Here is a 56,828-nt window from a genome sequence, read left to right as displayed (position 1 = left end):
CGTGTGGTGGTGCCTGTTTGCCGGCCGGGTGATCGACTGGCCCTTCATAAGGAGAGGCCGAGCTGGGCAAAGCCAGGCTGCTCCTCCTCTCCCTCATCCTCGGCAAGGGCCGACAAAGTAAGTCCCAAGAGCCGCACGCCGAGCGGCACCGGGCACAAGGCCGCAAGCAGACCCTGGCCGGCTGCGCCGATCGTGGCACGGTCGCTGATCACATGGGTGAAACTGCGGGCACGCGTGATCTGGCGGAAGTCGGCATATTTGACCTTGAGCGTGACGGTGCGACCGGCCGACCCCGCGCGTTCGACCCGCTCCATCAAAGCCTCCAGCACCGTCTCAAGTGACGATGCCAATCCTTGGGGATCACTGATATCTTCGAAAAATGTCCGCTCTGCGCCGACCGACTTACGGATGCGGTTGGGGCGCACCGGGCGATGGTCGATGCCGCGCGACGCGCCGTGCAGATAGGACGCGAAGCTTCCGAAATGTGCTTCGAGGAACTGCAGCGTCTGCGCCTTGAGATCGGCCCCGGTTTCGATGCCGAGCCGCGCCATTTTCTCCGCCGTTTTGGGTCCCACGCCGTGGAAACGCTTGACCGGCAGGCTTTCGACAAAGCGTGGCCCCTTTTCGGGCGTGATCACGCAGCAACCGTCGGGCTTGTTCTGGTCCGATGCCAGCTTGGCGATGAATTTGTTGTAGGACACGCCGGCGGACGCGGTCAGTCCAATCTCGGCTTTGATGCGGGCGCGTATTTCCTCGGCAATCGCACGCGCAGATTCCGCCCCCGATACGTCGAGATAGGCTTCGTCGAGCGATAGCGGCTCGATCGCATCGGTATAATCCGCGAAGATCGCGCGGATTTCGCGGCTGATGGCGGAATAGACGTCGAAGCGCGGCTTCACGAAAATCAGGCTGGGACAGCGCCGTCGCGCGGTAACCGACGCCATGGCGGAACGCACGCCATAAACGCGCGCTTCGTAGCTTGCCGCAGCGACCACCCCGCGTTCGCGAGTGCCCCCGACCGCGACCGGCTGGCCACGCAGATCGGGGTTATCGCGCTGTTCCACCGAGGCGTAAAAGGCATCCATGTCGACATGGATGATCTTGCGCGGTGGCTGTTCGTCGCCCTCCATCGCACCCGTTTAGCGCGCTCGGAACAGGAAGGGAACGCCGCCCGACAAATGGCGGACGGCGAGATCGTCAGCGGGGGGTCGTGGTGTCGGTGGTGGTGGTCCCAGTGCTGCCGCTCGTTCCGGTGGTCGTTCCGCTACCCCGGCGCCCATGGCTCTTGCCGCGGGTCGAACTGGCCGTGCCCGTGGTCGGGCCCATGTCAGGCGCGTTGACGTTACTGCCCACGCTCGTGCCGGTCTGCGCGCCGATGCTGCCGGTCGTCGTGCTCGAACCATTGGCCCCAACCGTCGTGCTCGCGCCGCTCGGGCTGGTGCTGGTCGAGGTGCCAGTCCCCAGCGTAGTCGTGGTGCCAGGAATTCCGGGGCCACTCGCGCCCGGCGCGGCGCCGGTGATTGCCGGGCCTGCTCCGGGCACTCCGGCGGAGCTGCCGGCCGTGCCGGTGGTCTGTGCGATCGCGGGCATTGCCAGCGCGGCCGCGGCCAAGATCATGATGCGGCGCATAAAAAACTCTCCTATGTTAGTCCAAGTGACTGAACATAAAGGAGAACGCCGACGGCATGAGATTGGTCCGAAGTTTCAGGCGAGCCGTTCAGGAACCGCGTCGGCCTCCTCGATCAGCGTGCGCCGTTCGGCCATCGCCTCCCATGGGAAGACGAACCAGCGCTTGTCGCTCGATCGATCGATGGTGCGCGAACGGTAATTTACCCTGGCCGCCGAGCGGAGATTGTCGATCAGCACAGCTACCCGCACCCGCTCCGCAATCGCGCCATGATCGACCAGCGACTTGCGCAGCGCTTCGATGGTCCCGCCACTATCGTTGATGTCGTCGACCAGCAGGATCGTGCGCCCCTCCCCGGTCGCGGCCGCCAGCTTTGCCATCAGCTCCTCAGCGAAACTCGGCACGCCTGAACTGTAATCGACCGACAGCAGCGAGATGCCGGTGCGATGCGATAGATAGGCGGCCGGAACCAACCCGCCCCGGCCAATCCCGACGATGTGATCGGGCTTCCAACCATCCTCCTGCAGCGCAGCCGCGACCGCCTGCACGTCGTCGACGAAGTCGGCATAGGGTATGTAGCAGAGTTCAGGGGCGGTCATGATTGATCAGGCCGCGAAGGCATCGACCGCGGCAAGATGCCTGGTCACCGCGTCGTCGGGCAGGAACGAGCCCAAGAAGCTGTTACGCGCGAGGGTGACGAGATCCCTGCGGTCGAGATAGGGCGCCACCGCGCGATAATTGTCGGCGACATAGCCGCCGAAATAGGCGGGATCGTCGGAATTGATCGTCGCCCGCAGGCCGTGTTTCAGCATGGCCGGGATCGGGTGCTGCGCCACGTCGCCGACGACGCACAATTTGAGGTTGGAAAGCGGGCAGACGGTCAGCGCGATGCCGCTACGGGCCAGCCTGGTGACGAGTTCGGGCGACTCCAGCGCCCGGTTGCCGTGGTCCAGCCGGTCGATGTGGAGCAGGTCGAGTGCCTCCAGCACGTAGGCAGGCGGCCCCTCCTCGCCGGCATGGGCAACCCGTTTCAGCCCTGCGGCCCCGGCCGCGGCGAACACGCGCGCGAATTTCTCGGGAGGATGCCCCACCTCCGACGAATCGAGCCCGACCGCCGCGATCCGGTCGAGCCATGGCTCGGCTGCCTGCAGCGTTGCGAAGGCGGCTGCCTCGTCAAGATGACGCAGGAAGCATAGGATCAGCTTGGAGGTGATGCCGAACCTTTCCTCCGCCGTCTTCATCCCGGCAAGCAGGCCGTCCGCGGCAACCCCAAAGGGCAATCCGCGATCGGTGTGCGTTTGCGGATCGAAGAAGATTTCGGCGTGGACGACGCCGTCGGCGTGGGCGCGGGTGAAATAAGCCAGCGCCAGATCGTGGAAATCCTCCTCGGTGCGGAGCACGTCGGCACCCTGATAATAGATGTCGAGGAAGTCCTGGAGTTGCGTAAAGCTGTAGGCGGCGCGAAGCTGCTCAACCGAGGCAAAGGGAATCTGGATGCGATTGCGCCGCGCGAAGGCGAACATCTGCTCGGGCTCGAGGCTGCCCTCGATGTGGAGGTGGAGCTCGGCCTTCGGCAGGCCGGCGATAAAGGCATCGGAATCGGCGGTGTCGGGCATCGTTACGGCGCTCTCCGGCAGGCGTCCGCGCTTGCCTAGCGCAGGCAGGAGGTCCGCGTACAGCCCGGCAATACTGGTGCCGGCCGCCCTGCTCCTCACCGCCGCGCATAAGCCGCTTCCGCCAAGCGGTGAACTCGTACTGGATGCTGCCAATCCCGTCGTTGAGGTCCAGATTGCGGGCGTGCCGCTGCGGCTGCGGGTCGATCTCGATCAGCACGACAATATCGAACTCAACCCCGCCGCTGCTGCGGCCCTGTCTGCGCTAAAGTGGGAAGCCGGGCTCGACACGGATGTCGGACGCGTTCGGCTGCATAGCCGCATCGCCCCCGCGATCCTGCGCATCGATGGGCGCGAGCAGCCGAGCCAGGTCGCCGAACATGGCCGCAATTGTTGCGCGGGCAGCGATGGCGCGATCGGGCCGGATCTGCTGCCATTCGCCACCGTACGCTGGCGCCGCGATGCCGCTCCCTCACCCACCGCCACCCGTACGCTCTCGCTCGCCGACAGCCCCATGTTCGGCCTCTCCGCCGCCGGAGACATCGGCAAATTGCGGCTGCGCTTCGCCCTCACGCAGCCGGAAACTGTCGGCACCGCCGCGGCGGGCGCCTTACTAGCCCAGGAATATGGTGGTCATTGGAACGGCGCGCCGCGGCATGTGACGCTGGCATTCGGCGTGTCGCGTCCGGCGCGCATCATCGCCTTCGCGCGCAACGTCAATCTTGCCGGTTTTCCCTTCGATCAGCTCCTGTTGCGTATTTCGGATTTTGCGGGCGAAGCACGACTGCCAACCGACCCGGTCGATCCCGGCGACATCGTGGTAACCCGCCATCTCGACCGCCAGCGCGCCTGGCCTGCGATCACGCTCGGCGCAGACCGGCTCAGCCGCTGCGCCGAAATCGCGTATACCGCCGTCCCGCGCACCCTGACGCTGCGCTGCGCGTTCGATTGACCATGAAACGTCTCACAGCGCTGGCCGTCCTCTTGGCCCTTCCCCTCCAGGCGGCGGTGCCGACCTACACGCCGGAGCTGCAGGCGCGCGTTTTCGACCGCGCGTGGAGCCTGGTAGCCAAACATTATTGGGATCGCAGCCGCACCGGCGAAGCCTGGGCCGATGCGCGCGATCATTTCCGTCCGCTGGCGGTGGCCGCGTCCGATCGGCCGGCTTTCTACACATTGCTGGGCGAGATGCTGGCGTCGCTTGGCGACAGCCACGTCTATGCGATCGATCCCCTGCAAATCTCGATCGGCAGGGCGCGTGATGCGGGACGGGCGGAACAAGGCTTTGGCCTGGCGATGTCTCCCGATGACAACGGCCACTGGCTGGTAACGCGCGTAGCCGCCGGTTCGTCCGCAGCAAAGGCTGGGGTCGAGATCGGCTGGGAGGTGCGCGCGGTGAACGGCAAGCCGGTCGATATCGACTATCAGCCGACTGAAGGTGAGCAGGCGAGCTTCGACTTCGACGACGAACATGGCGCGCGCCACTCGCTCGACCTCATCGCCGCACCCGAACCTGCACAGCTCGTACGCCGTGCGACGCGCCTGCCGGACAACATCCTGCTGGTAGGTCTCGACGGCTTCGATTCCGGCGCGGACCGCTGGCTGGCGCGGACCATCGCGCAGGGACCCCCGCCCGCCGCCATCGTGCTGGATCTGCGCGGCAATGACGGCGGCGACGCGGATGTCATCGCGAAGGTCGCCGGCCTGTTTTTTGCCGAAGACCGTCCACTTGTGCGCCGCATCGAGCGCCGCGAGAATGTACAGAAGGTGCGTGGCACCGGCGAACGGGCCTATCGGGGGCCACTGGCCGTTCTGATCGGCCCGAACAGCGCCAGTGGGGCGGAGGCGCTGGCAGCCCTGGTCGACGAGAGCGGGCGTGGCACCACCGTCGGCGAGCGGACGGCGGGCGCGCTTACCGGCGCATCGGAATATAAACTGCCGGACGGAGGCGAGCTGTCGGTGGCGGAGTTTGATATCCGCACGCCCGATGGCCGCCGACTGGAAGGCGTCGGGCTCGAGCCGAAGATCGCCGTCAAGCCAAGCCTTGCCGACCTCCGAGCAGGACGCGATCCGGTCCTGGATCGCGCGTTAGAGGTCGTAAGGGGCGGCCAGCTAGCGGCTAGGCGGTAGTTGCGCCGCCGCGGGCGCACTCTGCCAGCTTCCCCCGATCGCCTGAATGAGGCTGACGGCGGCCGCCTGCCGATCGACCATCGCCGCCGCTTCGGTCTCGCGCGCCTGTAGCGCCGTCGCCTGCGCCACGATCACGTCGGAATATGCGATCTGCCCCGCCAGATATTGGTTCTGGGTCAGCGCTTCAACACGGTTGGCGGCCGTGGCCGCGCTTGCGCGCTGCTGCGAAACATAGGCCAGGATCCGCGCAGCGGCGAGCTCGTCTTCGACCTGCTGAAACGCGAGGAGCACGGTCTGCCGGTAATTGGCGACCGCCTGATCATAAGCGGCGCGTGCTTCCGCCACGCGGGCGGCACGGCCGCCGAAATCGAGCAGGGTCAGCGCCCCGGTCAGGCCGAGCGACCAGATGCTGCTCGCGGCGCTGAACAGCGATCCGAGCCGGCTCGACTGGGTGCCGATATCGCCGCTCAGGCCCAGCGTCGGGAAGAAAGCGGCACGCTCGATCCCGATCGCGGCATTGGCGGCGGCGACCCGGCGCTCGGCCGCGGCAATATCGGGGCGGCGTTCCAGCAGAGCGGATGGGATCGTCCCAGGCACATCGGGCACGGTTGGTCGCCATGGCGCCGCCGCCAATGTGAAGCTGGACGGATTTTCGCCGACAAGCACCGCGATCGCATGTTCGAACAGGGCGCGCTGCCGTTCGAGATCAGCCGCATTGGCGCGCGCGCTGTCGAGCTGGGTCTGCGCCTGCAGCACATCGACCCGCGCCACGACCCCCTGATTGTAGCGGTTGTTCGTGATCGTCAGCGCGCGCGCATAGGCCGCGACGGTAGCATCGAGGATGGCCTTCTGCTGCTCGATGCCGCGCAACTGGACGTAATCCAGCGCCAGCTCCCCCTGTGCGGACAAAGTCGCATTGGCGAGGTCCGCCTGGCTGGCCTGCGCCAGCGCTCTTTGTTGACTGACTGTGTTGCCGATCCGCCCCCACAGATCGGGCTCCCAGCTCGCGCCGATCGACACAGAATAGCGGCGGCTGCCATTGTTGCCGGAGTTGACTGTCGTGCCGCCGCCGATGATGGTCGTAGTGCCGCGGCCGAAGGAACCGGCGCGCGTCGCGCCCACCGACAGGTCCACCGTTGGGAAGAAGGCCGCGCGCGCCTCCCGCACAGTGGCCCGTGCCTGGGCATAAGCGGCGGCTGCCGCTGCGACATTCTGATTGTTGATCGCGACCCGGGCTTCCAGATCGTTCAACACCGCATCGTCGAACAGCAGCCACCATTGGCCTTTGGCGACCGCGTCCGCCGGCGCGGCCGCGCGCCAGCCCGGGGCCTCCTTGAAGCTCGACGGGATGCTCGCGGGCGGGCGATTATAAGCCGGCGCGAGATTGCAGCCCGCCAGCGCGAGCATGAGGGGTATTGTCGCGAGCGCGCGAGACTTGTTCATGCGGGTTGGATTCCTCGGGATTGGCTCTGGCGCGCCAGCATCCGCTCGCCCGGCGAGCGCCGGCGGAAGCGATCAAGCGCCAGATAAACGACCGGCGTGGTCAGCAATGTCAGAAACTGACTGGCGATCAGCCCGCCGATGATCGCGATGCCGAGCGGGCGGCGCAGCTCGGCGCCCTCTCCGAAGCCGATTGCGAGTGGCAGTGCGCCGAACGCGGCCGCCATCGTCGTCATCAGGATCGGGCGGAACCGCAGGAGGCTCGCCTCGCGGATTGCCGCCATCGGCGTCAGGCCGCGCGAGCGTTCGGCATCCAGCGCGAAGTCGATGATGAGGATAGCGTTCTTCTTGACGATGCCAATCAGCAAGATGAGCCCGATCAAGGCGATCAGGTCATATTGCGAACCCGTGACCATCAGCGCGATCGTGGCACCGACACCGGCTGAAGGCAAAGTCGAGAGCACGGTCAGCGGATGGACCGCGCTTTCGTAGAGAATGCCCAGCACGATGTAGATCACGACCAGCGCCGACAGAATCAGGATCGGATTGGATTGGGTCGACTGCTGGAAGACCTGCGCAGTTCCCGAAGCTTCGCCATGGACTTGCACGGGGAAGTTGAGACTTGCCTGGACCTGCTGGATGCGGGCGATTGCGTCACTGAGCGCAAAGCCGTTGCCCGTCGAGAAGCTGATTGTGGCGGCGGGCGCGGCATCCTGATGATTGACCTGCGCGGCGGTCGAACGCGTCGACCAACGCGCGATGGTGGAGAGAGGGGTCATGGATGAGGCAGTGGTGTTGACGGCTGCGCCGGCAGCGGCGTCGCGCCCGGAACCGGTGGTAGAGCCCGGTGTCGAGCCAGTCACTCCTGCGGTCGTCCCGATGGTGGTGGCCGCCATACTGGCTGCGGTCGTCGCGGCGGTAGCAGCAGCGGTCGATCGCGTCGGCACGTAAACGTTGCGAAGCGCTTCTGGAGAGCCGGTGAACTGGGACGCTACCCCCATCACCACATGATATTGATTGAGCCCGCTATAGATGGTGGCGACCTGCCGCTGGCCGAAAGCATCGTACAAGGCGTTATCGACGGCTTGAGGTGTGACGCCGAGCCGGGTCGCGGCATCATGATCGACATCGACATAGACTTCCGCCCCGCCCTCGGACTGATCGACATCGACGTCGGTGAGCTCGGGATATTTCTTGAGCGAAGCGGCAAGCGCCGGGCCGGCCTTGGCAAGCACCGCGGGATCGTCGGCCTTGAGCGTATATTGGTAGCTGCTGTTCCCGCCGCGGCCACCGACGCGCATGTCCTGAACCGGGCTCAGGAAGGCCGCCACACCGGTAACCCGCGACAGCTTCGGCCGCAGCCGCGTGATCACGTCGCGCGCGGAATCACGTTGGCTCTTTGGCTTCATCGTCGCGAACAGGAAGCCGCCGCCCGCGCGCGATCCGCCAGTGAAGGCAACGACATTCTCGATCGCGGGATCGCGTTTGATGATCTTTACGATCTGCGTGAGCTTGGTCTGCATATCCTGGAAGGAGATGCTCTGGTCGGCGCGTAGCCCGCCTTGGAGCGAGCCCGTATCCTGTTCGGGGAAAAAGCCCTTCTGGATCGTGACCAACAGGAAGATGTTGAGCGCGACCGTGCCCGCCAGCAGCAGCAAGGTGGCACCGCGATTGGCCAGCGCCCAATCGAGGCTTCGCGCATAGCGTGCCTGCAGCCGCTCGAACTGCCGCTCGGCAAAGCGCGAGAAACGATTCTCCTTCTGCGCTTCGCGTTCCTTGAGGATCAGCGCCCCGATCATCGGGGTCGCGGTCAGCGAGATCACCAGGCTGATCAGCACGGCGACTGTCATGGTGATGGCGAATTCCCGGAACAACCGTCCGACGATGCCTGCCATGAACAGGAGAGGAATGAACACCGCGACGAGGCTGATCGAGATGGACAGCACCGTGAAGCCGACTTCGCGTGCGCCCCGCAGCGCCGCCTGATGCGGTTTCATCCCCTCTTCGATATGGCGGCTGATATTCTCCAGCACGACGATCGCATCGTCGACGACGAAGCCGGTCGCGACGGTCAGCGCCATCAGCGACAGATTGTTGAGGCTGAAGCCGAGCAGATACATCACGCCGATCGTACCGAGCAGCGAGGCTACAACCGCCACGGCCGGAACGACCGTTGCTCGCAGCGAGCGCAGGAAGATCGAGACTACGATCACCACCAGCAGGGTCGCGATCACCAATGTGATCTCGACCTCGTGCAGCGAAGCGCGGATGGTGGTCGTGCGATCGGATGCGACGGCGAGCTTGATGTCGGAGGGGATTGCCGCCTGTAGCCCGGGCAACTGCGCCTTGACAGCATCGACGGTGGCGATGATGTTCGCGCCGGGCTGTCGGCTGAGAATTACGGTTACGGCGCGTCGGCCGTTAAACAGCCCCATTGTGCGCACGTCCTCGGGCCCGTCATACACGCTGGCCACATCCGAAAGGCGCACAGCAATGCCATTGCGCCAGGCGACGATCAGATTGCAGTAATCGGCAGCCTTGAGCCCAGGCACGTCGCCATAGATCTGCCAGGCGGTCGCCCCGTCCTCGATCACGCCGCGCGGACGGTTGGCGTTGGTGGAGGATAAAGCGGTGCGCACGTCCTCCAGCGGAATGCCGTAGCGTGACAAGGCCAGCGGATTGAGATCGATCCGCACGGCCGGCAACGCCGCGCCGCCAAGCTCGACATCGCCCACGCCCGGCACTTGCAGCAGCCTTTGCTGCACCACGTTGGACACCGAATTGTAGATGTCGGCGGAGCTGCGCGTATCGCTGGTGAGTGCGATGATCATGATCGGGGCGTCGGCCGGGTTGATCTTGCGGTAACTGGGATTGCTCTTGAGCGTGGACGGCAGATCCGCGCGCGCGGCATTGATCGCCGCCTGCACGTCACGCGCCGCGCCGTCGATGTTGCGCGACAAATCGAATTGCGCCGTGATGCGGGTCGAGCCGATGCCCGATTGGGAGGTCAGCTCGGTCACGCCCGCGATCGTCGCCATGCGCCGCTCGAGCGGCGAGGCGACGCTGGTCGCCATCGTCGTCGGGCTGGCGCCGGGCAGGCTGGCCGATACGCTGATCGTCGGAAAATCGACCTGCGGCAGCGGCGACACTGGCATGACGAAGAATGCCGCGATTCCCGCCAGCATCAGCCCGACCGTCAGCAACAACGTCCCGATCGGGCGCCGGATAAAGGGTCCGGAAAGGTTCATGCCCGCTGTTCGAGCGGCAGCATCGGCTCGGCCTCACGATTGCGGCGGATGCGGGCCCACATGCGTTCGAACGCGAGGAAGATAACCGGAGTCGTGAACAGGGTCAGCGCCTGGCTGACGATCAGGCCTCCGGCGATGGCGAGGCCGAGCGGACGGCGTAGCTCCGCGCCCATGCCGCTGCCGAGGATTAGCGGTAGGGCAGCGAACAAGGCTGCAAACGTGGTCATCATGATCGGACGGAAGCGCAGATGCGCCGCCTCGCGAATGGCGGTGTCGGCGTCCTTGCCGTCGCTACGTTGGGCATCGATCGCGAAGTCGATCATCATGATCGCGTTCTTCTTGACGATGCCGATCAACAGCACGATCCCGATGATGCCAATCACGCCGAGATCGTTGCCGCTCAGCATCAGTGCCAGCAAGGCACCGACGCCCGCCGACGGCAGCGTCGACAGGATCGTGATCGGGTGAATGAAGCTCTCATAGAGCACGCCCAGCACGATATAGACGACCACGATCGCCGCCAGGATCAGCCAGATTTCATTGGCGAGGCTTGCGCGGAAGGCGTTGGCCGCGCCGAGGAAGGTGGTGGTGATCCCGGACGGCATGCCGATACGCTGCTCGGCCGCCTGGATCGCGCTGACCGCGCCGCCGAGCGACTGGTTTTGCGCGAGATCGAAGCCGACCGTCGAGGCCGGGAATTGCGCGACGCGCGTCACCTGCAGCGGCGCCTCGCCTTCGACGAAGCTCGCCACCGTCGACAGCGGCACCGATGTGCCCGACGAGGTCTGGACGTAAAGCTGGTTGAGCGCCTGGGGGCTGGTGAGCATGCCCGGCGCGCTTTCCAGGATCACGCGATATTGCGTGGTCTGTGTGAAGATGGTCGAGACGATGCGTTGACCGAACGCATTATAGAGCGCGCTGTCGACCGCGGCAGTACTGATGCCGAGCCGCGCGGCCACGTCCCGGTTGATCTTGACCGTCACCGCGCGGCCCTGATTCTGCATGTCGGAGACGATGTTGCGAACCTGGCGAACGCCCTTCAATTCTTCCAGCAATTTGCCGGTCCACAGGTTGATCTCGTCCTGGTCGGCGCCCTGCAAGGCGAAGCGATATTGGGTCGGGCCGCCCTCGGCGTCGATCGTCAGATCCTGGACCGGGCGCACATAGAGCGTGACGCCAGCGATATCGCGCGCGCGGTTCTGCAGGCGGCGGATGAGCGCGGTCTGGCTGCCGCTGCGATCACCCTTGTCCCTGAGGTTGATCAGCATCCGGCCCTGGTTCAGCGCGGGGTTCTTGCCGTCGACCCCGACGTTAGAGCTCAGGCTGGCGACGTCCGGATCGTCGAGAATCGCATCGGCAAGCTTGGTCTGCAGGCCGGACATCCGCCCGAAGGACACACCCTGCCCCGTCACCACCACCGCCTGGAGCTGACCGGTATCCTGTTCCGGGAAGAGGCCTTTGGGAATGGCGACGAACAGCAAGGCGGTGAGCGCGAGCGAGCCAGCAAAGACCAACAGGGTAAAGCCCTGACGTAGCAGCACCCAGTCCAGCGCCCAGGTATAGCGGCGCGATAGCTGGTCGAACTTGCCCATCGTCCATTCGGACACGCGGAAAGACCGCGTCTCCGCCTCCGACCGCAGCCAGCGTGCGGACAACATTGGCACCAAAGTGAGCGCGACGATCGCCGAGATCAGGATAGTGACCGCCAGCGTGATCGCGAATTCGCGGAACAGCCGTCCGACGACATCGCCCATGAACAATAACGGAATCAGCACCGCGATCAGGCTGACGGTCAGCGAGATGATGGTGAAGCCGATTTCGCGGCTGCCCTGTAATGCGGCCGGGAGCGGCCTTTTGCCCTCCTCCAGGTGGCGTGCGATATTCTCGGTCACCACGATGGCGTCGTCGACGACGAAGCCCGCGGCGATCGTCAGTGCCATCAAGGTCAGGTTGTTGAGGCTGAAGCCGAGCAGATGCATGACCGCGAACGTACCGACGATCGACAGCGGCACCGCCAGGCTCGCAATCAATGTCGCCTGCCACGATCCCAGGAACAGGAAGATCGCGATCGTCACCAGGACGACCGCAAAGACCAGTTCGATCTGGACGTCATGAACTGAGGCCCGGATGCCGGTGGTGCGATCCGTCAGCAGCGTGACATGCACATCGGCAGGCATCGCGGCCTCGAGCTCGGGAAGCGCCGCCTTGATCGCATTGACCGTGCCGATCACATTGGCCCCCGGCTGGCGCTGGACATCGACGACGATCGCGGGCGTGCGGTTCATCCATGCACCCAGCCGGATATTCTCCGACGAATCGATCACGTTGGCGACGTCCGACAGCCGCACGGGGCTATTGTCGCGATAGGAGATGATCAGGTTCTTATACTCGTCGGCGGTAGCCAGCTGATCGTTGGCGTCGATCGACCAGCTCCGTGTCGGCCCATCGAAACTGCCCTTGGCGCCGTTGACGTTGGCGGCCGCGATCGCGCTGCGAAGCGCGTCGAGCGAAAGATTGTGGGCTGCCAGGGCCTGGACATTGGCCTGGATGCGTACCGCCGGCCGCTGGCCGCCCGAGAGCGACACCAGCCCTACACCTGATATCTGCGAGAGCTTGTTGGCGATCCGTTGATCGACGAGGTTCTGCACCTCGGCCAGCGGCCGCGTCTGCGAGGTGATGCCCAGGCTCAGCACCGGCGCGTCGGCGGGATTGACCTTGGCATAGATGGGGGGAGCCGGCAGGTCCGACGGCAGCAAGGTATTGGCGGCGTTGATCGCGGCCTGCACTTCCTGCTCGGCGACATCCAGCGTCAGGTTGAGGTTGAACTGGAGCGTCACCACCGATGCGCCGGCTGAAGAGACCGACGACATTCGCGAAAGGCCGGCCATCTGCCCGAACTGGCGCTCCAGCGGCGCGGTGACCGTCAGCCCCATTACGTCCGGGCTGGCGCCGGGATAGAGCGTGCTTACCTGGATCGTGGGGTAATCGACCTCCGGCAGCGCCGACAGCGGCAGGAAACGATAGCCGACAATACCTGCCAGCAGGATCGCCAGCATCAGCAACGTCGTCGCCACCGGACGCATGATGAACGGGCGCGAGGGGTTCACCCCTTCCGGCCCCAGCACCTCATCCTCGGCGCCGAGGCTGGTCCCGCTGGCGGAGACCTCGCTCACTGGCTTGCGCCGCCACCTTGCCGATGGCGACGCTGCCCGCCGCCTGCACTGTTGCCACCACCCGCCGCATTCCCAGCACCTGCGCCGTCACCGTCGGCGCTGCCGCCGCCAAACAGCCGCGCGAACATGCCGGCTTTTTTGCGCGGTTGACGTTGCGGCCGCTCACCGGGCAGCATCACCTTGGATCCATCCTCGAGATTGTCGGCGCCTTCGGTTATCACAGTCTGGCCGACCTTGACGCCCGACAGGATCGCGACGCGCGATCCGTTCGCCGGGCCCTGCTTCACGATCTGCATCTTCACCGTCTTGTCCGGCTGCAGCACGAATACGAAATCGCCCTGCGCGCCGTGACGTACCGCGGTGACCGGCAACGTGGCCGCGCCGCGCAACGTGTCGACAAGCAAGCTTATATTAACGAACTGATTGGGGAACAGCACGCCCTGCGGATTGGGGAAGCGCGCCTTGCCGGTCACCGTGCCGGTGGTCGCGTCGATCTGATTGTCGAACGCCAGGAATGTGCCGTGCGCGAGCGTAGTAGCGCCGCTCTGATCGGTCGCCGTCACTGGCAGCGCCGCCCCGGTGCCGCGACGGGCGAGGATGCCGGGCAAATTGCCCTGCGGCACCGCGAAGCTCACATCGATCGGGTTGGTCTGGGTAATGACCGCGATGCCGTTAGCGTCGCCCGGAGTAACATAGTTGCCGATGTCCGCCTGGCGCAGGCCGACGCGGCCTGAGACTGGCGCAGTGATCGAGGTATATTGAAGGTTCAGCCGTGCGGTGCCGACCGCAGCGCGATCTGCAGCGACGGTTCCCTCCTGCTGCCGGACGGTCGCCGCCTGCGTCTCGACCTGCTGGCGCGCGATCGAATCCTGCGCGAGCAAAGTCTGGTAGCGGCGCAGATCGACGCGCGCGAGATTGAGCTGCGATTCGTCGCGGGTCATATTGGCCTGCGCCTGGGCGAGCGCCAGCCGGTATGGCCGGGGATCGATCTGCGCGAGCAATTGCCCCTTCGCCACCACCTGCCCCTCGACGAAGTTGATCGTGAAAATATTGCCCGAAAGTTGCGGCCGCACCGTTGCCGCCACGATTGGAACCACCGTGCCTATCGCTGTCAGCGATTGCGGAACGTCGGCGGCGACCACCTTGGCAACTCCGACGGTGGCAGCAGTCCGGCCGCGCCCGCGTCCTCCGCCCCCCGGGCCGCCCTGTCCCTCTTCGGATCCACCCCGCGTCAGCGCCCAGGCAAGCGCGGCGATGACGACCAACGCCAGCACGACCAGCAGAGCGTTACGGCGCGAATTCGGCGAGCGCTCGACCGGATCGACCGGCGCGTCTGGGTTATCGTTCATTGCTTAGCCTTGAGCCTGGGGAGAGCGAAACGGGGGGATTAACGGACAATCGAATTGCGCCATGCGCAAGTCACTACCCACAGTGTTGCGAAGCGGGAAATCGATCAAGCCGCATCTGCCAGGTTGGTTCCGTCGGCGGAGAGGCGTAGCGGGTTCCTATTGCCACGGATGGTGGGACTTCCGATCTAAAGCCTGATCGTTGTTGACCAAAGCGCGACTGTGCTTCTGTCAATCGCGGGAATCTGGCGCCGATCATGGAGTTTCGGCCTGAACCGCGCGTGAAGCCATGGAGCATTTGTGATCGCACTCGACTGGGATCGTATCGACGACCTCAAATATCAGGATGAAGCGGAAGCTTGCCGTGCCCTGCTCGCCCGCGCGCCTTTGTCGGCCGACGAACGGCGCATTGTCGAGCGCGAAGCCGCTACCCTCGTTCGCGCCGCGCGCGCCTCCGCCGACAAACAGGGCGTCGTCGAAAGCTTCCTGCAGCAATTCTCGCTTGGAACGCGCGAGGGGCTGGCATTGATGTGTCTCGCCGAAGCTTTGTTGCGCACGCCCGATGCCGAGACGCGCGACCGGCTGATCGCCGAAAAGATCGGATCGGCCGATTGGGCGAGTCATCTCGGCCAGTCCGAAAGCCTGTTCGTCAACGCCTCGACCTGGGGCCTGATGCTCACCGGCAAGCTGGTGGATGTCGATGAGGAGGCCAAGACTGATCTCGGCGGCTGGCTCAAGCGGCTGACGGCGCGCGTCGGCGAGCCGGTCATCCGCCAGGCCGTGGGTGCCGCGGTGCGGATGATGGGCGAGCAATTCGTGCTCGGCCGCAATATCGAGGCGGCGTTGGCACGCGCGAAACGCGAGAATTACCTCTGTTCATTCGACATGCTCGGCGAAGGCGCACGCACTGCGGGCGATGCTGAGCGTTATGAGAAAATCTACGCGCAAGCCATTCGCGCGGTCGGCAAGGCCCGGACCCCCGGCACCGCGCCCGAAGACGGTCACGGCGTCTCCGTCAAGCTGTCGGCTTTGTCGCCGCGCTACGAGGCGGTGCAGGAAGCGCGCGTGTGGGAGGAGCTCTACCCGCGCATCAAGCGGCTGGCGCTGATCGCCGCGCACCACGACATGAATTTCGCGATCGATGCCGAGGAAGCCGACCGTCTGGTCCTGTCGCTCAAGCTGGTCGATCGACTGGCGCGCGAGCCGGAGCTTGGCGGCTGGACGGGCCTCGGCGTCGTCGTCCAGGCCTATCAGAAGCGCGGACTTGCCGTGATCGAGGCGCTCAAGCAGCTTGCCGATGCAAGCGGGCGGCGGATCATGGTGCGGCTCGTCAAGGGAGCCTATTGGGACAGCGAGATCAAGAAGGCGCAGGTTGCCGGCCGTCCGGGCTATCCGGTATTCACCACCAAGTCTGCGACCGATCTGTCCTATCTGGTCTGCGCGGAAGCGCTGATCGCCGCCTCCCCGGCCCTCTACCCGCAATTCGCGACCCACAACGCCCATACGCTGGCGGCAGTGCGGTTGATGGCGGGCCGTGCCGGCGTGCGCATCGAACATCAGCGGCTGCATGGCATGGGCGAAGCGCTGTACCAGGCGGCGGGACAAGGCAATGCGGTGCTGCGAGCTTATGCTCCGGTCGGCGGCCATGAGGAATTGCTTCCCTATCTCGTGCGGCGCCTGCTCGAAAACGGCGCGAACACCAGCTTCGTCCACGCCTTGCTCAACGAGCGCGTTCCCGCCGAGGACGTCGTCCGCGACCCGATCGCCGCGGTTGCGGCGCGGCCGTTCGCGCACCCGCGCATCCCGTTGCCGGCGGACATTTACGGGCCGTCACGCAAGAATCCGCTTGGCCGCGATTATGCGATCGCCGCCACCCGCGACCGGGCGGCGCGCGCTACCCGTGCGATCGCCGCCGAAACCCTGACCGCTGGACCGATCGTCGGCGGACGCCTCCTCAAGGGCGCAGGCGCGAAAGCCATGACCAGCCCCGTGGACCGCGAACTTCTGATCGGCGGCATATCCGAGGCGACGCCTGTCGAAATCGACACTGCCGCGGATCGCGCCGGCGAAGCGCAGCCCGCGTGGGACGCGCTTGGCGGTGCCGGCCGGGCGCGGGTGCTGCGCGCCATGGGCGACGCGCTGGAAGCCGATATGGACCGGTTGGTCACCCTGCTCGCGCGTGAGGGCGGCAAGACGCTCAACGACGGCGTTGCCGAAGTGCGCGAGGCGGTCGATTTCTGCCGTTATTATGCGAGCCTTGCCGAAAAGCAGTTCGTCGGCCTGGAGACGTTGCCGGGCCCCGTCGGCGAGACCAACCAACTCGAGCTGCGCGGGCGCGGCACTTTCGTCTGCATCTCGCCGTGGAATTTCCCGCTGGCGATCTTCACCGGCCAGATCGCGGCCGCGCTCGCTGCCGGCAATGCCGTGCTCGCCAAGCCGGCTGAGCAAACCCCGTTTGTCGCGGCCGAAGCGGTGCGGCTGTTCCACAAGGCCGGGCTCGACCCCGATCTGCTCGCCTTGCTGCCCGGCGACGGCGCCACGGTCGGCGCGGCGCTGGTGCGCCATCCGCGCATCGCCGGCGTCGCTTTCACCGGGGGCACCGATACCGCGCGTGCGATCAATCGTAGCCTGGCCGATCGCGACGGACCGATCCTGCCCTTCATCGCTGAGACCGGCGGCCTTAACGGTCTGTTCGTCGACACCACCGCCTTGCGCGAACAAGTGGTCGACGACGTCATCCAGTCGGCGATCGGATCCGCTGGCCAGCGCTGTTCCGCACTACGCGTGCTGTTCGTCCCCAAGGATTCCGCCGATGAATTAGTCGCGACGCTCGCCGGCGCGCTCGATGCATTGCAGATCGGCGACCCGGCCGATCCCGCAACCGACATCGGCCCGGTGATCGATCGCGAGGCGCTGGAAAACCTGGAGGCGCACGCTGCCCGGCTCGAACGCGAGGCCAAGATCGTCTGGCGGCTGGATCCGGGCGACACGCGCGGCTTCTATTTCGGCCCCGTGATTGCCGAAGTGCCGAGTCCGGACTTCCTCGAACGCGAAGTGTTCGGGCCGATCCTGCACATCTACCGCTACGATCCCGAGGATCTCGCTGAAGTGGCGGGCAAGCTCGCCGCGCGCGGCTATGGCCTGACGCTGGGAGTGCACAGCCGCATCGAGCGCTTCGCAGAGGAAGTGCGCGCGCTCGTCCCGGCCGGCAACGTCTACGTCAACCGTTCGATCATCGGTGCGGTCGTCGGCGTCCAGCCGTTCGGTGGAGAAGGCCTGTCCGGCACCGGCCCCAAGGCGGGCGGACCCCATTCGCTGCTGCGCTATGCCACCGAACGGGCCTTGTCGGTCAATATCACCGCCCAAGGCGGTGACCCTGCGTTGCTCAGCCTGTAGCCCTTGGCCCCTGCTAGAACGGTAGTGCCGCCAGGTCCGGCTCGACCCATTCGTGGCGTGCGGCCGGGCTGAACAGCGTGTCGCGCCGCCAGTAAGCGAGCGGCCAATCGCGGTTGCCGAGCGGCGACGCCATGAGCGACCGCAGCACCGCATGCAGCGGGGCATCGGCTGCATGACCGCGTGCGTGGCTCCCCGCAGCACGAAGCGAAGCGAGCGTGATAGTATGGTGATAACCGCTTGTGTCCGTATTCGCGGTCTCGGTAGCCTCGTTATAAGCCATGATCAGCTTCCGGATTTCACCGGGGGCCGTCAATTCTGGCCGCTTGCGCAACAGCCATAAAGCCGCCGCGAAATGCCCCGCGTGGGTCCATTCCGTTTTGGGAAGGGTTCGATCGATCATCGCCAAGGCGAGCCCTTCGATCGTATCATCTCTGCATGGGAGCATATTCGGGTCCTTCTGGATCAGGCCCGACCGACACGAACCCGCCGATCGGGCGGGTGCGTGCGCTAACGGAAATGGGAGCCGCTTATTGGCTCCGTGTACCGCACGCGCATATCGACGCCGCCGAATGAGCGCGTGCTTGTTGCCGATGCGTGCCACGGAGAAATGTCATCGGGATTGCCTATCATCCCGATGGTTTGCCCTCAAGCGGAGACGGAGGTTTCCGAAGCGCTCGATCATCGACATCGATGGCATTGGAGCGTAGAAGTACCTGGTCATTTCCGATGAGGACGGACATGGTGTTTCTGGCTCTCGCGCTGGCCGCAATGCCCGTTCCCAGCCAGGTTTTGGACGGCGCTTCCTTCGATCGTTTTGCAAGGCAGGCCGATCGCGCTTGTCCAGCGCGTCAGCTTCGGCTGATCACCCCCGCTTCGCTCGATTGGGAGGAGGAAGGGTTTGAGGAGCAGCTTTCGCCTCAGCATATCAGGAGCCTTTCAGCGGCAAACCAGCAAGAGGCGCATTGCGCCGGGCGCGATGGCCTGGCCTGCCCTACGGTCGAGACGCTTAAGGCGATGATCCACACTCGGCTGCTGCGGCCCTTCGTTGTCTTCGCCTGCTCCCACCGGCAACCATGAGATCACCAATGAAGCGATCGATCCCGTTACGCGCGGCGCTCCTCGCATGCTTCGCCGCTATGCCGGCGTCAGGCCGGCAGCTGACGCCGACCACCCTCCAGCAGATGATTGGGCATGACGGAGCTGCATTCGTCGACCACCGCCTGTCCGAGCCGCAATTCGATCATATCCTGGATGAAGCGGCCAAAGGGGATGTGCGATGGCTGAATGTGGTCGCGGCCCTGTATCATGGTACCGATGGCGCCAGGGCGGAAGGGATCAGCAAGGCGCTGAGCGACGCTCTCCAGATCAATCCGCATGCGGTTTTTTCCCTCGAAAGGGCCGACTCCCGCCTGCCGCGCCCTGCGTGGCTGTGCCAGGATCGCGCGATCGAACCTAGGACTGCCGACCTTACCCGCTTTCGCGAACGCGCCTCCCGCGCGGTTCACGCCGTCAATGACCCCGCGCTGCGCCAGTATAAGCAGCGATGCCTCGCCGTCCTGGCCAGGAGTTGATCGACGCATCGGCGGCGCGGGATCGGATCTTCCGGATCAACAGATGTCGCGCAGATAGGCGCAGAACATGTCGGCCATGGCATCGCCATAGCGCGCAATTTCGGCCTCGGTGCGCGGTGAGGCCGAGAAATTTGCGCCGACATTGCTCAGCGTCGCCTTGATCATGTCGGCGGCTAACTCCTGCTCCGCGTCGACCGCGTGCGGCAGCGCTTCGCGCATGAAGTGCAGGAAGATGCGGTCGCTCCCGGCCTTGGCGGCCTGCGCCTCGGGCGCATTGCGGTAAAGCGGCGCGGCGTCGTCGAGCGCCGTGCGCATTCCCGCTTCCGCGCATTCGGAACGAATGAAGGCGTGGACCAGCGCCCGCAGCCGATCGAGCGGCGGGCGGCCTGTATCGTCGAGAATCGCGCGGAGCATGTCCATCGTCTCGCGCCATTCGTCGCTCTGCAGCCGGAACAGGATCGCGGCCTTGTTCGGGAAATATTGATAGAGTGAGCCGACGCTGACCCCCGCTTTCTCAGCGACTCGCGCGGTTGTGAAACGCTGTGCACCTTCGCGCTCTAAAACATGAACAGCCGCTTCCAAGATGGCCGCGACAAGCTCGATCGAACGGGCCTGCTTCGGCTCTTTAAGCGCAGAAATCCGCGACTTTCTCGGCTCGTTCACGGCCGCCTCCCGGAATGCGAATAGCGAAACTGACGGATTAGTCGCATTCTATGCGGGTCGCAAGAACGCCCCGAATTTCGGAGAAATCGAATGACCACGCTCACTACCGCGTCGCTCACCACCGTGCTGGACGGCCTGATCGACGCCGATCGCTCCTGGCGGCTCGACATCCCTGCCGTCGACAGCATGTCCCCCGAGGAGCGGCAGCGGCTGATGCAGAGCAAGACCGAATATCGTGAGCTTTACAGCTTGCTTAAGGACGCGCCGCTCGCCGTATCGCGCGAGACCGCCATCCTGCTTTACATGCTGGCACGCAGCATGCGGGCTCGCAACGTCGTCGAGTTCGGGACGTCGTTCGGCGTATCGACGCTCCATCTCGCCGCCGCGCTACGCGACAATGGGGGCGGACGGCTCATCACCAGCGAATTCGAACCGTCCAAGATCGCCAGCGCGCGGGCGAACCTCACCGCCGCTGGCCTCGTCGATCTGGTGGAATTTCGCGAGGGCGACGCGCTGGAAACCCTCGCTGTCGACCTGCCCGATACGGTTGATCTCCTGCTGCTCGACGGCGCCAAGGGCCTCTATCCTGATATCCTCGAGCTCGTCGAAAGGCGGCTGCGCCCCGGGGCACTGATCGTGGCCGACAATGCCGATTATAGCCCCGACTATCTGGCGCAGGTTCGCGCGCCGGAGCGCGGCTATCTCTCGGTGCCGTTCGCGGCCGATGTCGAGCTGTCGATCCGGCTCGGTTGAGATTGGCTATGCGAGAGCCTTCAGGACCGCCAGTCCGCAGGCTCCCGCACGGTCCAGTTGCCCCGCCGCTTCAGCACCAGCCAGTAATAGGCCGCCGCGCCGACTATCTGCGCGGCGGTCGCGATCATGCCCGGGCGCCCCTCCTCCACATCCTGCCAGGTCGCGACGATTATGTAGCTCAGCGCCAGCAGGGTGAAGAGCGGCGCCAGCGGGAAGAGCGGCATGCGATAGGCGCCACCGGCGGTCGTGCCGCGGCGGCGCCCGACGATGGCGGCGAGGCTGATCGCGCCATAGGTCACGATCAGTCCCCCGCCATTGAGGATCAACAGGAATTTAAGGCTGATGAAGCAGCAGGCAACGCCTACCGCCCCGACGATGAGGGTCGCAATCCACGGGCTGCCCCAACGCGGATGGACCGCGCCGATATATTCGTCGAAGCGATAGCCCCACACGAGGTCCCTCCCGGTGCTCCAGAAGAAGCGCGCAGAGGCGAGCAGAGTCACGATTACCGCATTGACGATCGCGATCACCACCCCGATCGCTACCATCTGCGAAAGCCATGTGCCGCCGCGCACCGCAACGAACTGGCCGAACGGATCGTCGGCCGCGAAGGTCGCGCGCAGATCGGACGCGCCCACCAACAGGGCGATCACCGGCGCCAGCTCCAACAGCAACGACAGGCCGAACGAGATCAGGATCACGCGGGCGATCTTGCGGCGGGCGTCGTGCATCTCCTCGCCGAAATAGACCGCCATACCGTAACCGTTGAGCGCGAAGATCGCGATCGTGGTCGCCAATCCGATCGAAGAGAGCGACGTCGACACCATCGCGCCTTCCGCGAGCATCGTTGGATGCGCCAGCATCGTCGCGATGCCGCGCGCCGGCGCGATCAGCCCGAGCGCGACCAAAACTGCCAGGGCCACCATTTCGACCGCGAGGAAGATACCGGTGACGATCGCATTCACGCGGATGTTGAGCATTCCGCACAGCGTCGAGCCCGCCACCACCGCGATCGCGGTTGGAATCTGCGGCAGCCCCGGAATGACCAGGCCCAGCACCGCGCTTACCCCCAGCCCCACTACTGGCGGGAAAAGTATGTTGTTGAATACGTTGATGCCGAGGATGACGAAGCCCGGCAGCGGCCCGAGCGTGCGCGCCACCATCACATATTCGCCACCCGCGACCGGGAAAGCCGAGGACAGTTCGGCATAGACGTAAGCGGTGGCGATGCAGACCAGCGCCGCCAGCAGGAATGCCCACAACGTCCCCGTTCCCGCCGTCTGCAGCATACCCGGCACGATTATGAACACCGATGAGGCTGGTGTCGTTGCGGACAAGGTCAGGAACAGGATGCCGAGCACGCCTAGGCAGCGTGTCAGCGGATGCGGCGCCGGCGGCGCTGTACCGGCCGTTTGCACCAGCCCTTACTCTGCCGCCTCCGCCGGGTAATCGGGAAGTGCGCCGGTCGAAAGCTTGGCGAGCGGGCGTACCGCGGTGTCGATCATAGTCAGCGGCTCGATCGGCTTGCCGCCAGTCTCCACGCTCAGCGCCTCGAACCGTTTGGCCTGCGTCATCACCTGGCTCTCAAGGCTGCCGACGAAATCATTGTAGGCACCCGTCGCCTGGTTGAGATTGCGGCCCAGCCGATCGACATGCCGGCCCATAGTCTGCAACCGGGCATAGAGCTCCTTGCCGAGCCGCCCGACTTCTTCGGCCTGCTTGGCCAGCCCCTCTTGCCGCCACATTCCCGCCATCACCTTGGCGAGCGCGAGCATGTTAATGGTGGAGGCGATGATCACGCCGCCGCGAAAGGCCTGCTCGATCAGTTCCGGGGCGCGCTCTGCGGCTGCCGACAGGAAATGCTCGCCGGGGATGAACATGATGACAAAATCAGGCGAAAGATCAAACTGCTTCCAGTAAGATTTGCGACCAAGGTCAGTGGCATAGGAGCGCATCGCGGTTGCATGTGCGAGCAGCAGCTCCCCGCGCCGTGCCTCATCTTCCTCGTCGAAGGCCTGCTCGAAAGCGGTCAGCGGGCATTTGACGTCGATGACGATGCAGCGTCCGCCTGGCAGCTTGATCACGCAATCGGGCCGTAGTTGGCGCTCGCCGTCGGAAACCGTGGCCTCCAGCTCAAAATCGACATTCTCCGCCAACCCCGCGGATTCAAGGATGGTGCGCAATTGCTGCTCGCCCCAACGACCGCGATGCTTTGGGCTGGAGCGCAGCACATTGGTAAGCCGCGCCGTCTCTTTACGAACGATATCGTTGCCTTGGGCGAGACCTATCGCAGCTTCTTTGAGCGCTTCGTAACTGCCGACGCGTTCCTTCTCGACCTTGGCCAGCCCTTCCTCATAGCGTTTAAGCGTTGTCTCGACCGGTGTCAGCAATGCCTTCAGCTGTGCGTCGGTCTTCTCACCGGCCTGCGCAAACCGCTGGTCGGCGCGCTCGAGGAACTGGCGCTGCGCATCGCCGAGCAATTTGGCGCCGACTTCGCTGAACTGCGCCGACAGCGCCTCTTTGGCTTCGCGCAACTCGGTCAGTCGTGCCTCGAACGCCTGCGCGCGCTCGCCCATGGCGGCGCGTTCGACCGCCAGATCGCGCAAAGCCGCGTCGCGGGTTGCAGTGACTTCGCCGAGCTGAATGCGCAGCTGCGGCACTTCGGCCGCCTGCGCTTCGGTCTTGGCGGCGGCGCTCGCACGCGCGAACCAGCCGACCGCCAAGCCGGCGAGCAATGCCAATAGTCCGATTGCCAGCGCCAAGCCCATTTCATCTCACCCCGGAACGAAATGCGAACCTAGCGCCCCCCGTCGCTGTGCTCAAGTCGCTTGAGATGATCCTTATGCAGCGTCTGGACGGAACGCATCGGCGGGCGCAGTGTATAGGAATAAGAAGCCCGTAGAGGAGAGCCCATGTCCATCCGCAAGATGATCGCGTCGCACCCGTCGGCGGGCGGCCATATCAACGAGCCCCTCGCTGAAGCCGCCAAACACGCCATGTATTGCGCCGTGATCGCCACCGCCTGCGCCGACGCCTGCTCGGCGGAAGAGATGGACATGCGCCAGTGCATTCGGGTGTGCATGGATACGGCCGACGCCTGTACGGCGACATCGCGCATGGCAGTGCGGCGGACTGGAAATAATGATGCCGGGCTGGGGGCGATGCTGCGCACCTGTATCGACATCTGCACCTGGTGCGCGGAGGAGTGCGACAAGCACGACCACGACCATTGCAAGCGCTGCGCGCAAATGTGCCGCGAATGCGTCGAAGATTGCCGCCGCGCGCTCGCGACACTAGGAAATTAACCAGCGTCGGCGATGCGATAGTCCATGCGCTCGAGGTCAGCGATGAGCCCCGGGCCCGTCGGTTGCCATCCCAGCCGCTCGCGCGTCCAGCTACTCGACGCGGCAAGATCGAGACCGGCGAACATTGCGAGCCAGCCGAAATGATCGGCGGCCTGCTCGGACGACAAGGACACCACCGGCACTTCGAGCCCGGCGCCCACCGCCTCCGCGATTTGCCGTAGCGGCACGCCTTCTTCCGCGACCGCATGATAACGGGCACCGGGCTCGTGATGCTCTAACGCCAGCCGATAGAGCCGGGCTACGTCCGTAACGTGTGCTGCCGCAAAGCGGTTGGCACCCTCGCCGATATAAGCCGACATACGCTTAGCCCGGCTCAGCTCGATAAATGGCGTGATGAGGCCCTGCTTCTTCGTATCATGCACCTGCGGGAGGCGCACGACGGCTACCGAAGCACCTTTTTCCAGCGCAGCCGCGCCCGCCTGCTCTGATGCGACGCGCGGATTGGGATGATGCCAGTCGACCGCCTGCTCGATCGCCAATTGCCCGGCGCCAACGCTGCCCAGCCCCACGCCGGACGTGATGATGAACGGGCGCGCCGAGCCCGCAAGCACCGCGCCGATGGCTTCGATCACGCGGCGATCCTTCTCGCAATTCTCGGCGAAACGCGAAAAATCGTGATCAAAAGCGGTATGCATCACGGCGTCCGCTTGTGCCGCCCCGCGCCTTAGGCTGTCGAGATCTTCGAGAGTACCGAGATGCGTTTGAGCTCCGGCCTCCTCCAGTGCGCGGGCGCCCTCATCGGAGCGCGTCAATCCAAGCACCTTGTGGCCGGCATCGAGCAGTTGCGGCAGAATATGAGAGCCGATGAAGCCGGTTGCTCCGGTAAGAAAGACGCGCATGCTATACCTCCGATTGTGCGTGAGGCGCTCTTGCGCTACGCATGATCCTGTTAAAGTAGTGATCTTATCGTGGTATAACGATCAACAGGTTTCCCGTGAGCGCACCAACCAACTCTTTAGGGTCGTACCTCCGCGATCGTCGCACACGGCTCGACCCTGCCGCCTTTGGGCTGGCGAGCGGACGCCGTCGAACCCCTGGTCTGCGCCGCGAAGAGGTAGCCCAGCGATCGAACATCAGCGCGGCCTGGTATACCTGGCTCGAACAAGGCCGCGGCGGCGCGCCGTCGGCCGCAGTACTCGATCGCATCGCCAAGGGCATGATGCTGACCGAGCCGGAGCGTGAGCACCTTTACATGCTCGGTCTTGGGCGGCCTCCGGAGGTGCGATATCGACCGGTCGACGGCGTGTCGCCGCGCTTGCAGCGCGTGCTGGATGCGATGGAATTCAGCCCCGCGATCGTCAAAAGCGCGACCTGGGACGTGCTCGCCTGGAACAAGGCTGCGTCCGCGCTGCTGACAGATTATTCGAAACTGCCCCGCGAGCAGCGCAACATCCTGCGCCTGATGTTCGGCACGTCGCGCGTGCGCGCCAAACAGGAAGATTGGCAGAGCGTCGCGCGGTTCGTGGTCGGCGCCTTTCGTACGGACGTATCGCGCGCCGGGGCGAGCGGCAGCGAGGAAGTCTCCCGCTTGGTCGAGGAGCTATGCCGCCTCAGCCCTGAATTTGCGATGCTGTGGCAGGACAATGAAGTGGTGGCGCACAGCGAAGGGTCGAAGCGGATCCGCCACCCGCAGGCCGGTCCGCTCGAGCTCGAATTTTCGTCGTTCGCGGTGGAGGGGCGACCCGAATTGGGGATGATTGTCTACAATCCCGTATCAGAGGCCGACGCGGACCGTATCCGCGAACTCATTCGAGCCGCTTAGCTTGGTCGCCGCCATATTCCATTCGGACCCCCCGAGCCCGGCTAGGCTACAGAGACCACCCCACTCGCTTGGCCAGGTCCTCAAGGAATCAGGCGGTCATTGCGTAGCTGGGCGAACAGATCGAAGAATGCATCGTCCGTCGGCTGATATTCGGTGAATCCCAGCCGGCGGCTCTTCGACATGTCGGTCACGACCTCGATCGGCCGGCCAAGATCTGCGTCGGTATGCCATGGCGATGCCAGGCGGCTGAGATCCAGTTCGACCAGCCCCTCGCGTTCGGCGATGGTGCGCCATAAGCCGGCGTCGCCGTCCATCTGCTGCTCAAGGGGCCGTACGATGCCATCGAAAGGCGTGGCGGCGATCCCGAACCAATTGGCGATACGGCCCCACATCCAGCTCCAGCGGAAGACATCGCCATTGACGACGTTGAACGCCTCATTCGCGGCCTCCGGCGTGGTCGCTGCCCACAGCATGTGGCGCGCAAGCTGGCGCGCATCGGTCATGTCCGTAAGACCGTTCCACTGCGCGGCGGATCCGGGGAAGGCAAAGGGACGGCCTGTCTCGCGGCAGAGTGTGGCGTAGACCGCGAGCGTGGTGCCCATGTTCATCGCGTTGCCGACCGCCTTGCCAATGACCGTGTGCGGCCGGTGGACGCTCCAAGTGAAGCCGTCGCGCGCCGCGGCCGCAAAGACCTCGTCCTCCTGAGCATAGTAGAAATTTTCGACGTCCAGCCTGCCCTGTTCCTCGCGAAACGGGGTCTGCGGGAGAGCGCCTTTGCCATAAGCCTCGAACGGGCCGAGATAATGTTTGAGGCCGGTCACCAGCGCGACGTGGCGCGGTGCCGTAGGCTTCGGCAGGCCGTCGAGGAGATTGCGCACCATCGCGGAATTGACGCGGATATTCTCCGCCTCGCTGTCCTGCCGCAGCCAGGTGGTGATGAACACCGCATCCGGCCGCAGGTCGGTCAGCGCGCGCGCGGTGGCATCCACGTCTTGAAGATCGGCGCAGATCGGCTGCACCCCGGCCTGGCCCGTGGGGCGACGCGCCAGGCCGGACACCTGCCAGCCTCGGTCCACAAGCAAGGTTGCCGTCGCGCTGCCGACGATACCGCTCACGCCCACTACCAAAGCCGTCTTTGTCATGCTCGCTTCCTATACGTGGGGTCACGGCGCGGGCACGCCGCTCAACGAAGCTCGTAGAGGGCTACGGGCCGCGACGCTGCCGCAGTCGTTCGATCGGAAACCTAACGCGCTGGAAATGAAATCGGCTAGCCAACGCCGCTTTTAATATATGCGGCGGGATCGAAGCGGCCGCGGGGCCGGCCTACGCCGCCTTGCTCTGGCGCCGTGACTTTTCGAGCTTCTTGAGGACCATCTCGCGCTTCAGGCGCGAGAGATAATCGATGAATAGAATGCCCTCGAGATGATCCATCTCATGCTGGAGGCAGGTCGCCAGCATGCCATCGATCAACTCGTCATGCTGGACGCCATTCGCATCGAGCCAGCGCGCCCGGATTGTGGCGGGACGCTCGACCTCGGCATATTGATCGGGCACCGACAGGCAGCCCTCATTATAGATATTGCGGTCGGTCGAAGGATCCGTCAGCTCGGGATTGATGAAGACCAAAGGCTTGCGTATCGGCTGGCCTTCGGCATCCTCCGCTTCCTGCAGGTCGATCACCAGCACGCGCTTGGGCACGCCGACCTGGATCGCAGCCAGGCCGATACCGGGTGCCGCGTACATCGTCTCGAACATGTCGGCGATCAGAGCGCGCAGATCATCGTCAACCGTCTCCACAGGAGTGGATTTCACGCGCAGCCGGGGATCGGGTGCCTCGATGATCGGACGAATAGCCATGGCGCCAATCTAAGCTGCGGACGGGCCGCCTTCAAGGTCGGGTTGCCACAGCTCGATCGGATTGCCTTCGGGATCGTGAATGCGGGCGAATCGGCCAAGACCCGGCACGTCCCATTCGGGCTTGGTGATGATCTCGATGTCTGCGGCGCGTAGCCTGGCAAGCAGATCGTCAAGCCCATCCACACGCAAGTTCAGCATCCATTGCTTGTCCGCGCCGAAATAGTCCGTGTCCGCTTTAAATGGGGAGAAGACCGACGTGCCCGCCTGCGTCTGCCACACGCCATAGTCGCCGGTGCCGACGCCGAGATGCGTCGCGTACCATTCGCCGAGCGCCTTCGGGTCCTGCGCCCGGAAGAAGAAACCGCCAATCCCCGTGACGCCCATCTGCCCTGCCCCCGTCCTCCCGGCGGAAGCCAGGATCCTTACACACCATAGCGCAAATCGACGGAGGGATTAAGCCACCGGCCGGCGTGCGCGCAGCGCTTGAGCAAGCGTGCCTTCGTCCAGATAATCGAGCTCGCCGCCGACCGGCAGCCCATGGGCCAGCTGCGTCACGCGCACCGGGAAGCGGTCGATCCGCTCGGCGATATAATGGGCGGTAGTCTGACCCTCGAGCGTGGCATTCATCGCCAGCACGACTTCGTCGATGCCGCCGCGCTCGATCCGGCCGACGAGGCTGTCGATGGTGAGATCCTCCGGCCGTACGCCCTCCAGCGCCGCCAGCCGGCCGCCGAGCACGTGAAACCGACCAGGAAACAGCCGCGTGCGATCAAGTGCCCACAGATCGGCGACCTCTTCGACCACGCACAACATGCGCGCGTCGCGGCGCGGATCGGCACAGATCGCGCACGGATCCGACGTGTCGACATTGCCGCAGGTCGAGCAGCTCGCCAATTTTTCGCTTACCGCTGCCAGCGCGCGCTGCAGCGGCGCCAGCGCCGCCTCCCGTTTCTTCAGCAGATGCAGCACCGCCCGCCGCGCCGAGCGCGGCCCAAGCCCTGGCAGTCGGGCAAGCGCCTGCGTCAGCGCATCGATTTCTGGAGAAGCCATTGTCGGAACAAATAGGGGCTCCCCCGCCCTTCGTCACCCTTAACTTGCTGAGCGCCCAGCCCCCTCACCCGTCCTTTCCTTGGAGGCCGGCATCCATTCCGCGGCGTGGCGCGATCTGGTGATTCCGCCTTCGCGGGATCGAACGTCGTTGCAACAGCGCGAAGCGCCGTTGACGGAGGTGGAAAGTGAGGCGGCTTTGTGGTGAAGGCGACGCCATGCGGATCATATTCATGGGAACGCCCGAGTTCGCGGTGCCGACGCTCGACGCGCTCCAGGGCGCCGGCCACGATATCGTCGCCGTTTACACGCAACCCCCACGGCCGGCCGGACGTGGCAAGGCGGACCGCCCCTCCCCCGTCCAGCTGCGAGCGGAGGCGCTGGGGATCCCCCTATATTCGCCGAAGTCGCTGCGCGATGCGGAAGCACAGGCCGCCTTTACCGCGCTCGAGCCCGACGCGGCCATCGTTGCCGCCTACGGCCTGATCCTTCCGCAAGAGATATTGGACGCACCCGTGTGGGACTGCCTTAACGTTCACGCCTCCCTGCTCCCGCGTTGGCGCGGTGCCGCGCCGGTCCAGCGCGCGATCCTGGCCGGCGACGAAGAAACCGGCGTCACCATCATGGCGATGGAAGCCGGACTCGATACGGGCGACATGCTGGCGGTCGAGCGCACGCCGATCGGTAACAAGGATGCCGGCACGCTGACCGCTGAACTCGCCAAGATCGGCGCGGCGATGATGGTGGAGGTGCTGGCCGATCCCGGCGCCTTCCCTGCCCAGCCTCAGCCGGACGAGGGCGTTACTTACGCCCCCAAGATCGACAAGGCCGAGGCGCGGCTGGATTTCACCGTCGGTGCCGTCCAGGTCGAGCGCCAGATCCGCGCCTTCGCCCCCACGCCGGGCGCCTGGTTCGAGCATGACGGCGAGCGCATCCGCATCCTGGCCGCCGCGCTTGTCGAGGGCGAGGGCGTGGCGGGAGCGGTGTCCGACAATCTGATAATTAGCTGCGGGAAGGGAGCGATCCGCCCCACCAAGGTTCAGCGCGCCGGCCGCGGCGTGATGTCGGCCGACGAACTACTGCGCGGCTTTGCCATTCCGGCCGGCACGCGGCTGGCATGACGCGCTTCCGCCTGACGGTGGAATATGACGGCCGCCCCTTCATGGGCTGGCAGCGGCAGGCGCACGGACCTTCGGTTCAGCAGGCGATCGAGGAAGCCGCCGACACGGCTACGGGGGAAGCGCCGACCTTGTTCGCCGCCGGCCGCACCGATGCGGGCGTGCACGCACTGGCGATGACCGCACACCTCGACATCGCCAAGCCAATTACTCCCTTTAGATTAATGGAAGCACTCAACGGCCTGCTCAAGCCGCAGCCGGTCGCGATCCTCGCTTGCGAAATCGTGGCCGACGATTGGCACGCGCGCTTCTCGTGCGTGGGGCGGGATTATCTCTACCGTATCGTCAATCGCCGCGCCCCGCTCGCGCTGGAAGCCGGCCGCGCCTGGCGCATCGCCCGGCCGCTGGATGTCGATGCAATGCATCAGGCAGCCCAAGCATTGGTCGGGCGCCACGACTTCACCACCTTCCGCTCCGCCCATTGCCAAGCGGAAAGCCCGATTAAGTCGCTCGACCGGCTCGACGTACGCCGCGACGGAGATGCGGTGTTGATCGAAGCGGCGGCGCGCTCATTCCTCCACCATCAGGTGCGCTCCATGGTGGGATGTCTCGGGCTTGTCGGTCAGGGACATTGGGCAGTCGACGACATGCGCAGTGCACTGGAAGCTAGGGACCGCACCAAGTTGGGCCTCAATGCGCCTGCCGATGGCCTCTACTTCACGTCCGCGCGCTACTAAACGCCACATCGGCCGCGTAAAGCAGGACAGGCGGCGCAGTCCGCGAAGGCGGGTCCTGCCAGCCACATTGGCGACGCTATGCTTCTTGTTCCTTATTTGTTCTTGACATTTTGGCGGATTTGTGAGAAGAAACCGACCGTCGCGCTTGCGCGGCTAGCAAGTATTTTTCCTACAAAACTCATTTCTGCGCTGCGTTCGTTTTTTCCATCAGGGAATAGCGCCGCATGCGCATGCCATCGATCGGAGCAACGATGCGGAAAAGCGGCGGTAACGACAATATCTGGTCAAAGGCTTCGGGAGACCGAGGGCTGAAACAAGCGGGAAACCGGCTTGGCGCCTTGTTCGAGGGTTTTGACGAAACGAAGGAGCCGCCTTCATTGCCTCGGCCAGCCGATACGGGGGTCCAACTTGGCAGGGACATCATTCTTGCGGCACAACGTCCTGACCTTGGTGCGCTGCTGGCTCAGAACGCTTCACTCCGCACGCAGCAAGGACTTCTGGAGACGAAGACCTTCCAACGCGCTCCGGCGTTGCCACGATCGGTAAGCCACCAAAGTCCGAGTTTCGCCAATCGTGCAGTTTCCTCGAGCAATCGAGCAATGCCAAAGAGCGAGCGAGCGATCTTCGACCTTGCCGGCAGGTTTCACGATTTCCAGGCCGGGCCTAAAATTGCGCGGCCTAATCTAGCGGAGCAGTTCATCCCGATCGTCGGGCCGGCATGGGACGCGGTGGCGGACCTTCAGGAAGGACACTATGGATCGGCAGCATTCAACGCGGCGATGGCCGGGATGGATGCTGTTCCGATCGGATTCGGCGTTAAGGCTGTGCGGAAGGCCTCAAAAGTCACTCGGACATTAAGGACGCCTCTTCCAAAAGCATATGCCGTGCAACAAAAAATGCACACGTTGGGCTTGGCGTCAACGCTCGAGGACGTTCATCACATGTTCGAGTTGAACGGGATCGCCCGGAACGTGCAGCATTGGAAAAACAATCCGGTATTCTTGAAGGTTTTGCCGCGCGAAGTGCATCAAAGACTTCACCATAGGGCCGGCAACAAACCGCAGTTCGGCCCCGCCCTTCGTTTTTGGCATGGCACTACGGATTGGATGAAGGCCTGGGCCGCGGGGATCGCTGGCGATGTAACCGATGCCGCAGAGAACATTGAAGATTGGGTTTCGGCAACGAAAAAAAGGCCAACACCTCAGGTTCGCCGCTGAGATATTGAGTCGATACGCTCGCCGAAGAGACGTAGCTGTCAGTGCTTGAAGCCCTTAAAAAACATCGCACTTAGCGAAGCCAGGTGCGGCCGATGCGCTCAACGCGGTGAGTCCGGCTTCGACAGGCTCAGCCCAACCGAAATATTACTCGGCCGCCACCGCTTCCCTGGCGCCTTCCGCCACTGGGAAATCCTGCTCCTGCAGGAATTTCTCGGCGTCGAGCGCGGCCATGCAGCCGGTGCCGGCGGCGGTAATGGCCTGCCGGTAATGTTTGTCCATCACGTCGCCGCACGCGAACACGCCGGGGACGCTGGTGTTGGCGGTACCCGGCGTCACCCGGATATATCCTTCGTCCAGCTCAAGTTGGCCCGCGAACATCTCGGTCGCCGGATGGTGGCCGATCGCGACAAAGCCGCCATCGACCTCCAGCATCGACGTCTCACCGGTCTTGGTATCCTTGAGCTCGATCGCGACCAGTCCGCTGTCATGATCTCCGACGAAGCGCAGGACTTCCTTGTTCCACAGAGGATGGATGCCATGATGCGCGAACAGGCGATCCTGCAGGATCTTTTCGGCGCGCAGGCTGTCGCGGCGATGGATCAGCGTCACGTCATGGCTATGGTTGGTCATGTAGAGCGCTTCTTCGACCGCAGTGTTGCCGCCGCCGATCACCGCCACCTTCTTGCCGCGATAAAAGAAGCCATCGCAGGTCGCACAAGCCGACACGCCGCGACCGCCCAGCTCCTCCTCACCCGGCACGCCAAGCCATTTTGCCTGCGCGCCGGTGGCAATGACGAGCGTATCGCACACGTAGAGGGCCCCGCCGTCGCCCTTGAGACGAAAAGGCCGTTCGGAGAGGTCGACCTCGACGATCGTATCCCACATCATCTGGGTGCCGACATGCTCCGCCTGGGCCTGCATCTCCTCCATCAGCCAGGGACCCTGGATCACATCGCGAAAGCCGGGATAATTCTCGACGTCGGTGGTGATCGTGAGCTGACCGCCCGGCTGGATTCCCTGCACGACGATCGGCGCGAGCCCGGCGCGCGCGCCGTAAATGGCGGCGGAAAGCCCGGCGGGGCCCGAGCCCAGGATCAGCATACGGGTGGAATGAACGGCGGTCATCGAAAGCCTCAATAATGTCACGGATCAGATAGGGGCTGGATACGCCCTTTATCAACCCGGCAGCCCTCAGCGGCGGCGGATAAGGCGATCGACATATTGGTTGCTCGGCGGTTTGCCGGGACGTTCCGCCTGCTCCTCAGCACATTCGGCCTCGAGGTCGGCCCGGATCTGCTGAATTTCCTTATCCGTCTTATGCTCGATGCCGATGAACTGGCCGCGCGCCTGCTCCAGCGCGCGGATCAGCTCGTCGAGCTTGGCCTGCATCGCGGCAGCATCGCGATTCTGGGAATTCTGGATCAGGAACACCATCAGAAAGGTGACGATCGTCGTACCGGTGTTGATCACCAGCTGCCACGTGTCGGAATAGTGAAAAAGTGGCCCGGTAATTCCCCAAATACCTACCGTCAGGACGGCGAGGATGAACGCAAGCGGATCGCCTACAAAAACCGATATGCGGTTGGCGATGGCCGTAAAGAAGCGATCCACGCAATACTCCTGCTAACCCGAATTAGCGTGACAGCATCGGAGCAAGTGACGCCGGATGCAATCGCCAGCTAACCGTGCCGACGCAGGGGCGATGATCACACCATCATGCCCGGTCACCATCCTGGCGCGGCCGGAAATTCATCGGCCCCTCATGCAGGGTCACACTATGCGGAGCATTGCCGCCCAAGGCGGTGATCAGCTGAAGGACCAGTTGACGCCGCGCCGCATCGAGCGTGCGGAATTGGTCGAGAAGCTCCTGTTCGCCCGCTGTAATGACAGGTAGCGCGTCCGCATCGCCGGCAAGACCGGCAAGTTCCATGACGGCGGAAGGATCGACCGCGTGGTCGGCCAGAACGGCAGCTACTTTCCGCGCAAGATCAACCGGAAGATAGGGCCGCTTGAAATCATTGGCATCTTCGTATCGCGAATAGGACGAGGGCGGCATTCCCAGCTTCTCGGCCATGGCACGAAGCGTCAACGGTGGCCGCGCCCCTTGCCGCAATTGCTTCAATCCGAGTGCCGCAGATCGCATTGGCGGACCATGTGCGAAAAACCCGTACGGATATGCACGGAATTTCTGTTGACGCTTGCACGTCTTTCCGGGACAAGGCTGTCCATGGAATTCGGACTTTAGGTTGATAAGTGACCCGGCGATGCTGGCCCGCGGACGATCCTGCAGCGTCCCCCGCCGCTGGTGACTACCGCGCTAGATATGGCATGCGGTCAGCCGCTAGCTGCCGCGCAGTTCACGCTGGCACGCCGCTGTGAGATCGCCGACGCCCGCCCAGGCTTCGCTGCTTGGATTGAAGCCATCCGAGCTCGCGGTAATCGAAAAGCATGATCTTCTTCCCTCCCGGACTGGCTCCGGGGGCACGACGGGCCCGGTCGTCGAAGAAGAATCATGCGACCCCGCGCAAGCGCGCCGGGCTGCCGGAAGAATCGTCCTGCTCGCGGTGTTGGCCCTCTGCACGGCGGCTCTTGTCTGGCTTCTGTGGCTGTACGTCAGCCGCACATAGCTGCGTCCGGTCACCGTCGCGGCCAGGACCGGTCCGCACTGGTCCTGCGGGAGCCCCCTTTTGGGAGGTGCACATCCCGGTTTTCGCGATGGTAGCGGAGGAGGGACTTGAACCCCCGACCCCAGGATTATGATTCCCGTGCTCTAACCAGCTGAGCTACTCCGCCATGCGGCGCTCCAGCGCGAGGCGAGGCCTATAGCAGCGCGCTTAAGCGGGTCAACCGCAGCTTGTGGAGCGGTCAAGGAACCCAATGGTCGGCTCCTCGTTCGCGTTTTGAATTTGAGGAGGATTGGCCGAGATGGACCTTTCGACGCCGTTGGAGACGATCTGCCGCTTGATCATCCGGGCTCGCGAGCTGGAAGCGCAGGTACCGTCCATCGAAACTGACGACGAACAGGATCCGACCGATTCGGATGACGAGTTTGCCGTCCTGGAGGATGAGGCGAACGAGGCGATCGAGGAGGAGATGCTGGCCCTGCTCGACGATCTCGGCGACGATCAGGTCCAGGAATTACTCGCCCTCGCGTGGGTGGGACGTGGTACCTATGACGCGAGCGAGTGGAGTGAAGCGCTCGAGGCTGCCGCCGATCCCGATGCCGAGGATCCGGCCGAGCAGTTGCTCGACATGCCCACGCTGGCCGCCTATCTCGATGCCGGCCTGGCGGCCTTCGACCTGAGCTGTGACGGGCTCGGCCAGCTGGACTGACGCTCAACCGCGGAACTTATGGCGCGCCACCGGCTCCCATGGCCCGCCGCGGTAGCGCCAAACCGCCAGCCCCTCGACCGTTATGGTCCTCGGCGTGAAAGCGGCGGCCATAGCGGAGTACAAAGCTTTAGCCTGGTGCGGCGGAACCTTATTCTGAATCGTCACGTGCGGCCGCCAGCCGGCGGCATCCTGCGGCGTCAGCATGCCGGCAAAGGCGTCGGCGAGATCCTCACGAATCAAGCTCAATCCGGGTGAGGCGATCCGAATCGCGACTCCTCCCCCGAGGTTCATCATCCCCGCCGCATCCGCGCGCGGTCTTGCCCCACGCGTTACCTCCGCCAGGCGCTGATTGAGTTCCGCGGCAAGCGAGGGCGGCAAATGGTGGAACAAGGTCAGGTGGGCCGGCAGCTGGTTGCGCTCGGGTGGGAAATGCGCACGCCGCAGACCATCGAACCAGCTGAAATCCTGCGCGCCGAACAGCGCCGAGACGATCAGCGGCGCGACTTCAGGCGACACCGGCGGCCGCCGCGGTTGGCGGCCATTCGCCCGGGGCAAGTTCGGGCCGGCGCGCAAGCCTATAGCGATCCAGTTGGGTCGTCATGCCGCCCTCATGCATCGTCACCTCGCCCCAGCCGAGCGCGTGCAACCGCTCCCCTACCCCGCCGACGCCCCCCTCGCTCACCACGATATAGCTGATCCCGCCGCCATCGCAGGCAGCCATCGCGTCCACAGCGGTCGCGATCACTTCGCCGTCGGCACCCCGCACGGGCATCCCTTCAATCTTGGTCAGCGCGAACAAGGTCGGGGCTGCCGCCTTTGCGCTTTGAACTGTGGCTGCGGTGGCGCCGGCGTCGTAACGTGCCTTGCGCCCGAGCCAGCGCCACACGCCCACTACATCGACCACCAACAGAAAGGCGTTGCTCAACAGCAGATTTTGCTGGCCGGTCTGTGCCCCGACGATGATCCAGGCCACTGCGCCGACCGAGAAGACGACGAAGCCCCAGCCGGTTATGCGCGTGCCCAGATTCGCTGCGGTCATGATCGCAGCGATCATTGTCGCGGCGGGCGCGATCCATCCGGCAAGCGCAAACATTCCCGTCTCCCTGCTGTTAAGAGAAACTCGAACGCCGGCCGGGCGCGCGCGATCCGTAGCGGATGGCAACGCGCAGCGACGCTTGCGTGTCGATATCGATGATATTGCCGGCATTGCCGCGAACGAAGGCGGTCTGCAGCTTCCCAGCGAAGCCGGCATCCCCGGCCGTCCACGCCTTCCGCGCTGCTGCCACGCGGACCAACATCGGGTGCCCAGGATCGCCGCGAAAGCGCGGGCGTATCGCCGCCATATCGGGTTCGAGCACCATATGTGGCGCGCGTGCAAACGGCATATCCGCCAGGAAGATCAGCACCTCGCGTTCGACCGGTCGCAAGGCGGCAAGACCGATGCGCAAGCTGGCGGAGAGGCCTCGTTTTGCCTGTCTTGCCCGAACGACCGTGACGCCCGACATGCGCGTTGCGCGGGAAACAACGACAATGATTCGCTTCGCGCCCGAGAGCTGCGCGTTGGCGACCACGTGGTGGAGCAGAGAACGACCTTGCAGCCGCGTTCGCAGCTTGTCGCGGTATCCGAAGCGGCGCGATGCCCCGGCCGCGAGCACGATCGCGGCGCGCATCGCGGCCTAGATTTCGACCTGGCTGCCGAGCTCGACCACGCGATTGGTCGGCAGGCGGAAGAATTCCATCGCGCTTTCGGCATTTCGCAGCATCCACGCGAAAAGCTTTTCACGCCAGATCGCCATTCCCGGCCGCGACGAGGCGATCAGGGTCTGGCGCGCCAGGAAGAAACTCGTGTCCATCATCTTGAACTTGGCGCCGCATTCCGTTGCCAACGCCAGTGCGGCAGGCACATCGGGCTCTTCCATGAAGCCATAACGCACGACCAGCCGGTAGAATCCGGATTCCAGGTCCTCGAACCAGATCCGCTTGGTCGCATTGACGTAGGGCACGTCCTCAATCTTCACGGTCAGCAGTATCACGCGCTCATGCAGCACCTTGTTGTGCTTGAGATTGTGGAGCAGCGCGTGGGGAACGCCGCCCGCGCTCGAGGTCATGAACACGGCGGTGCCGGGCACGCGCGTCGCTGAATTGACAGCCGAGCGGACGAATACCGGTACCGGGATGGCCGCTTCGCGCATCCGTTCGATCATGAGGCTGCGGCCGCGCGCCCAGGTGGTTAGCAACGTGAAGATGATGAAGCCCATCAGCAGCGGGAACCAGCCGCCATCGGGCACCTTGGTCATGTTCGCTGCGAAATAGGCGCCGTCCACCAGGAAGAAGGCGGCAACCATCAACCCCGCGACGATCTTGTTCCACTTCCACAGGTTGAACAGCACGACCGCGATCAGGCAGGTGTCGATCAGCATCGCCCCGCTGACCGCGATGCCATAAGCTGCCGCCAGATTGGATGAGGTACGGAAGAACAGCACCAGCAGCATCACCATGATCATCAGCGCCCAATTGACCGCCGGAATATAGATCTGCCCGGCCGAGCTTGCGCTAGTATGCTCGATCCTCAAACGCGGCATGAAGCCGAGCTGGATAGCCTGCTGCGTGACTGAGAACGCTCCCGATATCACGGCCTGAGAGGCGATAACCGTGGCCATCGTTGCCAGGATGACGAGCGGCAGCCGCACATTTTCGGGCGCCATCAGGAAGAAGGGATTATGGATGATGCGCGTGAGTTCGGCCGGCGTTGCCGAAAGGAACATGGCGCCCTGGCCAAGATAGTTCAGCATCAGCGCCGGCAGCACGAATACCAGCCATGACAGCCCGATCGGACGGCGGCCGAAATGCCCCATGTCGGCGTAGAGCGCCTCCGCGCCCGTCACGGCCAGCACGACCGAACCCATCGCGAGGAAGGCACGAATGCCGTCGTCGACGAAGAAGCGAAACGCATAATAAGGGTTGAGGGCGGCGAACACCTCCGGCGCGGCGATAATGTTGACGATGCCGAGCACGGCCAGCACGAGGAAATAGACCAGCATGATCGGACCGAACAGCAGGCCGACCTTGCCGACGCCGCGCGACTGGATCGCGAACAGGCCGACGAGAATGCCGACCGCGATCGGAATGACGAAGCTGCCGAAATGGTGATTGACGACGGCGAGACCCTCGACCGCGGTCAACACCGACATGGCTGGCGTGATCATGCTGTCGCCATAGAACAAGGCGGTCGCGAACACGCCGAGCAGGATCAGCCCCTTTGTCCAGCGCGCCTTGGTCGAACCCGAACGCGAGATCAGGGCCAACAGGGCGAGGCTGCCACCCTCCCCCTTATTGTCAGCGCGCATGATGATGCTGACATATTTGATCGTCACCACGATCATCATCGACCAGAAGATCAGGCTGAGGACGCCCAGGACATTGGCCGGGCTAGGCTCCAGCGTATGGTGGCCGGCAAAGGTCTCGCGAAATGCGTAGAGCGGGCTCGTGCCGATGTCACCGAACACCACACCGACTGCACCCAGGGCAAGCCGACCGAGACCCTGAGGATGCCCATGCGTATCCGCGCCGAGCGGTGGCTCGAGCTTGTCAGCATTTTCTTGAACGACGATGCCGGATGTCATTTAAGCGAGGAAACCTCAAGTGAACGCAGCTGGAGGGTTCTAACGCCCGGCTCCCTCTCCGGTATCAGCGGCGGGCCGATAGCACTTCACCCATAGAGCCGCAACGGGCGACAGGAGCATCGCGCATGGCTATGCGTTGCCCCATCAGAAATCAGGAGAAGACGCATGCGCATCGGCGTGCCGAAAGAAATCAAGAATCACGAATATCGCGTCGGCCTCACCCCGCCTTCGGTCGCGGAGCTGGTGGGCGCAGGACATCAAGTGGTGGTCGAAACCGGCGCTGGCAAGGGCATCGACTTCGAGGATGCCGATTATGTTGAAGCCGGCGCTGCGATCCTGCCGGACGCCGACGCGGTGTTCGCCCAGGCAGAGATGATTGTAAAGGTGAAGGAGCCGCAGCCGATCGAGATAGCGCGGCTTCGCCCCGATCATCTGCTCTTCACCTATCTCCATCTCGCTGCCGACAAGCCGCAGGCAGAGGGCCTGATGAAATCAGGCGCGACCTGTATTGCTTATGAAACGGTGACCGCGCGCGACGGATCGTTGCCGCTGCTGAAGCCGATGTCCGAAGTGGCGGGCCGCATGGCCGTTCAGGTCGGTGCCCATTATCTCGAAAAGGAGCAAGGCGGGCGCGGCGTGCTGTTGGGGGGTGTTCCTGGCGTCGCACCGGCGCGCGTCGCCATCCTCGGCGGCGGCGTCTCCGGCGTAAACGCGGCGCAGATGGCCGTCGGCATGCGGGCCGACGTCACGATCTACGACATTTCGAATGCGCGTCTGGCCGAGCTCGACATGTTCTTTTCCAACCAGATCAAGACCGCTTATGCATCTCGCGCCGCGATCGCGGCTGCCGTCGCACGCGCGCATCTCGTGATCGGCGCGGTGCTGATCCCAGGCGCGGCTGCGCCCAAGCTGGTAACGCGCGATATGCTCAAGACGATGAAACGCGGATCGGTGTTGGTGGACATCGCCATCGACCAGGGCGGCTGCTTTGAAACCAGCCATGCGACGACGCATGATGACCCCGTGTTCGAGGTCGACGGCATCATCCATTATTGCGTAGCGAACATGCCGGGCGCAGTTGCCCGCACCTCGGCCTTCGCGCTCAACAACGCCACCCTCCCCTTCGCGCTCAAGCTTGCCAATCTTGGCGCAGAGGCAGCGATGGCCGCCGACCCGCACCTCGCCAATGGCCTGAACGTGTCGGGCGGCAGGATTCGCCATGCCGCTGTGGCGGAAGCGCTCGAATTGCCGCTGAACTAGGCTCGTGCAAGAAGTGCAGGCTACGGCTTGGCCGGCAGAAATGTCGGCCCGGTCGGCGTTACGCTCCGCGACCGCCAAGAACCATGTAATGGTCGATGCCGCGTTTGGGCGGTTCGATTTGGCCGACCGCGGCTCGTACGGGAGTTTCCTGACGGCGCATGCGCGTGCTCTGCCGGCGGTCGAGAAGGCGCTGGAGCACGTGCCGGCCCTGCCCGCATTCGGCGTCCGTGCCGACCTCCTCCGCCAGGATTTGAACCAGCTAGGCCTGCCGATGCCCGCGCCACTGCCATTCCCCGTGCCGCTATCGCAAGCGGCGGGCTTCGGCGCGCTCTATGTTAGCGAAGGTTCGCGCCTCGGCGGGGCGATGCTCGCACGTCAGGTCCATCCCGAACTGCCGCATACCTATCTGTCTGCTACCCATGAGGCCGGCGACTGGCGGGCCTTCGGGCGATTGCTCGATAGCGCCGCTCTGGCAGGCGGACGATCGTGGCTGGACGATGCGATACGTTCCGCCCGGGCCACCTTCGACCTCTACGCGGAGGCGGCGAGTACGGCTTAGTCAGGTCTTATCGACCGGCGCGGTCACGATTACCCGTAGCCCAGGTTGGTTGTCGCCTTGCTCGATCGTGCCGCCGAGGCTCTGGACCATGGCATCGATCATTCGCGTGCCGAAACCGACGCGTGCCTGCACCTTGCCGGATCCGCTGTCCGCTACGATCAGGCGAAATTTGTCGCGATGTTCTTCAACCGACACCGCGAGCGGACCAGGCTGCCCGTTATAGGCGTATTTGTTGGCGTTTATGACCAGTTCGGTCAGGATCAGTCCGACATGGACGGCGCGATCGGCCGAAACCAGCACTGGTGCCAGATCCAGTCGGAGGCATCGCTGCCACTCGCTACCCAGCGCGGCGGTCATGTCCCCGACCAGTTCTTCAAGATAACGGGAGAGGTCGACCGTCTCGACCTGGTCGCCTTGATAAAGCCGGCGATGAACCAGCGCGACGGCGGAAAGGCGGCGCTGCGCCTCGCCAAGGTGAAGAGCCAATATATTGTCATCGGCTGCTCGCGCCTGCAGGCCAAGAAAGGCTTGGACGAGTTGCAGACTGTTCTGCACGCGATGGTTTACCTCGCGCATCAGATGGTCTTTCTCGGCGATCAGCTCCTGCTTTTCGGCAAGGGTTACGCCCAATTCGCGGTTGAGTTCGCGCAATCTTCGCGCCTGACGAAGTTCGCTGACGGTGCGGCGCAAATGTGCTGCGGCATCAATCTCGCCCAGCGTCCAGCGCCGGGAGCGCCCGCATACTTCCTCGCGCCATGCGTCAAACGAACTGCGGGGCGTGAGCGCACCAGACTGACTGTTGGTCGCCTTGTGGGGATTGCCGGCCCACTCGACGATCTCGGGTTCCTCGGCGCGAAACCACATCAAAAGCGGCGCCCCTTCGCCAGCAAGCGACATCGCCAGCAAGCCGCTAGCGGAAGCACGAAATGCCTGCCCCGGCGCATAATGATCCCCTAATTCGGCGGTCGCGAAGGGTTCGGCCACCCCGCGGGCGCTCAGCCAGCGGGCCAGCGCCCTGATTCCCTCTTGCGAGGGCGTGACGCCGGATGTGAAGATGTTCTGCCCGCTAATGGCGGCGAAGCCATCCGCCGCGAGCAGACGGCGGAAATCCTCGCCATGCTCGTCGAACCAGTCTGTCGACGGCTGATTTTGGTCGAGCCGCGCGACCAGGGTTTCCTCGGACGAGCGCAACCTTATCCGTTCGCGATAGGCTGCTGCTTCCTCCTTCGCGCGGATCTGCCGTGCCAATCCGCCGGCCAGAGCCTGGCAGGCAACGCGGGCCGGGTAGCTGATCCGGCGTGGCACGGGATTGTGGCAGGCGATCAGCCCCCATAGCAGGCCATCCTTGACGATGGAGACCGATGCCGAGGCGGCGACACCCATATTTTTGAGATATTGCAAATGGATTGGCGAAACCGAGCGCAGGGCCGCATCGCTGAGATCGATGCCGCCCAACCCGCTTTCCTTCGGGCGGATAGGCGCAGGCTGGTAAGATACGTCCGGGATCACGCGCACCCGGTTGCGAACATAGAGCGCGCGCGCCTGCTGCGGGATGTCGGAGGCCGGGAAATGATGGTTGAGAAACGAGGCGAGCGCCGGATCACGATCCTCCGCCAGCACTACACCCGCACCGTCGTCTAGAAAGCGGTACACCATCACCCGGGCAAAACCGGTCAGTTCGCGAAAACCGATGGCGGCGCGTTCGCAGAGGGAAATGAGATCCGTCGCGCGCTCGAAGCTGGTCCCGATCGCGTCGAGCCGCAACAAAGTCGCGGTCGCAGAGCCAGCGAATTCGGCCTGAGGCTCGAGCTCGACCAGCACATGATCGCCAACGAGGTGCAGCGCCGCGTCAAAACTCTCGCCTGATCCTTGTACGGTTTCCAGCACGGCGTTGGCGCCGCCGCCCGTCGATGATTGTGTCGGCTCGAGGTCGACCGGCTGGTTCAACAATTCGGCCAAGGGTCGATCGTGCCACGCAGGGGTAAGGCGGCCTTCGATATCTCCCGCACCGGCCACCACCCGCAGGGAGGCTCGGTCGGCGATCAGGAGCAGACCGTGCGGCTGGATCGCCCCGGAAATGTGGATTGGCTCACGATCGCAGGCCGTCAGATCGGGCGATTGCGTATCGGATGCTCCCGCTCGCGCGGCTCGACCAACCGGATCCACCTCAATCGCCAAACTCGTCGACCCCCGCCGATACCAAGCATCGAACGCCGGGCCCGTAACAATAATCGTGGCTTAGCGAAACCGAGGAGTCATTGATCTGAATCAACGCTGTTCCTCAGTCGCCAGAAATGGAGCGATCGCCGGAGCGTGGAGGCGGCCGGCCGCAACAAAGCCGGCATTAAAAAAACGTGGCTTGCCGTAGAGCATCGGAGTGCCGTCCGGCGCGCTGAGCGTTCCCCCTGCCGCACGCAGCACGGCGTCGCCGGCGGCGATGTCCCATTCCATCGTCGGCGCGAGGCGCGGATAGAGGTCCGCCTCGCCGCACGCGACCATACAAATCTTGAGGGAGGAACCGCGGGAGACGCGTGTCGCGACCTTGAATTGGTCAAGATACGCCTCGGTTGCGGGAGAATTGTGGGAACGCGATGCCACTGCCGACAGCCCCGCTACCGGGACGTCGCGAACGCTCAGTAAGCGCGGTGCGCCGATCGCACCATTTTCGGCGACGATAGCAGACCAGGCGATGCCGCGTCGGACGTCGCCGGCGAAGAGCCGGCGCTCGACCGGCGCGAACACTATTCCCAGGCTCGGCGCATGATCCTCGATCAGCGCCACGTTGACCGTGAAGTCGCCATTGCGGCTGACGAACTCCTTGGTGCCGTCAAGCGGATCGACCAGATAGAAATGCCCGTCCGTATCGGGGATGCGTCCGGCGGACGCTTCTTCCTCCGCCACCACCGGCACAGCGGGACAGAGCCGCGCCAGTGCCGCCAGGATGATCTTCTCGCCGGCCGCATCCGCGGCGGTTACCGGGGATGCATCGTCCTTCATCGTGACCGCGAATTCGCTCTGGTAAATCGCCATGATCGCGGCGCCCGCGGTGACGCACGCCTCAGCAAGCGCCTGCAGCAATGCGTCGCGGTCCATATCCATCGAACTCGCCTAAGCCATGCCGCATTGCGGCGGCAAAGAATTTATGTTGCGACACGCACCGGGCGTCGTGCTTTTGGGCGCAACGATATGATCGCATCGCTTACCCATCTCCAGAGGCTCGAAGCCGAAAGCATCCACATCCTGCGCGAGGTTGTCGCGGAGACGGAAAAGCCGGTCATGCTTTACTCGGTCGGCAAGGATTCGGCAGTGATGCTGCACCTTGCGCGCAAGGCCTTCTATCCCTCCCCCCCGCCCTTTCCGCTGCTGCATGTCGACACGACGTGGAAGTTCAGGGCGATGTACGAACTGCGCGAGCGGGCCGCGCGTGACGCCGGCATGGAATTACTCGTCTATCAAAATCCAGAGGCCAAGGCGCGTGGGATCAACCCGTTCGACCATGGCAGTCTTCATACCGACTTGTGGAAGACCGAAGGGCTCAAACAGGCGCTCGACTTGTACGGCTTCGACGCCGCGTTCGGCGGCGCGCGGCGTGACGAGGAGAAGAGCCGCGCCAAGGAGCGCATCTTCTCTTTCCGCTCGGCCAACCATCGCTGGGATCCAAAAAACCAGCGGCCGGAATTATGGCACCTCTATAACGCCAGGAAGGCCAAGGGAGAGAGCATCCGGATTTTTCCGATCTCCAATTGGACCGAGCTCGACATTTGGCAATATATCCATCTCGAGCAGATCGAGATCGTACCGCTCTATTTCGCTGCGCCACGCCCGACCGTGGAGCGCGATGGGTTGATCCTGATGGTGGACGACGAGCGCTTTCCGCTGAATCCTGGCGAAACCCCGGTCGAACGCTCGATTCGCTTCCGTACGCTGGGTGATTATCCACTCACCGGTGCGGTCGAGAGTATGGCGACGAGCCTGCCCGAGGTGATCCAGGAGATGCTGCTCACCACCACGTCCGAGCGGCAGGGTCGCGCCATCGATCACGATCAGACGGCCAGCATGGAGAAAAAGAAACAGGAGGGCTATTTCTGATGGGCGAGCCCTCTTCCTATGAGACCGACGCGCTGATCGCCCAGGATATCGAGGCCTATCTCGACCGGCACCAGCATAAGAGCCTGCTGCGGTTCATCACCTGCGGTTCGGTAGACGACGGAAAGTCCACGCTTATCGGGCGGTTGCTGTACGATTCGAAGATGATCTTCGAGGATCAGCTGGCGGCGCTCGAAGCGGATTCGAAGCGCGTCGGGACGCAAGGCCAGAATATCGACTTCGCATTGCTGGTCGACGGCCTTGCCGCCGAACGCGAGCAAGGCATTACGATCGACGTCGCCTACCGCTTTTTCGCGACCGATCGGCGTAAGTTCATCGTCGCCGACACGCCGGGCCACGAACAATATACCCGCAACATGGTCACGGGAGCGTCGACAGCGGATCTGGCCGTCATCTTGATCGACGCGCGCAAGGGGGTGCTCACCCAAACGCGGCGCCACTCCTATCTCTGCCAGCTGATCGGCATCCGCAACATCGTGCTGGCGGTGAATAAGATGGACCTGATCGCTTATGACCAGGCTAGGTACGACGCGATCGTCGCCGATTACCGATCATTCGCCGAATCGATTGGAATCAAGAGCTTCCTGCCTATGCCGATTTCTGGCTTCGCAGGGGACAATGTCACGATCAGGTCCGCTGACCTTCTCTGGTATGACGGCCCGACGCTGATGGAGCATCTCGAGCACGTTCCGCTGGATACCGATGCCGATCGCTCCAGGCCATTCCGCTTGCCGGTGCAGTGGGTCAATCGGCCCAATCTCGACTTCCGCGGTTTCTCCGGCTTGATCGCGGGCGGCACGGTCAAGCCCGGCGATCCAGTGCGCATTCTGCCGAGCGGCAAAAGCTCCACGATCGACCGCATCGTAACCTTCGACGGCGATCTCGGCGAAGCTGTCGCCGGGCAGTCGGTGACGGTGACGCTCACTGACGAGGTCGATTGCTCGCGTGGCGACGTCATCGCGGCTGCAAGCGACCCGCCCGAGGCTGCAGATCAGTTCGAAGCGACGATTGTGTGGATGGCCGATGAGGCAATGCTGCCTGGGCGCTCTTACTGGCTGAAGCTTGGCAGTCAGACGGTTACCGCCAATGTCCAACCGCCAAAATACCAGCTTAATATTAATACGCTGGAGCACCTTGCAGCCAAGACGCTCGAGCTGAATGCGATCGGCGTTGCCAATCTCTCAACCGACCGGCCGCTCGTGTTCGAAGCTTACGGGAAGAGCCGAGATCTCGGTGGCTTCATCCTGATCGACAAGTTCACCAACGCGACGGTCGCTGCGGGCATGATCCATTTTTCGCTGCGCCGCGCCCAGAATATTCACTGGCAAGCAACGGACGTCACACGCGAGCGCCGCGCCGCCTTGATGCGGCAGAAGCCGGCCGTGTTGTGGTTCACCGGCCTGTCGGGCGCCGGCAAGTCGACGATCGCCAATCTGGTCGAGAAGAAGCTGACGCGGATGAACCGCCACACGTTCTTGCTCGACGGCGACAATGTGCGGCATGGCCTCAATCGCGATCTGGGCTTCACCGATGCCGACCGTGTCGAGAACATCCGTCGCGTCGGCGAGGTTGCTCGGTTGATGACCGACGCCGGCCTGATCGTCATCACCGCCTTCATCTCACCGTTCCGTGCCGAACGCGATATGGTGCGTCAGATGCTGCCCGCGGGCGAGTTCGTGGAAATCTTCATCGATACGCCCCTGGCTGAAGCCGAGCGGCGCGACGTGAAGGGTCTTTATGCCAAGGCGCGAGCCGGCGCGCTCAAGAATTTCACAGGCATCGACAGCCCCTACGAGGCGCCGGAGGATGCGGAGCTGCGGATCGATACGACCGCAATCACGCCGGAAGAGGCAGCAGACCGGATCGTCGAATATCTGCTCGACCGGTGACCGCTTGGCGCGGCCGGCCTCGCCCGCCTAAGGACGGGCGATGACTGCCATGCTCACGACCTACGATCAGGTCGCTTATCCCTCGATGATCTTCCGCAAGAGCCATCCGGATCGGCTGGCGGTGATCGCGCGGCTGCACGGGATGGAGCCGCCAGCTATCGAGACAGCGCGCGTGCTCCAGATCGGTGGGGGCGACGGGCTGGACGCGATCGCGCTCGCCACCGCTTTCCCACGCGCTCACTTCGTCAATTTCGACATTGCAGCGCAGCCGATCGCGCGTGGCCGGCGCTGGTCCGAGGCGGCTGGCATTGCCAATGTCCGCCACGAAATATTGGATATACTCGACGCGGGCGAACAGCTGGATGGCCCCTTCGACTATGTCATCGCCCATGGCATCTATGCGTGGGTTCCCGAGCCGGTGCGCGCGGCGGTCATGCCTTTAATCCGCCGGCTGCTCGCCCCCAATGGCGTCGCTTTCGTCAGCTACAACACCTTTCCTGGGGGCCACAGCCGCATCGCGCTGCGCGAGATGATGCGCCACCATGTCGCGCATATCACCAGCCCTCCAGAGCAACTCGCCGCCGTGCGTGCCCTGCTGCACAATTTCGTCAAGGCTCAACCGACTGACGAGCCGATCACTGCCGCCATGCGCCGCGAAGCGGAGGCCGCCTTGGCCTATCCGGATGGGCTGCTGTTCCATGACGGGTTGAACGCCTTTTACTACCCGCAGTCCTTCACTGCCGCGGTGCATGACGCGCAAGCGCATGGACTTAGCTATTTGGGCGAGGCCTCGGGTGGCGGGCTCGACAAAGGATTCCTGGATGCCGATCGGGCGGGAATTGAAGAGAAGGATTTGCTGCACCGCTTGCAGGCGCTGGATTACAGCAATGGCCGCTATTTCCGCACCAGCCTGTTCGTCCAAGCAGAGGCTCGCTTTTCGCGCGTTGCCTTCGACGAGGCCGCGCGGACTATGTGGGTAACCACTGGCGCGCGAGCGGCCACCGACGCGCTGTTTCAAGTCGGCAAGAGGACGATCCGCATCAATGACCCAGGCCGGGCGGCGCTTCTCCGGAGCATCATCGCCGCGCGACCAAACCGGATGCCTGTAGCTAGCCTTGCTGCCGACGCCGAACTGCTCGCCGCGCTACGGCATTATGCCCTCGAAGATATCGTGGAACTGTCGACCGTACCCGCGCCGTTCAGCAGCTCGCCCGCGGACAAGCCCCAAGCAAGTCCCCTCGCCCGTATGCAGATCGCCGAGGGATCTCCGACGGTCGCGACGCTGGATCACCAGCTCATCACCCTCCAGGATGAGGATCTGCGTCTTCTTATCCGCCTGCTGGACGGCACACGGGATCGGGTCGCGCTGAAACGTTGCTGGGCGGAGGGGGCCGCATCGATGCCGCTGGATCGGGCGCTCGAATTGATCGCGGCCAAAGCGTTGTTGGTCGCAGACCGTCAAGCTTCAGGCGACTGAGCCGGCTCTCCGCCAACGCGCGAATTCCACCACCTGCCGGGCGACCAACCCGATCTGGTCGCCAATCTTCGGGTCCAGAGCGGTCCCGTCTTCTTCGAACACCTTGCCCTCCGCCACGAACGCCGCGCCATAGGGCGTCGGCCATGCCCGCAACGCGTGGGCGATCGAACGGAGCGTCACCAGCGTCGTGCCGCATGCCAGCCAACCGAATGCGCTGACGATCGCACCAAAGGCGCAGCCGTCGAGATAGGGCCGATCATCGCGCGCCAGATCCTCAAGCAGGTCGAGCGCATTCTTCACCGGCCCGGTGATGCTACCGTGATAACCCGCGGAGGCGACGATTACTCCGTCGCACTCGCGCACCGCAGCAATGAAGGCGCACTCGTCCGAGGTTCGCTCGGTCCGGCCCGGAACATAGAGCGGCAATCCCGATATCAACGCGCCGTCGATCAGCCGCGTCCGTGCGCCCAACGCCTCAGCCGCGCGCAAAGCGCACCGCACCGCAAGTTCGCTGGTCGAATTGGCGCGCGACGTGCCGCCGATGCCGACAATCAAAGGCGAAAAGATTTCGGTCAACGGCCGCCTCCCTCACGTCCGCCTAGCGGGGCAGCCGGGGAGGCGCAACGCTCCCTCGCCGGGCGAGACATCAGTATGGCTGCTAGGAACTGCTACGAAAGTCGTAGATGGGCTAACTCGACGCTGCTCCGATGCATGGATAGACCCACGACATGACATTGCTGCCGATCTTTGCCGCCGTCGCCCTGCTCGTACTGCTCATTGCGGTACTCAAGGCCCCCCCGTTCGTCGCTTTCATCATTTCGGCGCTGGCAGCGGCTTTGATGCTCGGCATGCCGCTCGCCAAGATACCCGCGAGCATGGACCATGGCATTGGCGACCTGCTCGGCTCGCTCGCCGGCGTCATCATCCTCGGCGCCATGTTCGGCAAGCTGATTGCGGATAGCGGCGCGGCCGAGCGGATCGCCGAAAGCCTGACGCGGCTGTTCGGCCAGAAACGACTGCCGATCGCGATGACCTTCACCGGCTTCATCGTCGGCATACCGCTCTATTACAATGTCGGCTTCGTGCTGATGGTGCCGCTGATCTTCTCGATCACCTATCGCTCCAGGCTTCCCGCTGTTTACGTCGGCATGCCGCTGCTGGCGGGTCTCTCGATCGCCCACGGTTTTCTGCCGCCCCATCCTTCGCCGACCGCGTTGGTTACGCAATTCGGCGCCGATTTGGGCACGACCCTGCTCTACGGCATGATCGTCGGTATCCCGACCTTGCTGATCGCCGGCCCGCTCTTCTCGACGACGCTCAAAGGCATTGTCGGCACGCCTTCCGCACTGTTCAAGCCGTCCGAGACGCGAAGTGAAGCCTTGCCCGGCACGCTGAACAGCTTCGTCTGTGCGCTCCTGCCGGTCATCCTGATCGGCCTTGCCACCGCGCTCAATTACACGTCCGGCCTGCCGCCCGAGCAAAAGGCGCTGATCACGTTTATCGGCAACCCGACGATCGTTTTGCTGCTCTCGGTCATTATCGCCACTATCGCGCTCGGCACCGCGCGCGGTCGCCCGCTGGGCGAGATCATGGAAAGCTTCGGTGCCGCGGTGCGCGACATCGCCACGATCCTGATGATCATCGGCGGCGCGGGTGCCCTCAAGCAGGTCCTGATCGACAGCGGCGCCGACGTTCAGCTGGCAAGTCTGCTGCGGGACATCCCCTTGCCGCCGCTGATGCTGGGCTGGCTGATCGCCTTTGTCATCCGCATCGCGCTTGGCTCCGCGACTGTGGCCGGCCTCACTGCCGCCAGCCTTGTCCACCCGCTGGTCGTCACGACCAATGTCAATCCCAACCTGATGGTGCTGGCGGTCGGGGCTGGCAGCCTCATGTGCAGCCACGTCAATGATTCCGGCTTCTGGATGTTCAAGGAATATTTCGGGCTGAGCTTGCGCGACACCTTCCGCTCCTGGTCTCTGATGGAGACGATCGTCGGTACGTTCGGGCTGATCTTCGTACTGATCCTGAGCCTGTGGGTGTGAGGCGCGATCACGTCGAACGAAGCCGGTCTTCGCGAGAATGATGGGCTAGAAGCCGAACCCGCCCTGCCCTTCGCTCTTTTGAACGACCTTCACCGGCGCGGGCAGGCAGCCCTCGAGCTCTAGCATCCGCGCCTTGGCTTGCGATCCACCCGGCGCTGAAAAGCCCCCGATCTTGCCGCCGGCTGCGAGTACGCGGTGGCAGGGAATGATGAGCGGAACAGGATTGCGCGCCATGGCCTGCCCCACGTCGCGCGCCACCTCCGGTCCATAGCCGAGCGCCCGCGCGACCGCGCCATAGGTGGTGGTTTCGCCCCAGGGCAGTTTGCGGACGTGGGCGTAGATGCGGACAAGCAGCGGCTCCGGCTCGCCCAGTTCGAGCGGAACCTCGGCAAAGTCGATCTTCGCGCCTGTGAAATAACGCTGTACGCCCGTCGCCACGGCAGCGATGTCCGTGGGCGGATCAGCCGGGGCGGCGTCCGGCTGCCGGCGAAGGACAGCGCGCGCCGCGTCCTTGGCCGTCGCGGCCGGGAGACGCAAGCCGGTGATAGCCGCCGCATTCCACACGACCGCCGCAAAGCCATGGTCGGTCTCGAATATATGATAGTGAAGATAGGAGCTGTTCATGCGGCCTCGCGCCCTACCTGTTCGAACTCTGCCTTTACGGTCGCTTTTTCAAGGCATGAAAAAGCCCCGGAAAACATGACGTTCTCCGGGGCTCGATCTGGTGGGCGTGGCAAGGATTGAACTTGCGACCCCTGCGATGTCAACACAGTGCTCTACCACTGAGCTACACGCCCACTGAGCGCGCATGAATCGCGCCCGGAAAGGGGTTCGCGGCTGTTAGCGGAGGGGTTGGCATCGCGCAACCCGCTGTCGCAAGTGCCTGCTACCGACGTACACGATCGGCATTCTGCTGCGTGGCAGTGCTCGGGCTGGATGCGCCAATAACTCTAAACCGCTTCATCGTACCGCCTTTTCCATCTACCAAGACCGCGTGTCTGCCCCATCGCCTCCATCGCCTTGGTTTGAGCGTCTCGGCCCAAGCGGGGCGGATACTCCCTTGGTCTGCGCGGTGCCGCACGCAGGGCGCTATTATCCGCCGGCGCTACTGGCGGCGAGCGCGGTGCCCAATGCCCTCCTGGAGCAGTTGGAGGATCGGCATGCCGATCGGCTGATCGCGGCGACAATCGAGCTGGGCGCGGTCGCGATCGTGGCCCGGGTGGCACGCGCCTGGATCGACCTCAATCGTGGGGAGGACGATCTCGATCCGGCATTGCGGGATCCACCCGGCAGCGGCCCTCCACCCAGTGCGCGGGCGCGTTCCGGCCTCGGCTTGCTGCCGCAGCGCATCGGCCGACGCGAACTGTGGCGTATATTGCCTTCAGCCGCCTCAGCGGCGGCACGCATCGCCAGCGTTCATCGGCCATATCATGCCGCGATCGCCGAGGCGCTCGACGCGGCAAGCCGGCGATTCGGCTATGCCATATTGATCGACTGCCATTCGATGCCGACGCTCACCGGCCTCCGCCCCGCCCGAATCGTGATTGGAGATGGTCATGGCGCCTCGGCTGGCAAGGGCGTCGCCGCGGCCGTGGCGCGCGCCGCGCGGGAGCTTGGTTACGCCACGGCACTCAATGCACCTTATGCGGGCGCGCACGGCATTGCCCGTCATGGCCGGCCTGGGCAAAATATTCACGCGCTGCAGATCGAGGTCGATCGTGCGCTTTACCTTGAGCGCGATATGCGGACAGTTTCCAGCGGATTGGAGCAGGCCCACCAACTCGTCGCGTCATTGGCGAGCGCGGCTATGGCCGCCGTCGAACCGTCACTCGCTATCGCCGCCGAATGACCTGTAAGGCTCTGATAAAAAAGCCACCCCGTGCTTTCGCACGGAGTGGCCAAGGTTCAGGGAGGAAACGCACCGAAGTGCGCTAATGCCCGGCCGCGAAAGGGGAACACGGCGAGGCATCATTATAAGAATAGGTGAGAGGGCAAAGGGTTTCAAGGCCTTGGCCGTTTAGCGAAAAAACCTCTTTTCAGCCCACCTCGATATCAGGCGCCAGCCGCTACCGGCGCTGGCGGAACCTTACCCTGCTCCATCTGGCGGCCGAAAATCTCACTGACCAGGCCGAGCGAGAACAAGTGAGCATAAAGCAGGGTGAGCATACCGTTCTGGCTCATCTTGCGCAGCTGATCGCCACGCAGGTCGCGCAGCTTCTCTTCGTTGACCATTCCGAAGCCACGATAGAGAAACGGGTTGGGGCTCGACTGATGCTGGATATTGAGCTCGCCATCCTCCAGCAGGCCCGTTTCCACGAGATCCTTCATGAAAGCCGAGGTGCGCTGTGCAGCGATCTCGAACTGTTCGCAAAAGCCGAGCATGTCCTTGACCGGCTGGGCAGGCTCACCATTCTCGAACAGGCTCAGCCCATCCTCGAAATCACCGATCATGCCGGGCGTCGGATCAAAGCAGAGCGACATCTCGTCGCTATCTTCGCGCAGCCGCGCCAGCAGGAAGGGATAACGGCGGATGAAAGCCGGCAGATAGGTATTGTCGCGATAGGTCCCGTCCTCGTTGACGAAGACATTGACGCCCTCGTTGAGACCCATCAGCGCCAACGGCACCGGATCCGAACCCACCGAGAAAACAATCGGAAAGAAGCGCTGGGCGATCGGAAATTCGTCGACGGTCAGCGGAACGGCGTGGACCTGCCCGATGAATGCGAGCGACTCCATTGGACGCAGCTTCCAGTTCGCATGCTCCTGGCTCGAAAGGGGCACCAGGTCCTGGTACAGCATCGGAAGGCCCGAAATCCCGGGAACGCTCGCCATCGAAAAACTCTCCTGAAGATGCGACGGAGGCTGCAAATCCGCCCCCGCGGAAACGCCGCCCTGTATTGGCTCGCGCGCGCCGGTGCAACCTGGCAGCCGGTCTCGGTGAGAGGAAGCTGACCAGGCTGATGTTAGGATGGTCAGGGCGCGGGTTCAGGCACCAGCTTGCCGGGGTTCATTATGCCCAGGGGATCCAGTGCATTCTTGATCGCGCGCAGTGCCCCCAACCGAACCGGATCGGCCGTACGCGCAAATTCGGCGAGCTTCAGCTGACCGATGCCATGCTCCGCTGAAAGCGAGCCGCTACGGGCCGCCACCAGATCATGAACGAAGGCGTTTACCCGGGGCCCTTCCGCTTCGAGCCATCGCTTTGGATCGATGCCCAGCGGCGGCTGGACGTTGAAATGGATGTTGCCATCGCCGAGATGGCCGAAGGCGATCACGCGCGCTCCGGCGAAACGCTCCTCGACCGCGGCACGCGCCTCGATCAGAAAGTCCGGCATATCCGAAACCGGGACGGATATATCGTGCTTGGCCGCCGCTCCGTCGATCCGCTCCGCCTCGGCGATGCTTTCACGCAACTTCCACAGGGCATCGGCCTGAGCTTCGCTGCTCGCAACGACCGCATCGGCCACCAAGGCCTCCCCCGCCGCAGCCGCAAGCAATCCTGTGAGCTGCTCCACCGGATCTGGCGCACCCAGCGGCGCGGTCGCCTCGATCAGAATGTTCCAATCATGCTGGCCGGATAACGGCGCGCGCGTGCCCGGGATGTGGCGCAACACCATCGCAAGCGCATTGGCGGGCACCGCCTCAAAGCTCTCAATCGCATCCCCTGTTGCCGCTTCCAGCCGCCGCAGCAGGCGGAGTGCCGCATGCGGGCTCGCCAAGCCGACCCATGCCACCGCGCGGGCGCCGATGGCCGGAACAAGCCGCAGGCTTGCCGCCGTTACGACTCCCAGCGTTCCCTCGGCACCGGTCAGCAGCTGGCGCAGGTCGTAGCCGCGATTGTCTTTACGCAGCGCGGACAACCCGTCGAACCGCTCGCCCGAAGGCAGCACTGCCTCGATACCTGCCACCAAGGCGCGCATGGTCCCGAAGCGAAGCACTTGCGTGCCGCCGGCATTGGTCGAGATCAGGCCCCCGATCGTGGCAGTGCCTTTGGCGCCTAGGCTGAGCGGAAAGCGTCGCCCGATTGTCTCCGCCGCCAAATGGAGGTCGCTCAACACCACGCCGGCTTCTACAACCGCGATATTGTCGTCCGCCGAAAGGTCCCGGACCGCCTTCATCCGCCGCAGGGACAATAACAGCGCACTCCCGTCAGCGGGTGGGGTCGCGCCCGCGACCATCGAACTGTTGCCCCCCTGGGGCACCAGCGCGACGCGCGAGGCGGCGGCCAGCCGTACGATATCCTGCACTTCGCTGACGTCGGCCGGAGACAGCAACGCGGCGGTGTGGCCATGTACGCGTCCGCGCCAATCCGTCAGCCACGGCGCCATCGCGGCGGGGTCCGAGATATAGCCTTTCGGCCCCAGTCTACGCTCTAGGGCAGCGAGAATTGTTGCGTCAGGAACACAGGTCATGACGCGACTATAGCGTGCGGGCTTGGCGCACGGCCAGTTCATCCGCCATTAAAGCCCCGCGGCGAACGAGCGAGCATAGTATGGGTATAAAATCGTGACCTTTTTTCTGCTGGCGGGCGCGCTTGTCGCGCTGAGCCCGGCCGCACCCGCGCCATCGGCACATTCGGCCGGCTCGTTCGAACTGGCGCAGCTCACCTTTCGCTCGCGGGTCGTTGTTCGTGTGCAAACCTCAACACTCTCCCTCCCTGCCGTAGCGGCGGTGCGCGAGAAAAAGGGGCCGCGCTGCGTTCCCATCGAGGAAATCCTGGCGGCGGGCGTGCTGGCGCGAAGTTCGGTCGATCTGGTGTTGCGCGGCGGGTATCGCATGCGCGTCCGCTTTTCCGCATCATGCCCGGGCCTGGATTATTATAGCGGCTTCTACCTCGTGCCCTCCAAAGACGGGAAGATCTGCGCGGATCGCGACGCGATCCGTGATCGCGCCGGCGGTGAATGCGCCATCGACAAATTTCGCAGGCTGGTGGCGGCCCGCTAGCCAGCAGACCCGGACCGGCTCAGCGCTTCTTTTTGAGCAGGCTGGCACGAAAGGCGCGTTTAGCTTGACAGTTCGGCCGCTTTCGTTCCTAGCGAACAGGCCCTTAGCGGCGCCGCTTTTGTGCGCCTGCAGGCCTTAGCCCGGACGCCCATGACCTTCGCCGACCTCGGCCTATCCGACGAATTGCTGCGCGCCATCACCGAGGCGGGCTATACCGAACCCACGCCCATCCAGGCGGGGGCGATCCCGCCTGTGCTGATGAACCGGGATTTGATCGGCATAGCCCAGACCGGCACCGGCAAGACGGCCTCGTTTGTCTTGCCGATGATCGACATTTTGGCTCATGGCCGTAGCCGGGCGCGCATGCCGCGTTCGCTGATCCTGGAGCCGACGCGCGAATTGGCTGCGCAGGTCGCCGAGAATTTCGAAAAATACGGCAAATATCACAAGCTTTCGATGGCGTTGCTGATCGGCGGCGTGAACATGGGCGAGCAGGTCGCCGCGCTCGAAAAGGGCGTTGATGTGCTAATCGCTACGCCGGGCCGGCTCATGGACCTGTTCGGGCGCGGCAAGATATTGCTCACCGGCTGTTCGCTGCTGGTGATCGATGAAGCGGACCGTATGCTCGATATGGGCTTCATTCCCGACATCGAGGAAATCTGTACGAAGCTTCCGGCGACGCGCCAGACCCTGCTGTTCTCGGCGACGATGCCCGCGCCAATCAAGAAGCTTGCCGATCGTTTCTTGTCCAATCCCAAGCAGGTCGAGGTTTCGCGTCCTGCAACCGCCAACCTCTCGATCGAACAATCACTGGTAGAGACGTCATCGCGCGGAAAGCGCGATACGCTGCGCCGCCTGCTCAAGGCAGACGACGTCAAGACCGCGATCATCTTCTCCAATCGCAAGACGACCGTCCGCGACCTCGCCGAATCGTTGCAGCGCAACGGCTTCAAGGCGAGCCAGATCCACGGCGACATGGAACAGGCCGAACGGATCCGCGAACTTGACCGGTTCAAGAATGGCGAGATCAACATCCTCGTCGCCTCCGATGTTGCCGCTCGCGGGCTGGACATCAAGGGTGTCAGCCACGTCTTCAACTTTGACGTGCCATGGCATCCCGACGACTATATCCACCGCATCGGCCGCACCGGACGTGCGGGAGCTACCGGCAAGGCAATCACGCTCGTTACCCCCGAAGATGCCGAGGCGATCGATAATATCGAGAAGCTGACGGGTCTGAAGATCCCGCGCGTGGGTCAGGCGGAGCACGGCGAAAGCACGACAACCGAGACAGCGGACACCGCCCCGAGCGCACCGCGCGGCCGGGGACGACGTGCTCCCCGCGCTTCTGAAGAGAGCGCGATCACGAAGGCGCCCGCCGCGCGGGAGGAACGCGCCAAGCCCGTCGAACGAGCGGCACCTGCGGAACGCGAGGCGCGCGCTGAAAAGCCCCGCGTCGAACCCAAGCGTGCTGAACGGGCCGAACGAGCACCGCGCCCGCCGGTCGAACGCGAATCCGCCCCTCAGGCTC

General features: G+C 64.1%; 52 protein-coding genes and 2 tRNA genes (2 of these 54 only partly in view). 22 read left to right on the top strand and 32 right to left on the bottom strand.

Annotated elements, in window-relative coordinates; translation table 11 throughout:
* A protein-coding gene (locus DX905_RS00820) for a DoxX family protein (RefSeq protein WP_338053747.1) crosses the window boundary here: on the top strand, positions 1–121 show its end. It extends 383 nt beyond the left edge of the window; the window shows 121 of its 504 coding nt (coding positions 384–504); its start codon lies beyond the left edge, outside the window; it ends in the stop codon at positions 119–121.
* Here the strand turns inward: DX905_RS00820 and dinB are convergent.
* The 4 genes from dinB to DX905_RS00800 form a co-directional block, all read right to left on the bottom strand.
* Positions 45–1,130: a DNA polymerase IV gene (gene dinB / locus DX905_RS00815; RefSeq protein WP_116089637.1), complete on the bottom strand. Its 1,086-nt coding sequence runs from the start codon at positions 1,128–1,130 to the stop codon at positions 45–47. The two genes, DX905_RS00820 and dinB, sit on opposite strands and share 77 nt — an antisense overlap.
* 67 nt (positions 1,131–1,197) lie before the next feature.
* Positions 1,198–1,629 (bottom strand): hypothetical protein, encoded by a 432-nt coding sequence (locus DX905_RS00810; protein WP_116089636.1) that lies wholly within the window; start codon positions 1,627–1,629, stop codon positions 1,198–1,200.
* Positions 1,630–1,704: 75 nt separating this feature from the next.
* Positions 1,705–2,226, bottom strand: coding sequence for a phosphoribosyltransferase (locus tag DX905_RS00805; protein WP_116089635.1), 522 nt, complete (start codon positions 2,224–2,226; stop codon positions 1,705–1,707).
* Between the two features lie 6 nt (positions 2,227–2,232).
* Positions 2,233–3,243 (bottom strand): adenosine deaminase, encoded by a 1,011-nt coding sequence (locus DX905_RS00800; RefSeq protein ID WP_116089634.1) that lies wholly within the window; start codon positions 3,241–3,243, stop codon positions 2,233–2,235.
* A 76-nt stretch (positions 3,244–3,319) separates the two neighbouring features.
* Between DX905_RS00800 and DX905_RS00795 the strand changes: the two genes are divergently transcribed.
* Together DX905_RS00795 and DX905_RS00790 are read left to right on the top strand one after the other, a co-directional pair.
* Entirely contained in the window at positions 3,320–4,192 is an 873-nt protein-coding gene (locus tag DX905_RS00795; RefSeq protein ID WP_116089633.1) for a hypothetical protein, read from the top strand.
* 2 nt (positions 4,193–4,194) lie between these two features.
* A complete protein-coding gene (locus tag DX905_RS00790; protein ID WP_116089632.1) occupies positions 4,195–5,370 on the top strand; it encodes a S41 family peptidase in 1,176 nt (391 codons plus the stop codon).
* On the opposite strand, the gene DX905_RS00785 is transcribed toward DX905_RS00790, so the two are convergent.
* The 4 genes from DX905_RS00785 to DX905_RS00770 form a co-directional block, all read right to left on the bottom strand.
* Complete coding sequence (locus DX905_RS00785; protein WP_116089631.1) at positions 5,353–6,813, bottom strand: efflux transporter outer membrane subunit; 1,461 nt, start codon at positions 6,811–6,813, stop codon at positions 5,353–5,355. The genes DX905_RS00790 and DX905_RS00785 overlap by 18 nt on opposite strands.
* Positions 6,810–10,058: an efflux RND transporter permease subunit gene (locus tag DX905_RS00780; protein ID WP_116089630.1), complete on the bottom strand. Its 3,249-nt coding sequence runs from the start codon at positions 10,056–10,058 to the stop codon at positions 6,810–6,812. The genes DX905_RS00785 and DX905_RS00780 overlap by 4 nt, the downstream gene beginning before the upstream one ends.
* Complete coding sequence (locus tag DX905_RS00775) at positions 10,055–13,165, bottom strand: efflux RND transporter permease subunit (RefSeq protein WP_275896085.1); 3,111 nt, start codon at positions 13,163–13,165, stop codon at positions 10,055–10,057. The genes DX905_RS00780 and DX905_RS00775 overlap by 4 nt, the downstream gene beginning before the upstream one ends.
* Positions 13,166–13,227: 62 nt before the next feature.
* Positions 13,228–14,580 (bottom strand): efflux RND transporter periplasmic adaptor subunit, encoded by a 1,353-nt coding sequence (locus DX905_RS00770; RefSeq protein ID WP_116089629.1) that lies wholly within the window; start codon positions 14,578–14,580, stop codon positions 13,228–13,230.
* Between the two features lie 297 nt (positions 14,581–14,877).
* Between DX905_RS00770 and putA the strand changes: the two genes are divergently transcribed.
* Positions 14,878–17,973 (top strand): bifunctional proline dehydrogenase/L-glutamate gamma-semialdehyde dehydrogenase PutA, encoded by a 3,096-nt coding sequence (gene putA, locus DX905_RS00765; protein ID WP_116089628.1) that lies wholly within the window; start codon positions 14,878–14,880, stop codon positions 17,971–17,973.
* Between the two features lie 13 nt (positions 17,974–17,986).
* Here the strand turns inward: putA and DX905_RS00760 are convergent, their stop codons facing one another.
* Positions 17,987–18,418, bottom strand: a complete 432-nt coding sequence (locus DX905_RS00760) for a hypothetical protein (RefSeq protein ID WP_116089627.1) — start codon at positions 18,416–18,418, stop codon at positions 17,987–17,989.
* 293 nt (positions 18,419–18,711) lie between these two features.
* Here DX905_RS00760 and DX905_RS00755 point away from each other — a divergent pair, with 293 nt between their 5' ends.
* Both DX905_RS00755 and DX905_RS00750 read left to right on the top strand, forming a co-directional pair.
* Positions 18,712–19,050 carry a hypothetical protein gene (locus tag DX905_RS00755; protein ID WP_162875384.1) on the top strand — a complete coding sequence of 113 codons (339 nt, stop codon included), beginning with the start codon at positions 18,712–18,714 and terminating at the stop codon, positions 19,048–19,050.
* Between the two features lie 8 nt (positions 19,051–19,058).
* Positions 19,059–19,544, top strand: a complete 486-nt coding sequence (locus tag DX905_RS00750) for a hypothetical protein (RefSeq protein ID WP_116089625.1) — start codon at positions 19,059–19,061, stop codon at positions 19,542–19,544.
* Positions 19,545–19,580: 36 nt separating this feature from the next.
* On the opposite strand, the gene DX905_RS00745 is transcribed toward DX905_RS00750, so the two are convergent.
* Positions 19,581–20,207, bottom strand: a complete 627-nt coding sequence (locus DX905_RS00745; RefSeq protein ID WP_116089624.1) for a TetR/AcrR family transcriptional regulator — start codon at positions 20,205–20,207, stop codon at positions 19,581–19,583.
* 90 nt (positions 20,208–20,297) lie between these two features.
* Between DX905_RS00745 and DX905_RS00740 the strand changes: the two genes are divergently transcribed.
* Positions 20,298–20,960: an O-methyltransferase gene (locus DX905_RS00740; protein WP_116089623.1), complete on the top strand. Its 663-nt coding sequence runs from the start codon at positions 20,298–20,300 to the stop codon at positions 20,958–20,960.
* Between the two features lie 20 nt (positions 20,961–20,980).
* Here DX905_RS00740 and DX905_RS00735 read toward each other — a convergent pair whose 3' ends face one another.
* Entirely contained in the window at positions 20,981–22,378 is a 1,398-nt protein-coding gene (locus DX905_RS00735; RefSeq protein ID WP_205412169.1) for an APC family permease, read from the bottom strand.
* Between the two features lie 6 nt (positions 22,379–22,384).
* Positions 22,385–23,728 carry a DNA recombination protein RmuC gene (locus tag DX905_RS00730; RefSeq protein ID WP_116089622.1) on the bottom strand — a complete coding sequence of 448 codons (1,344 nt, stop codon included), beginning with the start codon at positions 23,726–23,728 and terminating at the stop codon, positions 22,385–22,387.
* A gap of 144 nt (positions 23,729–23,872) precedes the next feature.
* On the opposite strand from DX905_RS00730, the gene DX905_RS00725 reads away from it, so the two are divergent.
* Positions 23,873–24,265: a four-helix bundle copper-binding protein gene (locus DX905_RS00725; protein ID WP_116089621.1), complete on the top strand. Its 393-nt coding sequence runs from the start codon at positions 23,873–23,875 to the stop codon at positions 24,263–24,265.
* On the opposite strand, the gene DX905_RS00720 is transcribed toward DX905_RS00725, so the two are convergent.
* Positions 24,262–25,164: an SDR family oxidoreductase gene (locus DX905_RS00720; protein ID WP_116089620.1), complete on the bottom strand. Its 903-nt coding sequence runs from the start codon at positions 25,162–25,164 to the stop codon at positions 24,262–24,264. The two genes, DX905_RS00725 and DX905_RS00720, sit on opposite strands and share 4 nt — an antisense overlap.
* A gap of 95 nt (positions 25,165–25,259) precedes the next feature.
* Between DX905_RS00720 and DX905_RS00715 the strand changes: the two genes are divergently transcribed.
* Positions 25,260–26,087 (top strand): helix-turn-helix transcriptional regulator, encoded by an 828-nt coding sequence (locus DX905_RS00715; RefSeq protein WP_116089619.1) that lies wholly within the window; start codon positions 25,260–25,262, stop codon positions 26,085–26,087.
* Between the two features lie 80 nt (positions 26,088–26,167).
* On the opposite strand, the gene DX905_RS00710 is transcribed toward DX905_RS00715, so the two are convergent.
* The 4 genes from DX905_RS00710 to recR all read right to left on the bottom strand — a co-directional run bounded on the left by DX905_RS00710 (position 26,168) and on the right by recR (position 28,994).
* The gene (locus DX905_RS00710) at positions 26,168–27,229 is read right to left on the bottom strand and encodes an SDR family oxidoreductase (protein ID WP_116089618.1); all 1,062 of its coding nucleotides are present in this window, start codon (positions 27,227–27,229) and stop codon (positions 26,168–26,170) included.
* A 181-nt stretch (positions 27,230–27,410) separates the two neighbouring features.
* Positions 27,411–27,944: a peptide deformylase gene (gene def / locus DX905_RS00705; RefSeq protein WP_116089617.1), complete on the bottom strand. Its 534-nt coding sequence runs from the start codon at positions 27,942–27,944 to the stop codon at positions 27,411–27,413.
* A 9-nt stretch (positions 27,945–27,953) separates the two neighbouring features.
* Entirely contained in the window at positions 27,954–28,328 is a 375-nt protein-coding gene (locus DX905_RS00700; protein ID WP_116089616.1) for a VOC family protein, read from the bottom strand.
* Positions 28,329–28,397: 69 nt separating this feature from the next.
* Positions 28,398–28,994, bottom strand: coding sequence for a recombination mediator RecR (recR, locus tag DX905_RS00695; RefSeq protein ID WP_116089615.1), 597 nt, complete (start codon positions 28,992–28,994; stop codon positions 28,398–28,400).
* Positions 28,995–29,209: 215 nt separating this feature from the next.
* Here recR and fmt point away from each other — a divergent pair, with 215 nt between their 5' ends.
* The 3 genes from fmt to DX905_RS15885 all read left to right on the top strand — a co-directional run bounded on the left by fmt (position 29,210) and on the right by DX905_RS15885 (position 32,063).
* The gene (gene fmt, locus DX905_RS00690) at positions 29,210–30,112 is read left to right on the top strand and encodes a methionyl-tRNA formyltransferase (protein ID WP_116089614.1); all 903 of its coding nucleotides are present in this window, start codon (positions 29,210–29,212) and stop codon (positions 30,110–30,112) included.
* Entirely contained in the window at positions 30,109–30,846 is a 738-nt protein-coding gene (gene truA, locus DX905_RS00685; RefSeq protein WP_116089613.1) for a tRNA pseudouridine(38-40) synthase TruA, read from the top strand. The genes fmt and truA overlap by 4 nt, the downstream gene beginning before the upstream one ends.
* A gap of 224 nt (positions 30,847–31,070) precedes the next feature.
* Entirely contained in the window at positions 31,071–32,063 is a 993-nt protein-coding gene (locus tag DX905_RS15885) for a hypothetical protein (protein WP_162875401.1), read from the top strand.
* 144 nt (positions 32,064–32,207) lie between these two features.
* Here DX905_RS15885 and trxB read toward each other — a convergent pair whose 3' ends face one another.
* From trxB to DX905_RS00660, 4 genes are all read right to left on the bottom strand, one after another.
* On the bottom strand, positions 32,208–33,188 hold the full coding sequence (trxB, locus tag DX905_RS00675) for a thioredoxin-disulfide reductase (RefSeq protein ID WP_116089611.1): 981 nt from the start codon (positions 33,186–33,188) through the stop codon (positions 32,208–32,210).
* Between the two features lie 66 nt (positions 33,189–33,254).
* Positions 33,255–33,674: a low affinity iron permease family protein gene (locus DX905_RS00670; RefSeq protein WP_116089610.1), complete on the bottom strand. Its 420-nt coding sequence runs from the start codon at positions 33,672–33,674 to the stop codon at positions 33,255–33,257.
* Positions 33,675–33,777: 103 nt separating this feature from the next.
* Positions 33,778–34,137, bottom strand: a complete 360-nt coding sequence (locus tag DX905_RS00665; protein WP_116089609.1) for a hypothetical protein — start codon at positions 34,135–34,137, stop codon at positions 33,778–33,780.
* Positions 34,138–34,779: 642 nt separating this feature from the next.
* Positions 34,780–34,856, bottom strand: a tRNA-Met gene (locus DX905_RS00660).
* Positions 34,857–34,988: 132 nt separating this feature from the next.
* On the opposite strand from DX905_RS00660, the gene DX905_RS00655 reads away from it, so the two are divergent.
* Positions 34,989–35,396, top strand: a complete 408-nt coding sequence (locus DX905_RS00655; protein ID WP_116089608.1) for a DUF3775 domain-containing protein — start codon at positions 34,989–34,991, stop codon at positions 35,394–35,396.
* A gap of 3 nt (positions 35,397–35,399) precedes the next feature.
* On the opposite strand, the gene DX905_RS00650 is transcribed toward DX905_RS00655, so the two are convergent.
* The 4 genes from DX905_RS00650 to DX905_RS00635 are packed head-to-tail and all read right to left on the bottom strand — an operon-like array spanning position 35,400 to position 39,019.
* Positions 35,400–35,912 carry a 2'-5' RNA ligase family protein gene (locus DX905_RS00650; protein ID WP_116092221.1) on the bottom strand — a complete coding sequence of 171 codons (513 nt, stop codon included), beginning with the start codon at positions 35,910–35,912 and terminating at the stop codon, positions 35,400–35,402.
* Positions 35,902–36,489, bottom strand: coding sequence for a PRC-barrel domain-containing protein (locus tag DX905_RS00645; protein WP_116089607.1), 588 nt, complete (start codon positions 36,487–36,489; stop codon positions 35,902–35,904). The genes DX905_RS00650 and DX905_RS00645 overlap by 11 nt, the downstream gene beginning before the upstream one ends.
* Positions 36,490–36,505: 16 nt before the next feature.
* On the bottom strand, positions 36,506–37,066 hold the full coding sequence (locus tag DX905_RS00640; protein WP_116089606.1) for a nucleotidyltransferase family protein: 561 nt from the start codon (positions 37,064–37,066) through the stop codon (positions 36,506–36,508).
* Between the two features lie 6 nt (positions 37,067–37,072).
* On the bottom strand, positions 37,073–39,019 hold the full coding sequence (locus tag DX905_RS00635) for a potassium transporter Kup (RefSeq protein WP_116089605.1): 1,947 nt from the start codon (positions 39,017–39,019) through the stop codon (positions 37,073–37,075).
* Between the two features lie 165 nt (positions 39,020–39,184).
* Here DX905_RS00635 and ald point away from each other — a divergent pair, with 165 nt between their 5' ends.
* Together ald and DX905_RS00625 are read left to right on the top strand one after the other, a co-directional pair.
* Complete coding sequence (gene ald, locus DX905_RS00630) at positions 39,185–40,279, top strand: alanine dehydrogenase (protein WP_116089604.1); 1,095 nt, start codon at positions 39,185–39,187, stop codon at positions 40,277–40,279.
* Between the two features lie 40 nt (positions 40,280–40,319).
* Entirely contained in the window at positions 40,320–40,838 is a 519-nt protein-coding gene (locus DX905_RS00625; RefSeq protein WP_116089603.1) for a biliverdin-producing heme oxygenase, read from the top strand.
* On the opposite strand, the gene DX905_RS00620 is transcribed toward DX905_RS00625, so the two are convergent.
* Entirely contained in the window at positions 40,839–43,016 is a 2,178-nt protein-coding gene (locus DX905_RS00620) for a histidine kinase dimerization/phosphoacceptor domain -containing protein (RefSeq protein ID WP_240320666.1), read from the bottom strand.
* Positions 43,017–43,106: 90 nt separating this feature from the next.
* Positions 43,107–43,937, bottom strand: coding sequence for a 3'(2'),5'-bisphosphate nucleotidase CysQ (cysQ, locus tag DX905_RS00615; RefSeq protein WP_116089601.1), 831 nt, complete (start codon positions 43,935–43,937; stop codon positions 43,107–43,109).
* 87 nt (positions 43,938–44,024) lie between these two features.
* Between cysQ and cysD the strand changes: the two genes are divergently transcribed.
* Genes cysD through DX905_RS00600 form a run of 3 tightly spaced genes read left to right on the top strand, consistent with a single transcriptional unit; the run spans position 44,025 to position 48,311 of the window.
* Complete coding sequence (cysD, locus tag DX905_RS00610; protein WP_116089600.1) at positions 44,025–44,927, top strand: sulfate adenylyltransferase subunit CysD; 903 nt, start codon at positions 44,025–44,027, stop codon at positions 44,925–44,927.
* Positions 44,927–46,834, top strand: coding sequence for a sulfate adenylyltransferase subunit CysN (gene cysN / locus DX905_RS00605; RefSeq protein WP_116089599.1), 1,908 nt, complete (start codon positions 44,927–44,929; stop codon positions 46,832–46,834). The genes cysD and cysN overlap by 1 nt, the downstream gene beginning before the upstream one ends.
* 40 nt (positions 46,835–46,874) lie before the next feature.
* Complete coding sequence (locus DX905_RS00600; protein WP_116089598.1) at positions 46,875–48,311, top strand: class I SAM-dependent methyltransferase; 1,437 nt, start codon at positions 46,875–46,877, stop codon at positions 48,309–48,311.
* Here DX905_RS00600 and DX905_RS00595 read toward each other — a convergent pair.
* Positions 48,300–48,887, bottom strand: a complete 588-nt coding sequence (locus DX905_RS00595) for an NADPH-dependent FMN reductase (protein WP_116089597.1) — start codon at positions 48,885–48,887, stop codon at positions 48,300–48,302. The two genes, DX905_RS00600 and DX905_RS00595, sit on opposite strands and share 12 nt — an antisense overlap.
* Before the next feature lie 152 nt (positions 48,888–49,039).
* On the opposite strand from DX905_RS00595, the gene DX905_RS00590 reads away from it, so the two are divergent.
* The gene (locus DX905_RS00590; protein ID WP_116089596.1) at positions 49,040–50,353 is read left to right on the top strand and encodes a gluconate:H+ symporter; all 1,314 of its coding nucleotides are present in this window, start codon (positions 49,040–49,042) and stop codon (positions 50,351–50,353) included.
* Positions 50,354–50,398: 45 nt separating this feature from the next.
* Here the strand turns inward: DX905_RS00590 and DX905_RS00585 are convergent, their stop codons facing one another.
* The gene (locus DX905_RS00585; protein ID WP_116089595.1) at positions 50,399–50,977 is read right to left on the bottom strand and encodes a methylated-DNA--[protein]-cysteine S-methyltransferase; all 579 of its coding nucleotides are present in this window, start codon (positions 50,975–50,977) and stop codon (positions 50,399–50,401) included.
* Between the two features lie 98 nt (positions 50,978–51,075).
* Positions 51,076–51,150: transfer RNA gene (locus DX905_RS00580), tRNA-Val, on the bottom strand.
* Positions 51,151–51,347: 197 nt separating this feature from the next.
* Between DX905_RS00580 and DX905_RS00575 the strand changes: the two genes are divergently transcribed.
* The gene (locus DX905_RS00575) at positions 51,348–52,202 is read left to right on the top strand and encodes an N-formylglutamate amidohydrolase (RefSeq protein ID WP_275896052.1); all 855 of its coding nucleotides are present in this window, start codon (positions 51,348–51,350) and stop codon (positions 52,200–52,202) included.
* A 203-nt stretch (positions 52,203–52,405) separates the two neighbouring features.
* On the opposite strand, the gene DX905_RS00570 is transcribed toward DX905_RS00575, so the two are convergent.
* The gene (locus tag DX905_RS00570) at positions 52,406–53,185 is read right to left on the bottom strand and encodes a SapC family protein (protein WP_116089593.1); all 780 of its coding nucleotides are present in this window, start codon (positions 53,183–53,185) and stop codon (positions 52,406–52,408) included.
* Between the two features lie 140 nt (positions 53,186–53,325).
* Entirely contained in the window at positions 53,326–54,765 is a 1,440-nt protein-coding gene (locus tag DX905_RS00565; RefSeq protein WP_116092220.1) for an FAD-binding oxidoreductase, read from the bottom strand.
* Between the two features lie 94 nt (positions 54,766–54,859).
* Here DX905_RS00565 and DX905_RS00560 point away from each other — a divergent pair, with 94 nt between their 5' ends.
* Positions 54,860–55,297: a hypothetical protein gene (locus DX905_RS00560; protein WP_116089592.1), complete on the top strand. Its 438-nt coding sequence runs from the start codon at positions 54,860–54,862 to the stop codon at positions 55,295–55,297.
* A 150-nt stretch (positions 55,298–55,447) separates the two neighbouring features.
* Positions 55,448–56,828, top strand: partial view of a DEAD/DEAH box helicase gene (locus DX905_RS00555; protein WP_116089591.1) — the 5' portion only. The gene runs 86 nt beyond the window's last position; only the first 1,381 of its 1,467 coding nucleotides appear in the window; its start codon is at positions 55,448–55,450; its stop codon lies off the right edge, out of view.

The sequence above is a fragment of the Sphingomonas crusticola genome (assembly GCF_003391115.1).
Taxonomy (GTDB): domain Bacteria; phylum Pseudomonadota; class Alphaproteobacteria; order Sphingomonadales; family Sphingomonadaceae; genus Sphingomonas_I; species Sphingomonas_I crusticola.
The sequence above is the reverse complement of the archived record's forward strand: the minus strand, read 5'-3'. Positions and strand labels throughout refer to the sequence as shown.

Bases quoted from the DNA above. Each gene is read 5' to 3' on its own strand.
- DX905_RS00810 (WP_116089636.1), bottom strand. From the start codon at position 1,629: ATGCGCCGCATCATGATCTTGGCCGCGGCCGCGCTGGCAATGCCCGCG.
- DX905_RS15885 (WP_162875401.1), top strand. From the start codon at position 31,071: ATGCGCATGCCATCGATCGGAGCAACGATGCGGAAAAGCGGCGGTAAC.
- DX905_RS00720 (WP_116089620.1), bottom strand. From the start codon at position 25,164: ATGCGCGTCTTTCTTACCGGAGCAACCGGCTTCATCGGCTCTCATATT.
- DX905_RS00635 (WP_116089605.1), bottom strand. From the start codon at position 39,019: ATGACATCCGGCATCGTCGTTCAAGAAAATGCTGACAAGCTCGAGCCA.
- DX905_RS00600 (WP_116089598.1), top strand. From the start codon at position 46,875: ATGACTGCCATGCTCACGACCTACGATCAGGTCGCTTATCCCTCGATG.
- DX905_RS00655 (WP_116089608.1), top strand. From the start codon at position 34,989: ATGGACCTTTCGACGCCGTTGGAGACGATCTGCCGCTTGATCATCCGG.
- DX905_RS00585 (WP_116089595.1), bottom strand. From the start codon at position 50,977: ATGAACAGCTCCTATCTTCACTATCATATATTCGAGACCGACCATGGC.
- DX905_RS00725 (WP_116089621.1), top strand. From the start codon at position 23,873: ATGTCCATCCGCAAGATGATCGCGTCGCACCCGTCGGCGGGCGGCCAT.
- truA (WP_116089613.1), top strand. From the start codon at position 30,109: ATGACGCGCTTCCGCCTGACGGTGGAATATGACGGCCGCCCCTTCATG.
- dinB (WP_116089637.1), bottom strand. From the start codon at position 1,130: ATGGAGGGCGACGAACAGCCACCGCGCAAGATCATCCATGTCGACATG.
- DX905_RS00785 (WP_116089631.1), bottom strand. From the start codon at position 6,813: ATGAACAAGTCTCGCGCGCTCGCGACAATACCCCTCATGCTCGCGCTG.
- DX905_RS00700 (WP_116089616.1), bottom strand. From the start codon at position 28,328: ATGGGCGTCACGGGGATTGGCGGTTTCTTCTTCCGGGCGCAGGACCCG.
- DX905_RS00750 (WP_116089625.1), top strand. From the start codon at position 19,059: ATGAAGCGATCGATCCCGTTACGCGCGGCGCTCCTCGCATGCTTCGCC.
- DX905_RS00710 (WP_116089618.1), bottom strand. From the start codon at position 27,229: ATGACAAAGACGGCTTTGGTAGTGGGCGTGAGCGGTATCGTCGGCAGC.
- DX905_RS00770 (WP_116089629.1), bottom strand. From the start codon at position 14,580: ATGAACGATAACCCAGACGCGCCGGTCGATCCGGTCGAGCGCTCGCCG.
- DX905_RS00805 (WP_116089635.1), bottom strand. From the start codon at position 2,226: ATGACCGCCCCTGAACTCTGCTACATACCCTATGCCGACTTCGTCGAC.
- DX905_RS00645 (WP_116089607.1), bottom strand. From the start codon at position 36,489: ATGTTTGCGCTTGCCGGATGGATCGCGCCCGCCGCGACAATGATCGCT.
- DX905_RS00780 (WP_116089630.1), bottom strand. From the start codon at position 10,058: ATGAACCTTTCCGGACCCTTTATCCGGCGCCCGATCGGGACGTTGTTG.
- recR (WP_116089615.1), bottom strand. From the start codon at position 28,994: ATGGCTTCTCCAGAAATCGATGCGCTGACGCAGGCGCTTGCCCGACTG.
- cysN (WP_116089599.1), top strand. From the start codon at position 44,927: ATGGGCGAGCCCTCTTCCTATGAGACCGACGCGCTGATCGCCCAGGAT.
- DX905_RS00665 (WP_116089609.1), bottom strand. From the start codon at position 34,137: ATGGCCGAGAAGCTGGGAATGCCGCCCTCGTCCTATTCGCGATACGAA.
- def (WP_116089617.1), bottom strand. From the start codon at position 27,944: ATGGCTATTCGTCCGATCATCGAGGCACCCGATCCCCGGCTGCGCGTG.
- DX905_RS00590 (WP_116089596.1), top strand. From the start codon at position 49,040: ATGACATTGCTGCCGATCTTTGCCGCCGTCGCCCTGCTCGTACTGCTC.
- DX905_RS00755 (WP_162875384.1), top strand. From the start codon at position 18,712: ATGGTGTTTCTGGCTCTCGCGCTGGCCGCAATGCCCGTTCCCAGCCAG.
- DX905_RS00640 (WP_116089606.1), bottom strand. From the start codon at position 37,066: ATGCGCGCCGCGATCGTGCTCGCGGCCGGGGCATCGCGCCGCTTCGGA.
- DX905_RS00800 (WP_116089634.1), bottom strand. From the start codon at position 3,243: ATGCCCGACACCGCCGATTCCGATGCCTTTATCGCCGGCCTGCCGAAG.
- DX905_RS00565 (WP_116092220.1), bottom strand. From the start codon at position 54,765: ATGACCTGTGTTCCTGACGCAACAATTCTCGCTGCCCTAGAGCGTAGA.
- DX905_RS00790 (WP_116089632.1), top strand. From the start codon at position 4,195: ATGAAACGTCTCACAGCGCTGGCCGTCCTCTTGGCCCTTCCCCTCCAG.
- DX905_RS00570 (WP_116089593.1), bottom strand. From the start codon at position 53,185: ATGGCGAGCGTTCCCGGGATTTCGGGCCTTCCGATGCTGTACCAGGAC.
- ald (WP_116089604.1), top strand. From the start codon at position 39,185: ATGCGCATCGGCGTGCCGAAAGAAATCAAGAATCACGAATATCGCGTC.
- DX905_RS00625 (WP_116089603.1), top strand. From the start codon at position 40,320: ATGTCGGCCCGGTCGGCGTTACGCTCCGCGACCGCCAAGAACCATGTA.
- DX905_RS00730 (WP_116089622.1), bottom strand. From the start codon at position 23,728: ATGGGCTTGGCGCTGGCAATCGGACTATTGGCATTGCTCGCCGGCTTG.
- cysD (WP_116089600.1), top strand. From the start codon at position 44,025: ATGATCGCATCGCTTACCCATCTCCAGAGGCTCGAAGCCGAAAGCATC.
- DX905_RS00760 (WP_116089627.1), bottom strand. From the start codon at position 18,418: ATGCTCCCATGCAGAGATGATACGATCGAAGGGCTCGCCTTGGCGATG.
- cysQ (WP_116089601.1), bottom strand. From the start codon at position 43,937: ATGGATATGGACCGCGACGCATTGCTGCAGGCGCTTGCTGAGGCGTGC.
- fmt (WP_116089614.1), top strand. From the start codon at position 29,210: ATGCGGATCATATTCATGGGAACGCCCGAGTTCGCGGTGCCGACGCTC.
- trxB (WP_116089611.1), bottom strand. From the start codon at position 33,188: ATGACCGCCGTTCATTCCACCCGTATGCTGATCCTGGGCTCGGGCCCC.
- DX905_RS00740 (WP_116089623.1), top strand. From the start codon at position 20,298: ATGACCACGCTCACTACCGCGTCGCTCACCACCGTGCTGGACGGCCTG.